Source organism: Streptomyces sp. NPDC031497 (assembly GCF_055580905.1).
This window is the reverse complement of sequence record NZ_JBVIKO010000013.1, coordinates 115,344-171,955: the sequence shown is the minus strand read 5'-3', so window position 1 is coordinate 171,955 and position 56,612 is coordinate 115,344. Positions and strand designations below refer to the sequence as shown.

The 56,612-nt window shown below is 71.6% G+C and carries 47 protein-coding genes and 1 pseudogene (2 of these 48 cut by a window edge); 15 read left to right on the top strand and 33 right to left on the bottom strand.

The genetic code is table 11. The features are described 5' to 3' along the window. The 6 genes from ACZ5K7_RS26280 to betA all read right to left on the bottom strand — a co-directional run. Positions 1–377, bottom strand: partial view of a GcvT family protein gene (locus tag ACZ5K7_RS26280; protein ID WP_468916774.1) — the 5' end (the start) only. The gene continues 2,062 nt to the left of window position 1, outside the view; only the first 377 of its 2,439 coding nucleotides appear in the window; its start codon is at positions 375–377; its stop codon lies beyond the left edge, outside the window. 224 nt (positions 378–601) lie between these two features. Further along, the gene (locus ACZ5K7_RS26275) at positions 602–1,567 is read right to left on the bottom strand and encodes an ABC transporter substrate-binding protein (protein ID WP_351707603.1); all 966 of its coding nucleotides are present in this window, start codon (positions 1,565–1,567) and stop codon (positions 602–604) included. Between the two features lie 14 nt (positions 1,568–1,581). Beyond that, a complete protein-coding gene (locus ACZ5K7_RS26270) occupies positions 1,582–3,555 on the bottom strand; it encodes an ABC transporter permease (RefSeq protein WP_468916771.1) in 1,974 nt (657 codons plus the stop codon). Next, positions 3,555–4,721 (bottom strand): quaternary amine ABC transporter ATP-binding protein, encoded by a 1,167-nt coding sequence (locus ACZ5K7_RS26265; RefSeq protein WP_468916768.1) that lies wholly within the window; start codon positions 4,719–4,721, stop codon positions 3,555–3,557. Before ACZ5K7_RS26265 ends, ACZ5K7_RS26270 begins: the two co-directional genes overlap by 1 nt. Before the next feature lie 19 nt (positions 4,722–4,740). After that, on the bottom strand, positions 4,741–6,210 hold the full coding sequence (locus tag ACZ5K7_RS26260) for an aldehyde dehydrogenase family protein (RefSeq protein WP_468916766.1): 1,470 nt from the start codon (positions 6,208–6,210) through the stop codon (positions 4,741–4,743). 121 nt (positions 6,211–6,331) lie between these two features. Further along, positions 6,332–8,011 carry a choline dehydrogenase gene (gene betA / locus ACZ5K7_RS26255; RefSeq protein ID WP_468916763.1) on the bottom strand — a complete coding sequence of 560 codons (1,680 nt, stop codon included), beginning with the start codon at positions 8,009–8,011 and terminating at the stop codon, positions 6,332–6,334. Positions 8,012–8,161: 150 nt separating this feature from the next. Here betA and ACZ5K7_RS26250 point away from each other — a divergent pair, with 150 nt between their 5' ends. Further along, on the top strand, positions 8,162–8,959 hold the full coding sequence (locus tag ACZ5K7_RS26250; RefSeq protein WP_351707588.1) for an IclR family transcriptional regulator: 798 nt from the start codon (positions 8,162–8,164) through the stop codon (positions 8,957–8,959). Between the two features lie 87 nt (positions 8,960–9,046). Here ACZ5K7_RS26250 and ACZ5K7_RS26245 read toward each other — a convergent pair whose 3' ends face one another. The 5 genes and pseudogenes from ACZ5K7_RS26245 to ACZ5K7_RS26225 form a co-directional block, all read right to left on the bottom strand. Next, positions 9,047–10,180 (bottom strand): aromatic ring-hydroxylating oxygenase subunit alpha, encoded by a 1,134-nt coding sequence (locus tag ACZ5K7_RS26245; protein ID WP_468916761.1) that lies wholly within the window; start codon positions 10,178–10,180, stop codon positions 9,047–9,049. A gap of 52 nt (positions 10,181–10,232) precedes the next feature. Then, entirely contained in the window at positions 10,233–11,396 is a 1,164-nt protein-coding gene (locus tag ACZ5K7_RS26240) for an NAD(P)/FAD-dependent oxidoreductase (protein ID WP_468916758.1), read from the bottom strand. Continuing rightward, on the bottom strand, positions 11,393–11,755 hold the full coding sequence (locus ACZ5K7_RS26235; RefSeq protein ID WP_450973531.1) for a bifunctional 3-phenylpropionate/cinnamic acid dioxygenase ferredoxin subunit: 363 nt from the start codon (positions 11,753–11,755) through the stop codon (positions 11,393–11,395). The genes ACZ5K7_RS26240 and ACZ5K7_RS26235 overlap by 4 nt, the downstream gene beginning before the upstream one ends. A gap of 230 nt (positions 11,756–11,985) precedes the next feature. Beyond that, a pseudogene (locus tag ACZ5K7_RS26230) lies at positions 11,986–12,395 on the bottom strand (zinc-binding dehydrogenase); the annotation flags it as partial. A gap of 235 nt (positions 12,396–12,630) precedes the next feature. Beyond that, entirely contained in the window at positions 12,631–12,798 is a 168-nt protein-coding gene (locus tag ACZ5K7_RS26225; RefSeq protein ID WP_351707570.1) for a hypothetical protein, read from the bottom strand. Positions 12,799–13,027: 229 nt separating this feature from the next. Between ACZ5K7_RS26225 and ACZ5K7_RS26220 the strand changes: the two genes are divergently transcribed. Beyond that, the gene (locus tag ACZ5K7_RS26220) at positions 13,028–14,557 is read left to right on the top strand and encodes an SDR family oxidoreductase (protein WP_468916755.1); all 1,530 of its coding nucleotides are present in this window, start codon (positions 13,028–13,030) and stop codon (positions 14,555–14,557) included. 74 nt (positions 14,558–14,631) lie between these two features. Further along, the gene (locus ACZ5K7_RS26215) at positions 14,632–16,005 is read left to right on the top strand and encodes a cryptochrome/photolyase family protein (RefSeq protein ID WP_450973532.1); all 1,374 of its coding nucleotides are present in this window, start codon (positions 14,632–14,634) and stop codon (positions 16,003–16,005) included. A gap of 281 nt (positions 16,006–16,286) precedes the next feature. On the opposite strand, the gene ACZ5K7_RS26210 is transcribed toward ACZ5K7_RS26215, so the two are convergent. After that, entirely contained in the window at positions 16,287–17,324 is a 1,038-nt protein-coding gene (locus ACZ5K7_RS26210) for a MerR family transcriptional regulator (protein ID WP_468916752.1), read from the bottom strand. 174 nt (positions 17,325–17,498) lie between these two features. On the opposite strand from ACZ5K7_RS26210, the gene ACZ5K7_RS26205 reads away from it, so the two are divergent. Continuing rightward, the gene (locus tag ACZ5K7_RS26205) at positions 17,499–18,089 is read left to right on the top strand and encodes a sigma-70 family RNA polymerase sigma factor (RefSeq protein WP_468916749.1); all 591 of its coding nucleotides are present in this window, start codon (positions 17,499–17,501) and stop codon (positions 18,087–18,089) included. Between the two features lie 232 nt (positions 18,090–18,321). Then, positions 18,322–18,762 (top strand): SPW repeat protein, encoded by a 441-nt coding sequence (locus tag ACZ5K7_RS26200; protein WP_351707555.1) that lies wholly within the window; start codon positions 18,322–18,324, stop codon positions 18,760–18,762. 73 nt (positions 18,763–18,835) lie between these two features. Here ACZ5K7_RS26200 and ACZ5K7_RS26195 read toward each other — a convergent pair whose 3' ends face one another. From ACZ5K7_RS26195 to ACZ5K7_RS26185, 3 genes are all read right to left on the bottom strand, one after another. Next, the gene (locus ACZ5K7_RS26195; RefSeq protein ID WP_468916745.1) at positions 18,836–19,603 is read right to left on the bottom strand and encodes an ArsR/SmtB family transcription factor; all 768 of its coding nucleotides are present in this window, start codon (positions 19,601–19,603) and stop codon (positions 18,836–18,838) included. A gap of 82 nt (positions 19,604–19,685) precedes the next feature. Continuing rightward, positions 19,686–20,198 carry a GNAT family N-acetyltransferase gene (locus tag ACZ5K7_RS26190; protein ID WP_468916743.1) on the bottom strand — a complete coding sequence of 171 codons (513 nt, stop codon included), beginning with the start codon at positions 20,196–20,198 and terminating at the stop codon, positions 19,686–19,688. A gap of 61 nt (positions 20,199–20,259) precedes the next feature. Then, positions 20,260–21,738, bottom strand: coding sequence for an APC family permease (locus ACZ5K7_RS26185; RefSeq protein ID WP_468916741.1), 1,479 nt, complete (start codon positions 21,736–21,738; stop codon positions 20,260–20,262). Positions 21,739–21,878: 140 nt separating this feature from the next. Between ACZ5K7_RS26185 and ACZ5K7_RS26180 the strand changes: the two genes are divergently transcribed. Beyond that, positions 21,879–23,066 carry an ROK family transcriptional regulator gene (locus tag ACZ5K7_RS26180; RefSeq protein WP_351707543.1) on the top strand — a complete coding sequence of 396 codons (1,188 nt, stop codon included), beginning with the start codon at positions 21,879–21,881 and terminating at the stop codon, positions 23,064–23,066. 112 nt (positions 23,067–23,178) lie between these two features. Further along, positions 23,179–25,926, top strand: a complete 2,748-nt coding sequence (locus ACZ5K7_RS26175) for a glycoside hydrolase family 2 protein (protein ID WP_468916738.1) — start codon at positions 23,179–23,181, stop codon at positions 25,924–25,926. On the opposite strand, the gene ACZ5K7_RS26170 is transcribed toward ACZ5K7_RS26175, so the two are convergent. Next, a complete protein-coding gene (locus ACZ5K7_RS26170) occupies positions 25,913–27,343 on the bottom strand; it encodes a hydrolase (RefSeq protein WP_468916737.1) in 1,431 nt (476 codons plus the stop codon). The genes ACZ5K7_RS26175 and ACZ5K7_RS26170 overlap by 14 nt on opposite strands. Positions 27,344–27,560: 217 nt before the next feature. Between ACZ5K7_RS26170 and ACZ5K7_RS26165 the strand changes: the two genes are divergently transcribed. Continuing rightward, positions 27,561–27,824: a GlsB/YeaQ/YmgE family stress response membrane protein gene (locus tag ACZ5K7_RS26165; RefSeq protein WP_351707534.1), complete on the top strand. Its 264-nt coding sequence runs from the start codon at positions 27,561–27,563 to the stop codon at positions 27,822–27,824. 28 nt (positions 27,825–27,852) lie between these two features. Here the strand turns inward: ACZ5K7_RS26165 and ACZ5K7_RS26160 are convergent, their stop codons facing one another. Further along, complete coding sequence (locus tag ACZ5K7_RS26160) at positions 27,853–28,629, bottom strand: GNAT family N-acetyltransferase (RefSeq protein WP_468916735.1); 777 nt, start codon at positions 28,627–28,629, stop codon at positions 27,853–27,855. A gap of 138 nt (positions 28,630–28,767) precedes the next feature. Here ACZ5K7_RS26160 and ACZ5K7_RS26155 point away from each other — a divergent pair, with 138 nt between their 5' ends. Beyond that, positions 28,768–29,127, top strand: coding sequence for a hypothetical protein (locus ACZ5K7_RS26155; RefSeq protein WP_468916733.1), 360 nt, complete (start codon positions 28,768–28,770; stop codon positions 29,125–29,127). On the opposite strand, the gene ACZ5K7_RS26150 is transcribed toward ACZ5K7_RS26155, so the two are convergent. Both ACZ5K7_RS26150 and ACZ5K7_RS26145 read right to left on the bottom strand, forming a co-directional pair. Continuing rightward, the gene (locus ACZ5K7_RS26150) at positions 29,079–29,933 is read right to left on the bottom strand and encodes a GNAT family N-acetyltransferase (protein ID WP_468916730.1); all 855 of its coding nucleotides are present in this window, start codon (positions 29,931–29,933) and stop codon (positions 29,079–29,081) included. The genes ACZ5K7_RS26155 and ACZ5K7_RS26150 overlap by 49 nt on opposite strands. A 282-nt stretch (positions 29,934–30,215) precedes the next feature. After that, on the bottom strand, positions 30,216–30,890 hold the full coding sequence (locus ACZ5K7_RS26145) for a chaplin (RefSeq protein ID WP_468916727.1): 675 nt from the start codon (positions 30,888–30,890) through the stop codon (positions 30,216–30,218). A 399-nt stretch (positions 30,891–31,289) separates the two neighbouring features. On the opposite strand from ACZ5K7_RS26145, the gene ACZ5K7_RS26140 reads away from it, so the two are divergent. Continuing rightward, positions 31,290–32,903, top strand: a complete 1,614-nt coding sequence (locus ACZ5K7_RS26140) for an alpha/beta hydrolase (protein WP_468916724.1) — start codon at positions 31,290–31,292, stop codon at positions 32,901–32,903. A 3-nt stretch (positions 32,904–32,906) separates the two neighbouring features. On the opposite strand, the gene asnB is transcribed toward ACZ5K7_RS26140, so the two are convergent. The 3 genes from asnB to ACZ5K7_RS26125 all read right to left on the bottom strand — a co-directional run bounded on the left by asnB (position 32,907) and on the right by ACZ5K7_RS26125 (position 36,333). Beyond that, positions 32,907–34,745 (bottom strand): asparagine synthase (glutamine-hydrolyzing), encoded by a 1,839-nt coding sequence (asnB, locus tag ACZ5K7_RS26135; RefSeq protein WP_468916721.1) that lies wholly within the window; start codon positions 34,743–34,745, stop codon positions 32,907–32,909. 326 nt (positions 34,746–35,071) lie between these two features. Beyond that, positions 35,072–35,875 (bottom strand): alpha/beta fold hydrolase, encoded by an 804-nt coding sequence (locus tag ACZ5K7_RS26130; RefSeq protein ID WP_468916719.1) that lies wholly within the window; start codon positions 35,873–35,875, stop codon positions 35,072–35,074. 89 nt (positions 35,876–35,964) lie between these two features. Then, complete coding sequence (locus ACZ5K7_RS26125; protein ID WP_351707516.1) at positions 35,965–36,333, bottom strand: hypothetical protein; 369 nt, start codon at positions 36,331–36,333, stop codon at positions 35,965–35,967. Between the two features lie 98 nt (positions 36,334–36,431). Here ACZ5K7_RS26125 and ACZ5K7_RS26120 point away from each other — a divergent pair, with 98 nt between their 5' ends. Together ACZ5K7_RS26120 and ACZ5K7_RS26115 are read left to right on the top strand one after the other, a co-directional pair. Continuing rightward, positions 36,432–37,526, top strand: a complete 1,095-nt coding sequence (locus ACZ5K7_RS26120; protein ID WP_351707513.1) for a baeRF3 domain-containing protein — start codon at positions 36,432–36,434, stop codon at positions 37,524–37,526. A 67-nt stretch (positions 37,527–37,593) separates the two neighbouring features. Further along, positions 37,594–38,607 carry a Gfo/Idh/MocA family protein gene (locus tag ACZ5K7_RS26115; RefSeq protein WP_468916715.1) on the top strand — a complete coding sequence of 338 codons (1,014 nt, stop codon included), beginning with the start codon at positions 37,594–37,596 and terminating at the stop codon, positions 38,605–38,607. Between the two features lie 13 nt (positions 38,608–38,620). Here ACZ5K7_RS26115 and ACZ5K7_RS26110 read toward each other — a convergent pair whose 3' ends face one another. Next, positions 38,621–40,648 carry a phosphocholine-specific phospholipase C gene (locus ACZ5K7_RS26110; protein WP_468916713.1) on the bottom strand — a complete coding sequence of 676 codons (2,028 nt, stop codon included), beginning with the start codon at positions 40,646–40,648 and terminating at the stop codon, positions 38,621–38,623. 139 nt (positions 40,649–40,787) lie between these two features. Continuing rightward, positions 40,788–41,201 (bottom strand): SsgA family sporulation/cell division regulator, encoded by a 414-nt coding sequence (locus ACZ5K7_RS26105; protein ID WP_351707504.1) that lies wholly within the window; start codon positions 41,199–41,201, stop codon positions 40,788–40,790. A gap of 347 nt (positions 41,202–41,548) precedes the next feature. Here ACZ5K7_RS26105 and ACZ5K7_RS26100 point away from each other — a divergent pair, with 347 nt between their 5' ends. After that, positions 41,549–42,979, top strand: a complete 1,431-nt coding sequence (locus tag ACZ5K7_RS26100) for a PP2C family protein-serine/threonine phosphatase (protein WP_468916710.1) — start codon at positions 41,549–41,551, stop codon at positions 42,977–42,979. 53 nt (positions 42,980–43,032) lie between these two features. On the opposite strand, the gene ACZ5K7_RS26095 is transcribed toward ACZ5K7_RS26100, so the two are convergent. Further along, on the bottom strand, positions 43,033–44,532 hold the full coding sequence (locus tag ACZ5K7_RS26095; protein WP_468916707.1) for a DNA-binding protein NsdB: 1,500 nt from the start codon (positions 44,530–44,532) through the stop codon (positions 43,033–43,035). A gap of 266 nt (positions 44,533–44,798) precedes the next feature. Between ACZ5K7_RS26095 and ACZ5K7_RS26090 the strand changes: the two genes are divergently transcribed. Both ACZ5K7_RS26090 and ACZ5K7_RS26085 read left to right on the top strand, forming a co-directional pair. Continuing rightward, a complete protein-coding gene (locus tag ACZ5K7_RS26090) occupies positions 44,799–45,938 on the top strand; it encodes an aminoglycoside phosphotransferase family protein (RefSeq protein WP_351707495.1) in 1,140 nt (379 codons plus the stop codon). 256 nt (positions 45,939–46,194) lie between these two features. After that, complete coding sequence (locus tag ACZ5K7_RS26085; protein ID WP_468916704.1) at positions 46,195–48,180, top strand: N-acetylmuramoyl-L-alanine amidase; 1,986 nt, start codon at positions 46,195–46,197, stop codon at positions 48,178–48,180. 6 nt (positions 48,181–48,186) lie between these two features. Here ACZ5K7_RS26085 and ACZ5K7_RS26080 read toward each other — a convergent pair whose 3' ends face one another. The 8 genes from ACZ5K7_RS26080 to ACZ5K7_RS26045 form a co-directional block, all read right to left on the bottom strand. Further along, on the bottom strand, positions 48,187–48,684 hold the full coding sequence (locus ACZ5K7_RS26080) for a glycosyltransferase family protein (protein WP_046731250.1): 498 nt from the start codon (positions 48,682–48,684) through the stop codon (positions 48,187–48,189). 57 nt (positions 48,685–48,741) lie between these two features. Continuing rightward, entirely contained in the window at positions 48,742–49,464 is a 723-nt protein-coding gene (locus tag ACZ5K7_RS26075) for a hypothetical protein (protein ID WP_468916701.1), read from the bottom strand. Positions 49,465–49,677: 213 nt separating this feature from the next. Further along, the gene (locus ACZ5K7_RS26070; RefSeq protein WP_468916699.1) at positions 49,678–52,341 is read right to left on the bottom strand and encodes an ATP-binding protein; all 2,664 of its coding nucleotides are present in this window, start codon (positions 52,339–52,341) and stop codon (positions 49,678–49,680) included. A 138-nt stretch (positions 52,342–52,479) separates the two neighbouring features. Beyond that, the gene (locus tag ACZ5K7_RS26065; RefSeq protein WP_468916697.1) at positions 52,480–53,385 is read right to left on the bottom strand and encodes a universal stress protein; all 906 of its coding nucleotides are present in this window, start codon (positions 53,383–53,385) and stop codon (positions 52,480–52,482) included. A gap of 152 nt (positions 53,386–53,537) precedes the next feature. After that, a complete protein-coding gene (locus ACZ5K7_RS26060; protein WP_351707479.1) occupies positions 53,538–53,780 on the bottom strand; it encodes a DUF397 domain-containing protein in 243 nt (80 codons plus the stop codon). 83 nt (positions 53,781–53,863) lie between these two features. Beyond that, positions 53,864–55,030 (bottom strand): thiolase domain-containing protein, encoded by a 1,167-nt coding sequence (locus ACZ5K7_RS26055; protein WP_351707476.1) that lies wholly within the window; start codon positions 55,028–55,030, stop codon positions 53,864–53,866. Beyond that, positions 55,027–56,127, bottom strand: a complete 1,101-nt coding sequence (locus ACZ5K7_RS26050; RefSeq protein WP_351707473.1) for a thiolase domain-containing protein — start codon at positions 56,125–56,127, stop codon at positions 55,027–55,029. Before ACZ5K7_RS26050 ends, ACZ5K7_RS26055 begins: the two co-directional genes overlap by 4 nt. Then, positions 56,124–56,612: the 3' portion of a Zn-ribbon domain-containing OB-fold protein gene (locus ACZ5K7_RS26045; protein ID WP_468916695.1), read on the bottom strand. The gene runs 453 nt beyond the window's last position; the window shows 489 of its 942 coding nt (coding positions 454–942); the start codon falls outside the window, past its right edge — the gene reads right to left on this strand; the stop codon is at positions 56,124–56,126. Before ACZ5K7_RS26045 ends, ACZ5K7_RS26050 begins: the two co-directional genes overlap by 4 nt.

The following is a 56,612-nucleotide window of genomic DNA, read 5'->3' as shown; positions in this document are numbered from 1 at the left end:
CGCCGCACGCACTCGTCGGCGCTCAGCAGGTGTGCCTCGACGCCCCAGGCGGTGATCCAGCCGTGGCGGCGGTGGAGTTCGGCGAGGCGCTCGGGGGTGGTGGCCACCTCAAGGCCGCCGACCTGGAGGAAGCAGGGCCTGCCGTCGACGTCGAGGGAGCAGAACTTCTCGACGGTGTAGCGGGCCAGTTCCGTCATGGTCTTCGACGGGTTGGTCTGGAAGACCAGGCCGGGGGCGTGCGAGGAGGAGCCTCCGGTGGCCGGGAGGGGGCCCTGGTCGACCACGGTCACCTCGGTCCAGCCGCGTGCGGAGATCTCGTCCGCGAGCGCGGCTCCCACCACGCCCGCTCCGATGATGACCACTCGGGGTCCCGCCATCGCCCAACCTCCGAACTTGAGACCGGTGCAGTTGCTTGGTGCGCAACGTGATTCAGGCTGCGCAACTCAATGTGCCCGTCGTCGAGGAGGGGTGTCAAGAGGCCCGGTGACGTCGGGAAACGGCCGAAAGGCAGCGGGGCAAAGGCAACGCCCGGCGGGCGGTGCGCACAACTGCGCACCGCCCGCCGGGCGTACTGGACCGGCCTTTTGACGCCCCTCCCCCGCTACTTCAGCCAGGCGTCGACCTTGTCACGGTTGGCGTCGACCCACTTCTTGGCCGCCGCGTCGTCCGACATCTTGTCCACGGCGATGTACTTGGCCACGGTGTTCTGGTCGTCGTTGGTCCAGTTGAACTTCTTCACCAGGTCGTAGGCGGGGCTGCCCGACTTGGCGAAGCTCGCGCTGACGATCTTGTCCAGGTCGTAGACGGGGTAGTCGCAGGCGACCTTCGCCGCGTCGGCGTCACAGCCCGTCGTGTACTTGGGCAGGTCCACCTTCACCAGCGGTATCTCGGAGAGGAACCACTGCGGTTCGTAGAAGTAGCCGATGAGCCACTGCTTGTTCTTCTCGGCCGTTCTGAAGGCCTGGATGAGCGCGGTCTCGCTGCCCGCGTACACCACCTTGAAGTCCAGCTTCAGGTTCGTCACCAGGGCGGCGTCATTGGTGACGTACGACGGGTCGCCGTCGAGCAGCTGGCCCTTGCCGCCCGACTCGGACGTCTTGAACTGGGCGGCGTACTTATTGAGGTTCTGCCAGTTCGTGATGTCCGGGTGCGCCTTGGCGAGCCACGGCGGGACGTACCAGCCGATGACGCCCTTGTTGCCGGTCGAGCCGGCCTCGACGGCCGTCTTCTGCCCGGTGATGTACTTCTTCTTCAGATCGTCGTGGCCCCAGTTCTCCAGGACGGCGTCGACCTCGCCGGTGCCGAAGCCCTGCCAGGCGATCTCCTCCTTGAGGTCCTTCTTCTTCACCGTGCAGCCGAGGTCGTGTTCCGCGACGTACGCGACGACCGCCGCGTCCGCCTCGTAGCCCACCCACGGGTTGACGGCCAGGTTGAAGGTGCCGCACTTGCCGTCCGCGGACTTCGAGCCGGCGGAACTGCTCTCGCCGACCTTCGCCCCGCCGCAGGCCGTGAGGGTGAGGCCGAGGACGGCCAGGCCGGCCGCGCCTATACGCCAGTGTTGTGCCATGGTGTCGGTGCTCCTTATGCCCGGGTGCGTCGCGCCGCAGCCTGAGTGATCCGGTCGAACATGACTCCGAGCAGGACGATGGCGAGCCCCGCCGCCAGCCCCTTGCCGTACAGCTCGCCCTGCGAGAAACCGGCCACGACGTCGTAGCCGAGGGCGCCCGCGCCTACCAGGCCGCCCACCACAACCATCGACAGCACGTAGATCAGGCCCTGGTTGGTCGCGAGGGTCAGGGCGCCGCGTGCCATCGGCAGCTGGACCTTGGTGATGATCTGCCAGGTGTTGCACCCGGCCGAGGTGGCCGCCTCCACGGTGGACTCGGGCACGTTCCGCACCCCGTCCGCGATGATCTTGATCGCGACGGGTGCCGCGTAGACGACGGCCGCGACGATCGCCGTGAAGCGGGTGGCGCCGAAGAGCGCCAGGAACGGCACGAGATAGACGAACGGCGGCATGACCTGGGCGGCGTCCAGGGCAGGCCTGATCAGCCGGTCCGCCGACGCGCTGCGGCCCATCCACACGCCGACGACGGCACCGAGCAGCATCACCAGGACGGTGGCCACGGCGGTCGAGGCGAGCGTGGTCATGCTGTCCGACCACAGGCCCGTGCCGACCAGCAGCCCGACGCAGGCGGCCGCCGTCGCCCCGGCCCGCCAGCCGCCGAGGACGGCGCCGAGCGCGACCAGGGTGGCGCCGACGAGCCACCACGGGGAGTCGGTGAGCAGCGTCTGGAACGGGTTGAGCAGGCCGTTGGTGAGGGCGTCCCGCAGCGCGTTGGTCAGGCCGGAGAGATGGTCCTGGAGCCAGGTGGTCGCGGTGTCGGCGGCACTCGCGATGTGGGTGCCGACGGTGCCGTCGCCGGGGAACTCGGCCGCCCAGACGTAGGTGTGGGAGAGATAGACCAGGACGGCGGCCGCGATCCCGCCGGCCGCAAGGAGCGGGCGGCGCCACTTGAGGAACGGGCCGCCGGCGCGGCGGACTTCGGTGCGGGCGGCCGCCGCGGTGGTGACCCGGTCGAGCACGATGGCCATGACGACGATGGCGAGTCCGGCGTTGAAGGCGGTGCCGACGTCGAGGGACTGCAGGGCCTGGACCACGGTCTTGCCGAGGCCGGGCGCGTCGATCAGGGCGGCGATGGTGACCATGGCCAGGGCGGCCATGATGGTCTGGTTGACGCCCATCACCACCGTGCGCCGGGACATCGGCAGCAGCACCTTCAGCAGTTGCTGCGTCCGTGTCGCGCCGAGCGAGTCGGCCGCCTCGACGGTGGTCTCGGGGACCGAGCGGATCGCGTGCGCGGTGATACGGATGGCGGGCGGCGCCGCGTAGATCACCGTGGTGATCACCGCGGAGGCCCCGCCGATGAGGAAGATCAGGGTCAGCGGGGCGAGGTAGACGAAGGTCGGCATCGTCTGCATGAAGTCCAGGAAGGGCGTCATGATCCGGTTGAACCGGTCGGAGAGTCCGGCCCAGACGCCCAGCGGGATGCCGATGAGCAGGGCCACCAGGACCGCCGACAGGGTCAGCGCCAGGGTGTCCATGCTCTCCTGCCACAGGCCCTGGAGCCCGAAGAAGGTGAAGCCGGCCGCGGCCAGCAGCGCGACCCGCCAGTTGCCCACGGCCCAGGACACGTACCCGGCGAGTCCGACGACGCCGAGCCAGCCGATCTGCGGTACCGGGCGGGAGCCGGTGGGCTGGGAGATCAGTGACTGGACGAAGGTCACCAGGTTGTCGATGACCAGCCGGATCTCGTTGAAGAAGTAGAGGAAGACCGGGTTGGAGTTGCGGTTGGCGCCGATGCTGTCGTTGACGTCGTTCAGCCAGCGGTGCAGTCCGGTGAGGTCGGCGGCGGCCAGGGTGAGCGTCTGCCGGCCGCGCAGCACGGTGAAGAGCACCAGCCAGACGACCAGGATGGCCGCCACCACCATGGGGCGGCTGACCTTGTGGCGCAGGGCGGCGACGGGGACAGTCGCGTCGGCGACGGCGGCCATCAGGCGCCGCCTTCCTGTCCGGCGACGGCGGCTCCGGCACGGGCCCCTGCGACACCGGCCGCTCCGGCACCACTTGCTCCGGCGCCGACCGCTCCCGCGACGACCGCGAGGATCTCCTCGTCGCCGACGATGCCGAGCAGCTTGCCGTGCTCGACGACCTTGACCGGCCGATCGGCCGCGAGCACCGCCCGGGTGGCCTCGCGGACCACCACCTCCGGACCCAACTCGGGTCCGTCCACGGCGTCTTCGGGGGTAGCGGGCCGCATGATCCAGCGCAGGGTGAGGACGTCGCCGCGCGGCACGTCCTTGACGAAGTCCCGTACGTAGTCGTCCGCCGGGGCGCCGACGAGTTCGTCGCCGGTGCCGCACTGGACCATCCTGCCGTCCCGCATGATCAGGATGCGGTCGCCGAGCTTCAGTGCCTCGGAGAGGTCGTGGGTGATGAACACCATGGTCTTGCCGACCTCGTGGTGCAGGCGGATGACCTCGCTCTGCATGTCACGGCGGATCAGCGGGTCGAGCGCGGAGAACGGTTCGTCGAAGAAGAGGACGTCGGGGTCGCCGGCGAGGGCGCGCGCGAGGCCGACGCGCTGCTGCATGCCGCCGGAGAGCTGGTCGGGGTAGGAGTTCTCGTATCCGGCGAGGCCCACCAGTTCGACGACCTCCATGGCCTTCTTCGTCCGTTCGGCCCGGCTCATGCCCCGGATCTCCAGGCCGAACGCCACGTTCTCGACGACCTTGCGGTGCGGCAGCAGACCGAAGTGCTGGAAGACCATGGAGAACTTGCTGCGCCGCAGCTCCCGCAGCCGTCGGGCGTCGGCGCCCCGGATGTCCTCGCCCTCGAAGACGACCTCGCCGGCGGTGGGTTCGATCAGCCGGGTCAGACATCGCACCAGGGTGGACTTGCCGGACCCGGACAGGCCCATGACGACGAAGACCTCGCCGGGCGACACCTCGAAGTTCAGGTCCCGTACGGCGGCGGTGCAGCCGGTGCGGTCCATCAGCTCGCGGCGGGTCAGCCCGCACAACTCCTCGGAGCCCGGCACCTGGTCGGCCTTCGGCCCGAACACCTTCCACAGCCGGCGCACGGAGATGACCGGGGTACGGTCCCCGGGGTCCTGGGACGTGTCGCGCCGCTGCGACACCTCGGTCTGGGCTGGGGTCATGGTCGGCCTCTTTTCGCCGTCAGCCGCGGAACCAGTGCTGCGGCCGGGGTTGGATGTTCTGCCAGACGTGCTTGGGCTCTCGGTACTCGTCCAGGCCGGTCGGTCCCAGCTCGCGGCCCACGCCCGAGTGCCCGAAGCCACCCCATTCCGCTTGCGGCACATAGGGGTGGTAGTCGTTGATCCACACGGTGCCGTGGCGCAGTCGGCGGGCGACCCGCTGCGCCTTGCCCGCGTCCTGCGTCCAGACGGCTCCGGCGAGGCCGTACTCCGTGTCGTTGGCGATGCGGACGGCGTCGTCCTCGTCCTGGAAGCGCTCCACGGTGAGTACAGGTCCGAAGGACTCCTCGTGCACCACCCGCATGTCCTGCCGGCACTCGTCGAGGACGGTCGGCGGGTAGTAGAAGCCGTTCGCCAACTCGGGGGCGTCGGGGCGTACGCCGCCGCAGCGCAGTACGGCGCCCTCGGCGAGACCCGCTGCGACATACGCCTCGACCTTCTCGCGGTGCTGTGCGGAGATCAGCGCCCCGGTCTCGGCCTCGGGGTCGAAGGGGCCGCCCAGGCGGATGACTTGGGCCCGGCGCACGACCTCGTCGACGAAGGCGTCGTGGATCGTGTCCTCGACGATCAGCCGGGCGCCGGCCGAGCAGACCTGCCCGGAGTGCAGGAAGACGGCGGTGAGCGCGAAGTCGACGGCGGTGGCGAAGTCGGCGTCGGCGAAGACCACGTTGGGGTTCTTGCCGCCGAGTTCGAGGGCGACCTTCTTCACCGTGGCGGCCGCGGTGGCCATCAGGCGCCGGCCGGTGTGCAGCCCGCCGGTGAAGGACACCAGGTCGACGGCCGGGTGCTCGGCGAGCGGTGCGCCCGCCTCGGGGCCGGCGCCGAGGACGAGGTTGGCGGCGCCGGCCGGGAGGCCCGCCTCCTCCAGGGCCTTCATCAGCAGGATCGAGGTGGAGGGGGTGAGTTCACTGGGTTTGAGGACGACGGTGTTGCCCGCGAGGAGGGCCGGGGCGACCTTCCAGGAGGCTTGCAGGAGCGGGTAGTTCCAGGGGGTGATCAGGCCGCAGACGCCGACGGGTTCGTAGGTGACCCGGCTGAGCGCGTCGTCGCGGCCGGTGTCGACCACCCGTCCGGCGCTGGTGCCGGCGATGCCGCCGTAGTAGCGGAAGCAGGAGACGACGTCGGCGATGTCGTACTCGCTCTCCACCAGGCGCTTGCCGGTGTCGAGGGACTCGGCGCGGGCGAACTCCTTGGCGTCGCGCTCGATGATGCCGGCGGTGCGCAGCAGCAGCGCGCCGCGCTCCCGCTCGGGGGTGTGCGGCCAGGGGCCGTCGTCGAAGGCGCGCCGGGCCGCGGCGATCGCGGCCTCGGTGTCGGGGCGGGTCGCCTCCGACACCGTGGCGACGAGGGCGCCGTCCGCCGGACAGCGGATCTCGCGCCGGCCGCCGGCCACCGCCGCGCGCCATTCACCATCCACGTACAGATCTGCCACGGTCGCGCCCTTCGAGCCCGAATTCGTTGCGCATTGTGCATTGGTTTGCTTTTGGTGGAACACCCTGACGAACGGACCGACCGCCGTCAAGAGGTCTGGGGAGAGTGCGGGGGAGAGTGCGCTACCCGGCCTGTTCGCGGGCGTCGCGGTGCCGGTAGTAGACGGCATCGGACGGCGGCAGCGGTTCCTTGCCGAGGATGAGGTCGGCCGCCTTCTCGGCGATCATCATGACCGGGGCGTAGATGTTGCCGTTGGTGACGTACGGCATCACCGAGGCGTCCACCACGCGCAGTCCGTCCACCCCGTGCACCCGCAGGGTCAGCGGGTCGACGACGGACATCGCGTCCGTGCCCATCTTGCAGGTGCAGGACGGGTGCAGGGCGGTCTCGCCGTCCTTGGCGACCCAGGCGAGGATCTCCTCGTCCGTCGCCACGGACGGGCCGGGCGAGATCTCCCCGTCGTTGTAGGGGGCGAGCGCGGGCTGGTTGAGCAGTTCGCGGGCCACCCGGACCGCCTCGACCCACTCGCGGCGGTCCTGCTCGGTGGAGAGGTAGTTGAAGCGCAGTGCCGGGTGTTCGCGCGGGTCCTTGCTCCTGATCTTCACCGAGCCGAGGGCGTCGGAGTACATGGGCCCGACATGGACCTGGTAGCCATGGCCGCCGGCGGGCACGGAGCCGTCGTAGCGGACCGCGACGGGCAGGAAGTGGAACATCAGGTTGGGGTAGTCCACCTCCTCGTTGCTGCGGCAGAAGCCGCCGGCCTCGAAGTGGTTGGTCGCGGCCGGCCCCTTGCGGAACAGCCACTGCAGGCCGATGAAGGGGGCCCGCCACTTCGCCAGGTACGGCTGGACGGAGACGGGCTGCTTGCAGCCGTACTGGATGTACACCTCCAGGTGGTCCTGGAGGTTCTCGCCGACGCCCGGCAGATCGTGGACGACGTCGACGCCGAGGGCGCGCAGTTCCCCGGCGTTGCCGACGCCGGAAAGCTGGAGCAGTTGCGGGGAGTTGATGGCGCCGCCGCACAGGATGACCTCGGCGGCCCGCACCTGCCGGAGGGCGCCCCTGCCCCGCTGATACTCGACACCGACGGCCTTCTTCCCCTCGAAGAGGACGCGTGTGACGAGGGCGCGGGTCTGCACGGTGAGGTTGGGGCGTTTCCTGGCGGGTTTGAGGTACGCCTTGGACGCGGACAGGCGCCGGCCGCGGTGCACGTTGCGGTCGAACTTGGCGAAGCCCTCCTGCCGGTAGCCGTTGACGTCGTCGGTGGGCGCGTAGCCGGCCTCTTCGGTGGCCTTGAGGAAGGCGGAGAAGAGCGGGCCTTCGGCCGGGCCGCGTTCCAGCACGAGCGGTCCGTCATGGCCACGGAACTCGTCGTCGGGGTCGGCGGCCAGACAGTTCTCCATCCGGCGGAAGTACGGCAGGCAGTGGGCGTAGTCCCAGGTCTTCATGCCGGGATCGGCGGCCCAGCGCTCGTAGTCCATGGGGTTGCCGCGCTGGAAGATCATCCCGTTGATGCTGCTGGAGCCGCCCAGCACCTTGCCGCGGGCGTGGTAGACACGCCGGCCGCCCATGTGGGGTTCCGGCTCGGACTCGTACTTCCAGTCGTAGAAACGGCTTCCGATGGGGTACGTCAACGCCGCGGGCATATGGATGAACACGTCCCACGGGTAGTCCGGGCGGCCCGCCTCCAGCACCAGCACCCGGTTGCCGGGATCGGCCGAGAGCCGGTTCGCCAGTGCGCTGCCGGCCGATCCGCCGCCGACGATGACGAAGTCGTACTGCACGTCTTGCAAGGGAGCCATACCGCCTCGTCCCGCTCGCGCCGTCGATGTGCGCGGCATGCTAGTACGGGTATCGCAATGCGCACCAGGTTGCGAACAACGCAACTTGTAAGATCTTTGTTCACACCACGTTTCTTGGGCGCTGTTGTTTACTCCGCGTATAGTTTCGCTATGAGCAACTACAGTCCGGACACAGAAACGAACGGCTCATCCTCCGGTGGCGTGCAGTCCGTCGACCGCGCCATCAGCGTCCTGGAGATCCTCGCCCAGCGCGGCGAGGCGGGCGTGAGCGAGGTGGCCGCCGAGATCGAGGTACACAAGTCGACCGCGTTCCGCCTGCTCGGCGCCCTGGAGGCGCGCGGACTGGTGGAACAGGCGGGCGAACGGGGCAAGTACGCGCTCGGGTTCGGCATCGTCCGGCTGGCGGGCGCCGTCACCGGGCGTATCGACGTCACCCAGCAGGGCCGTCAGGTCTGCGAGCGGCTGGCCGAGGAGATCGGCGAGACGGTCAACATCGCGGTGCTGCAGGAGCACTACGCGATCAACCTCTACCAGGTACGCGGTACGGCCGCCGTCACCGCGCACAACTGGGTCGGCCAGCTGACCCCGTTGCACGCCACCTCCAGCGGCAAGGTCATGCTGGCCCATCGGCCGGCGAAGGAACGGGCCGCGCTGATCTCGGACGGGGGCCTGAAGAAGCTCACCCCGCACACCATCTCCACGAAGGCGAAGCTGGAGAAGGACCTCGCCGAGGCCCGGGAGCGCGGTTACGCCTGGACGCTGGAGGAGCTGGAGATCGGGCTGCACGCCATGGCCGCGCCGATCCGGGACCGGGAGGGCAAGGTCATCGCGTCGATCAGCGCCTCCGGGCCGTCCTACCGGTTCACCGAGGAGCGTATGCACGAGTTGGCTCCGGTGCTGGTCAAGGGCGCCGCCGAGATCAGCCACCGGATGGGGTTCCTGGGCTGAGCGCCCCGAGGACGACCGCCGTACGGCCCGCGTCCGTGTTCCGCGCGGGCCACGGGCGCTCCGTGTCTGTCAGTCCTGTCAGTCCCGTCACTCCGGCCGCCGGGTACCGAGCCGCTCGTGGACCCAGTCGTGGAAGGCGCCGATGTGGTGCTCGCTGGGCACCAGCACACCGCCCTTGGCGTACAGCCGTGAGCTCATCCCGGGCTGGGTGCGCTCGCAGGCGTCGAAGTCCTGGCGGTTGACCCGGTCGAAGAGCTCCACGGACCGGCTGACGTCCTTGCCGCTCTCCACGACGTGCGGAAGGTAGAGCCAGTCGCACTCGACGACCGTCCGGTCCACGGCCACCGGGTACATGCGGTGGAAGATCACGTGGTCGGGCACGAGGTTGATGAAAACCTGCGGTTTCACGGTGATCGCGTAGTACCGCCGGTCCTGGTCCGCGGCGACTCCGGGGATGCGGTCGAGCCCCTCGGAACCGTCGACGGTGAAGCCCCGGACGTCCGCGCCGAACTCGGCGCCGTGGCCCACGTAGTACTGCGCCGCGTAGCCGTCGGCGAACTCGGGCAGCACCTCGGTGAGTTCGGGGTGGATGGTGGCGCAGTGGTAGCACTCCATGAAGTTCTCGACGATGAGCTTCCAGTTCGCCCGCACGTCGTAGACGATCCGCCGGCCCACCGACAGGTGCTCGATGTCGTAGTGCTCGATCGACGCGGTGTCGCCCAGCCGTTCGACGACGGCCCCCAGCACGTCCTCCTCGAAGGAGGGCGGGTCCTCCGCCAGGCACACCCAGACATAGCCCAGCCATTCCCGCACGGCCACCCCCACCAGGCCGTACTCGGTACGGCCGACGTCGGGCATCTTGGTGAGGTTGGGGGCCGCGACCAGCTTGCCGTCCAGGTCGTAGGTCCAGGCGTGGTACGGGCACTGGAAGGCGCGCCTGACCTCGCCCGTCTCCTCGGTGCACAGTCTGGCCCCGCGGTGCCGGCAGACGTTGAAGTAGGCGCGGACCGACCCGTCCCGGGCACGGGTGACGAGGATGCTCTCGCGGCCCACGTCGACCGTGCGGAACGCGCCGGGCTTCGGCAGGTCCGCCGCGCGGGCGACGCAGAACCACATCGTCTCGAAGACGCGTTCCTGTTCCTGGGCGAAGATGCCGGGATCCGTGTAGGCGGAGCCGGGGAGGGTGGCGATCAGGCTGTCCGGCAGGCTGGTCGAGGTCACGGTGCACTCCTCGGAGAACGTCGTGGATCGATGGGACGGCGCGGGCGCCGGGTCAGGGCGCGGTGGTGCCGAACTGCTTGCGCAGGCGGGTGAAGAGCCGCGGCTGGTTCATCCCGAGCACGGCGACCGGCCGGCCCGCCCGCCGGTAGACGGCGAGGAAGCTGCGGTCGTCGGTCGAGCCCTCCTCGACCGTCACCTCGTCGGCCCCGGCGGCGTGTCCGACGAACTGGATCTTCACGCCGTACTGGTCGGACCAGAAGTACGGGGGCCTGGGGAGGCCCGGTTCCGTCGCCCCGTGCGCGAGGAGCGCGGCGACGGCGGCGGCCGGCCGTTCCAGCGCGCCGGTCCAGTGCTCGACCCTGCGATGGCCGCCGGCGTGCGGGTCGTACCAGTTGGCGCAGTCGCCGACGGCGACCACCCCGGCCACGCTGGTACGCCCGTCGGCACCGCACTTCACGCCGTTGTCGAGCGTGACGCCGGAGCCCTCCAGCCACTCGACGCAGGGGCGCGCCCCCACGCCGACGACGACGGTGTCGGCGGGCACACTGCGGCCGTCCTCCAGGAGGACCGCCGCCACCTGGCGCTCGCCGCTCAGCCCCTTGACCCCGACCCCGCACAACAGCCGTACCCCGTGGTCGGCGTGGAGGGCGGAGACGACGGCGCCCATGGCCGGGCCGAGCGGTCCGGCCAGCGCGGTCGGTGCCGCCTCGACCACGGTCACGTCCAGCCCGAGGGCATACGCCGTGGAGGCGACCTCGGCGCCGACGAACCCGCCGCCGATCACCACAAGGCGGCCGCCCCGGGAAAGATCGCGTCGCAGGGCGCGGGCGTCGTCGAGGGTGCGCAGCACATGGACCCCGGCGAGACCCTCGGTACCGGGCAGGGTGCGGGCGGCGGCTCCGGTCGCGACCACCACGCCGTCGGCCCGGACCTCCCGGCCGTCGGCGAGCCGGATCGCCCGCCCGGTGCGGTCCAGCCCGGTGGCGCGCGCCCCGAGCAGCCACTCCGCACGGAGTTCCTCGTCGTCCCGCTCCAGCGCCAGGTCCGCCTCACCGACAGTGCCGGCCAGGAACTCCTTGGACAACGGCGGCCTGTCGTACGGGCGATGGGGCTCGTCGCCGATGACGACCAGCCGGCCGTCGTACCCCCGTTGCCGCAGCGAGCGCGCGGCCGACAGCCCGGCCAGCGAGGCGCCCACCACGGCGACCGTCCTCACGCCGCGCCCCCGGCGAGCCGGGCGGCGACGCACGGCGGCAGGTTGGGCGCGTCGGCGGACAGCCGGACGTAGACGGTGCCCTCCTCGACGACGACCTCGTGGGTGCGGACCGGGCGCTTGGCCGGGGGTGCGTCCACGGAGCCGGTCCGCAGGTCGAACTTGGAGGCGTGCAGGGGGCATTCGACCTCGCGGCCCTCCAGCCAGCCGTCGGCGAGCGAGGCGTCCTGGTGGGTGCACGTGTCGTCGATGGCGAAGAGCTCGCCGTCCTCGGTGTGGAACACCGAGACGGGCGGGTCGATATCGAGCCGGTGGGCCTCGCCTCGCGGCAGATCCGCGAGACGGCACGCGGGAATCTTCATGACACCTCGGTGCGTATAGCGAAACGGATTGCGATGAGCGCAACGTCAGTCTGAGGGCGCCTCCGAAGCGTTGTCAAGGCGTTCACTCGCCGGTCTGCGCAGGCCGCGGCGGCGGCTCCGGACCATGCCGAAGTGCCCTCGAAGGCAAGGGTGAACAGGAGAAACGAGTGTCCCTTCGAGCGCGAGGACGCGGGGCGGTCAGAAACCGCGGTCGATCCGCTCCAGGCTCGTCACTGGGCCAACACCGAGCGCGGGACGCCGCCGTGAGCATCCTTTCGAGGGCCATCTCGACCTCGCCCAGGGTGACGGTCCCGGTGACGAAGGCGTCCAGCGGCGGCAGCTCCGGCCTCGACTCCGGCGTGGGGACGCCGACCGGCACCACGATCCCGGCGAGGTCACGGGCGTAGCAGGCCGGACAGCAGGTGGGTCTCCGGCCGCCGCGCTGCCTCGATCACCGCATCGGCGCCGAATCCGCCGGCAGCTTCCGCACCGCGTAGGCGGCGTCGGTCTCCGGGGAGTTGACGGGGTGGGTGGCGCCGAGCCGGTGCACCGTGGCCGGCTTGCGCTCGTCCGCATCCACGGCGATGACCCTCGCCGCCCTGGTCAGGTCGGGGCCGAGGACCGCGGCGGCGCCGATGCCCGCCGTCACCGCCGCGGTCGGCGCAACACGGCACGCGGGGCCCGAAACGGCGGTCGGAGACACCGCCGCCGTCCTCATGCGCTCCCGCGGCCCCGCCGGTGCGAGTCCGAAGACGTCCTGCCGGCCGAGGTACACGTGGCCCGCACGGCGGTGTGCGCCGACGACACCGCCCGGTACCACCGGCGGGCCGGAACAGCCGTTTCCCGTACCGGCCGCTCCCGGCCGGGTGAGGGGGTCAGTCGTCGTCCGGGCCGGGGACCACGACCAGGAAGGCGTCCGTCCGCAGGTCCATCACGACCGTCGCGGGCTCGCCCTCGGCGCGGCGCTCGGCCGCGTACTCCTCCGCCGGCCACGATCCCCGCGGAGCTCCGGCAGGGAAACGTTCCAACACCTTCGCGCTCATGGCGGCAGACACCTCCAGCGTCCTTCCCTCGGCCGGATCCGGCCCCTGTCCTGCGGTTCGTCTGCCCGCGATCGGCGCGGACATGCCCAGAGTGCCGGCCCGGGTCCGCCGTCCACCGCTCCCGGTCGACGGTTGTCGCCGACGGGCAGACCATGGAATCCGCCGCATCCGAAACGACGGCACACGTGGAAGTGTCTCCAGGGGGGCCGACGCGGAGGACGCAGAGCTGATGAACGCTGACGACCACGCCCCCGGCCCGCGTTGCCTGGTGACCGGGGCGACCGGATACATCGGCGGCAGGCTGGTGCCGGAGCTGCTCGCCGAGGGCCATCGGGTGCGCTGTCTGGCGCGCTCCCCGGGCAAGCTGCGCGACCACCCCTGGGCCGGGCGGGCGGAGGTGGTGCGGGGCGATGTCACGGACGCCGCCGACGTCGCCGAGGCCATGCGGGGCGTCGACGTGGCCTACTACCTGGTGCACGCGCTGGGCACCGGCGCCGACTTCGAGGCGACGGACCGGAAGGCGGCGCGGATCTTCGGCGAGGCGGCCCGGACCGCGGGAGTGCGGCGCGTCGTCTACCTCGGCGGCCTGACGCCGTCGGGCGTGCCGGAGTCCGAGCTGTCGCCGCATCTGCGCTCGCGGGCCGAGGTGGGCCGGATCCTGCTGGACTCCGGCGTGCCCACGACCGTGCTGCGGGCCGCGGTCGTCATCGGTTCGGGCTCCGTCTCCTTCGAGATGCTGCGCTATCTCACCGAACGTCTGCCGGTCATGATCACCCCCAGCTGGGTGCGCACCCGCATCCAGCCCGTGGCGGTCCGCGACGTGCTGCGGTATCTCGTCGGCAGCGCACTGATGCCGGCCGGCGTCAGCCGCGCCTTCGACATCGGCGGACCGGACGTGCTGACCTACCGCGACATGATGCTGCGGTACGCGGCGGTCGCCGGACTGCCCCGCCGGATCATCCTCCCCGTGCCGGTGCTGACCCCCGGCCTGTCCAGTCACTGGGTCGGGCTGGTCACCCCGGTCCCCGCGTCCATCGCCCGGCCGCTGACCGAGTCGCTGCGCCACGAGGTCGTCTGCCACGAGCACGACATCGCGCGGTACGTGCCGGACCCGCCCGGGCATCCGTTCGGCTTCGACGAGGCGGTACGGCTGGCCCTGCAGCGCATCCAGGACGCGCAGGTGACCACCCGCTGGTCGTCGGCGGCGGTGCCCGGCGCGCCCAGCGATCCGCTGCCCACCGACCCCGACTGGGCGGGCGGCAGCCTGTACACGGACCGGCGGGAGCTGACCGTGAACGCCTCTCGCGAGGCCCTGTGGCGGGTGATCGAGGGGATCGGCGGGGACAACGGCTGGTACTCCTTCCCGCTGGCCTGGGCGGTGCGGGGCGGCCTGGACCGGCTGGTGGGCGGGGTGGGGCTGCGCCGGGGGCGGCGGGACGCGGCGCGGCTGCGGGCCGGCGACTCGCTGGACTTCTGGCGGGTGGAGGAGATCGAGCCCGGCCGTCTGCTGCGGCTGCGGGCCGAGATGCGGCTGCCGGGTCTCGCCTGGCTGGAGATGTACGCCGACACCGACCCTGCGGGCCGTACCCGCTACCGCCAGCGGGCCATGTTCCATCCGCACGGGCTGCTCGGCCACGCCTACTGGTGGAGCGTCTCCCCCTTCCATGCGGTCGTGTTCGGCGGCATGGCCCGCAACATCGCGCTCGCCGCGGCCCGTGTCCCGGCCACCCTCGCGAGGGAGTCCGCACCTGGCGGGTGACGGCCGCATCCGCGGGGCTCGCCGGGCCGGAAGTACCTCACCGGCCGCCCGCCCTTCGACCCCGGAGAAGCACCATGAACGTCTCGGTCGTCCTCTTCACCGCCGACCTGCGGCTGCACGACCATCCGCCGCTGCGGGCCGGGAACGAGGCCCGCGAGGTGGTTCCGCTGTTCGTACGCGACACGGGCGTCACGGACGCCGGGTTCGCCGTGCCCAACCGGCTGGCGTTCCTCGCCGACTGCCTGCGGGACCTCGACGGCGGTCTGCGCAGGCGGGGCGGGCGGCTGGTGGTGCGTTCCGGCGACGTCGTCGAGGAGGTGTGCAAGGTGGCCGCCGAGACGGACGCCGACGAAGTTCATCTGGCCGGCGACGTCAGCGCCTACGCCCAGCTGCGGGAACGGCGGCTGCGCCGGGCGCTGGAGGCGGAGGGGCGGCGGCTGCACGTGCACGACACCGTGACCACCGCCGTGCCGCCCGGTGACCTCACCCCGGCCTCCTCGGACCACTTCGCCGTCTTCACCCCGTACTTCCGCCAGTGGTCCGGGGTGCGGCTGCGCGACGTGCTGGCCGCGCCGCGCACCGTGCGGGTCCCGGACGGGGTCGGCTCCGAGGGTCTGCCCTCCCGCGCGGACCTCACCGGGGTGTCCGAAGGCCTGGCGGCCGGCGGGGAGACGGAGGGCCGCGGGCGCGTCTCCGCCTGGCTGCGCGGCGGGATCGGCGCGTACGAGGACCGCCACGACGATCTGGCGGGCGACGCCACCTCCCGTCTCTCGCCCCATCTGCACTTCGGGACGGTCTCCCCCGTCGAACTGGTCCACCGGGCACGCGGGGCGGACGGGCCCGGCGCCGAGGCCTTCGTCCGGCAGATCGCCTGGCGCGACTTCCACCGCCAGGTGCTCGCCGCCCGGCCCGCGGCCGCCACCGCCGACTACCGGACCAAACGCGACCGCTGGCGCTCCGCGTACGCCGCGCGCGAGGACATCCGGGCCTGGAAGGAGGGACGCACCGGCTACCCGGTGATCGACGCGGCGATGCGCCAGCTGCGCCACGAGGGCTGGATGCACAACCGGGGCCGGCTGCTGGCCGCGAGTTTCCTCGCCAAGACCCTGTACGTCGACTGGCGCGTGGGCGCCCGTCACTTCCTGGACCTCCTGGTCGACGGTGACGTCGCCAACAACCAGCTCAACTGGCAGTGGATGGCGGGCACCGGCACCGACACCCGCCCCAACCGCGTCCTCAATCCCGTGACCCAGGCCAGGCGCTACGACCCCGACGGAGCGTACGTCCGCCGCTGGGTCCCCGAACTCGCCGCGCTCGACGGCCCGGCGGTGCACGAACCCTGGAAGCTGCGGGGGCAGGACCGGGCCGGTCTCGACGACTACCCGGACCGGGTCGTCGAGCTCTCCGAAGGCCTCGCCCGCTTCAGGCGGGCCCGCGCCCGCGACTGAGGGAACCCCGCGGACCCGCCCGGCGGGCGACCCCCGCACGACCCGGGGCGCTCCACGGCCCGGACCGCCTCCACGGCCTCGGCGAAGTCCCGCGCGAGGAGCGGCTACGGGGCGGCGGCCCGTCCTGACCCCGGTGGCCGACCGGCCGCGGTGCGGGTCGCCAGCACCTCGCGGGCGGCGCGGGGTCCCGGAGGCGAGGGCGGTGCCGTCGGCCGCGACGGCACCGTCGCCGGTGCGGACGGTCAGGCGGCCGCTGCCCGGTCCTCCCTCGGGAGCGATCGTCAGGACACTTCGCCGGAAGCTCCTTCCCGGTACGCGGCGGAGAGGATGTCGAGGGCGTGCTGCAGGCTCGGTGGGCGGGGCATCCCTCGCGCCGCGGACGGAGCGGACCAGCCTGGTCCGCCCAGCACGACCAGGGGACGGCGGCGTGCACCCGCCACCCCCCACTGGGTGTCGGCGACATGCCGGGCCAGCGGCAGGCTGGCCGTGGAGCGCGCCTGCGCCCACAGCACCACGGCCGACGGGCCCAGCCGCCGCACCGCCGCCGCGAGCGCCTCCGCCGGGACGGCGGCACCGAACATGCGGGTGGGCAGGCGCAGTTCACCCAGTCCGGCGTTGAGCGCCTCGATCGGCAGGGTGTGCTGCTCGCCGGGTACGCAGGCCAGGACGACGGGTCCGGCGCCCTGGCCGGGCGGCGGGGTGCGCCGGCGCAGGGTGGTGGAGACGTGCCAGGACAGCAGGTGCTCGACCTCGACGTAACGGTCGCCGGACGAGAGCCACTTGCGCCCCACGGCGTGCAGGGTCGGCACCATCACCTCCTGCCAGGCGACGGTGAGACCGTACTGCTCCACGGCGGCGGTCAGCAGTTCCTCGACGGCCGGGGCGTCCAGCCGTACGGCCGCGCGGGCCAGCCCCCGGCACTCCTGGCGCACGTCGGCGAGCGGCAGTGCGCCGGCCGCGTGCGAGGAGCCATGGTCCGGCGGCCGCGCCGTCGTCCCGGCCGTCCCCGGCGATGCCTCGGCCGTCTCCCTGGCGGCACGGGCCGCCTCGGCCGGCGGCACGCCCGACGAGGTCAGGCGGCACATCTCCTCGAGCACGGCCACATCCTGCGGGGTCCAGCGGCGGTGCCGTCCGTCGGCGCGGACCGCGGGCCCGATGCCGTAGCGGCGGTCCCAGGAGCGGAGCGTGGTGGGCGCCACCCCCAGCCGACGGGCCAGCGCACCGGTCGTCAGGGGCACGCCTGCCGTCGTTGCGGACCGCCTCGGCCGGTCCCGCACCTCGCCGTGCGGGGAGTCCCCGCGCGCGGATGGCTGACTCATGGCAGCGACTATACGACGCAGAAACGATGCGAGTTGATGACCAGGTTCCGGCCCCCGGACGATGGCTGGGCCAGGGCCCGCGTCGGCGGCCGTCCCGAGTCCGCACTTCCGGCAGCCGCCCGGCCGGGCCAGGAGTCCCCGGAGGGTCGCCGTGCGACCGGAGGAGCCGCCGTCATGAGCCCGCAGGACAGTGCCGTCACATCGGCGCCGACGGCGGAGTCCCGCACCGACGAGGAGCTCGCGCGCGGGCTCGCGGCGGGTGACGAGGACTGTCTGGAGGCGGCCTATCACCGCTGGTCGGCCTTGGTGCACACGCTGGCCTGGCGGTCCCTGGGCGACGCCAGGGAGGCGGAGGACGTGACCCAGCAGGTGTTCCTCGGGGTGTGGCGCGGGCGCCGGGGTTTCTGCCCGGAGCGCGGCTCGATCGGCGGCTGGATCACGGGGATCACCAGGCGGAAGATCGCCGACGCGCTGGCCGCCCGGACCCGCCGGCTCGCCGTGATCGCGTCGGCCGGCTCGTCGCTCGCCCTGGCCGATCCGACGGCCCGTCAGCCCGACGCGGCCCTCGACCGGGTCATCGTCCTGCACGAGCTGGCCAAGCTGCCCGCCCCTCAGCAGCGGGTGCTGCGTCTGGCCTTCTACGAGGACCTCACCCACACCCAGATCGCGGAGCGTACCGGCTGGCCGCTGGGCACGGTGAAGAGTCACGCCCGCCGCGGCCTGTGCCGGCTGCGCGGCTGTCTCCAGCCGGAGGTGGGCGGCTGAGCCGCTCACCGGTTCGCCGTCCGCACGCTCTTTCGACGCAGAAACGCTCCGAGCTCCATGACAGGCCCCGGCCCGCACCGCATCCGCGAGGCGGGAGAGGGCGCAAGAAGGGACGAGCCGGTGAGGGCGCCCCGCCTACACATAAAGGAGAAATAAGGGCAGAATGTCCAGTAGCGGCGTATAACGCACGCACCAGACGCGGTCAGGCCTGCACAGTCAAAGGAGACGACTCATGGCCAACGTCTCGCACGGCAGAAGCGACATATCGAGCCACCCCGATGTAGGCGAGATGCGGGAGCGCTACGACCGCATGCTCGGCGGTCGCGATGTGGCCCTCGTGGACGGACCGGTGTTCCTGCTCGGTCTGTACTGCGCGGCCTCCCCGTGGATCCTTCACTACACGGCGAGCCAGCCGGCTCTGATGACCCACAACCTGATCATGGGTATAGCCATAGGCCTGCTGGCACTGGGGTTCACCCGGGCTCCGGAGCGCATGTACGGCCTCAGCTGGGCCATGTGCGCCCTGGGCATCTGGATGATCATCGCGCCCTGGGTGGTCGGCCGCAGCCCGGACACGGGCGTCATCATCAACAACGTGATCATCGGCGCGCTGGCACTCTGCCTCGGGCTGGTGTGTGCCGCTTCGGCGGCCCGGCGGACGCCCATGTCGTAGCCACACCGAGCTCCTCCTCGGAAGGGAGGACGCGGGGCCGGTCCGGTGACGGCGGACCGGCCCCGCCGCGTGTTCACCGGCCGGGCACCAGCCAGGGCTCCTGCGGGAGCGGACCGCCGGTCTCGATGAGGGACTTCAGGTTGGACAGCACGGCCGGCCAGCCGGCCGAGATGGCGCGCAGTTCGTCCTCGCCGTCCAGGTCCTCGTGGGTGACGGTGAGCCGGACGATGTCGGCGTGCGGCTGGATGTCGAAGGTGACCCGGGAGTGCCGGTCCGGCTCACCCTCGTGCTCCGGCGCGGCCCAGCTGGTAACCAGCCGGGTCGGGCGCTCGCTCTCGACGACGGTGCCGACCACGTCGGCGATGCCGGAGCCGTCGGTGCGTACATGCTCCCAGCGGGAGCCGGGCCGCCAGTCGGAGACGTTGGAGTGCCCCCAGTAGACGGCGGTCAGGTCGGCGTCCGTGAGGGCGTCCCAGACCTTCTCGGGGGTGCTGGCGATGTAGGTGACGTAGCCATAGCTGGGCTTGTCGCTCATGGCTTCCTCGGCTCGTCGCTTCAGGTCGCCGAGCGCGCGCAGCCGCGGGCGCTCGAACTTGTCGATCCACCGCTCCTGGATCTCGTGGAGCGGCACGGGGTTGAGGTAATGCAGCTTCTCCCGCCCCCGCCGCACCGTGCTGATCAGATGCGCGGCCTCCAGGACGGCCAGGTGCTGGGTCACCGACTGCCGGGTCATCGCGATGCGCTCGCACAGCTCACCCAGCGTCTGCCCGTTGTGCTCGTGCAGCCGGTCCAGCAACCGCCTGCGCGTGTCGTCGGCCAGCGCCTTGAAGACCTGGTCCATCCCACTGTCATCCTCTGATCGCACACTCAACGTTATGCAGGCAGTTACTTGCATGTCAATTCCGGCAGCACGTGGCGCGCGCTCAGGCCCCCACGCCGAACGAGATCCACACGTCCGGCGGCAGCTCCGGCAGGCCCGGCACCGGGCGGGTCTCCTCCGTCCAGGCGTCGCCCGCGAGCTCGGCCGCGACCCGCCGCCAGAAGGCGACGGCGCCCGGGTTCTCGTACTGGAACGCGATCTCCCAGCTGCCCGGATGCCGGGTGAGGACCTCACGGACGGTCCGCAGCCCGAGGCCCGTCCGGCGGGCGCCGCGGACCACGAAGAAGCTGTTGAGCACCCGCACGGGCGCGCCCAGGCCCCGGACGAACGCGAAGCCGACCGGATGCTCGCCCTGTACGAACAGGTAGGGCGCCCAGTCGGGCGAGGAGAAGGCGTCCTCGACGCGTTCGCTGCGGAACGTTCCGTCGGTGCCGGGCAGGAGCCGGTGGAACTCGGACAGGTCGTGGCGGAACATCAGCCACAACCGTTCGACGGCAGGGCGGTCCTCGATGGAGGCCGGGCGGACGACGACGTCGGTTTCTGCGGTGTCGGACATGAAAAAAGCCTCACCCGACGGGAGTTGGTCCCGTCGGGTGAGGCTGATGTGTATTCGGAGACTACACCGCGACCGGGCTCTCGGGTGTCACATACTCCTCACTGATCTCCTTGCGCCCGAACGGCCACACCTTCTCCAGGCGGGCCCAGACCAGGAACGCCACGCAGCCGAGGGCGAGCCAGGCCAGGGACCACTCGATGGGGTGACGGCCTGGGGAGTTCCGGTCGGCGTAGCCGTAGATCACGCACCAGCCGGCGAAGGCGACGATGCTCGGCACGGGGTAGAGCCACATGCGGTAGGGCCGTTTCAGCGTCGGCCGGCGGCGGCGCAGCACCGTGAGCGCGAGGATCTGGGCGAGCGCCTGCACGATCACCATCACGGTGGTGAGCAGCTGGATCAGCGTGGCCAGGTCGGTGTGGCGGCCGATCAGGAAGCCGATCGCGGTGATCACGCCCATGGTGGCCAGGCCCAGCATCGGGAAGCGGTGCCTGGGGTGGAGCTTCTCGTAGGGGCGGAAGAAGACGCGGTCGCGGGCCGCGTCGTAGGGCACCCGGGAGCCGCCGAGCAGGCCGGTGAAGACCGAGGCGAAGGCCGTGATCAGGATCAGTACGGTCACGGTGTCGGCGGCGCCCTTGCCCCAGGTCTTCTCCAGCACCGCGGAGGCGACCGAGGTCGAGGCGATGTCGTCCGGGTTCGTCATACGGTGCCAGTCGATGACGCCGAGGGTGCCGATCTGCAGCAGCAGGTAGATCGCCATGATGCCGACGATCGAGTAGAGGATGGAGCGTGGCAGGACACGGCCCGGGTCCTTGATCTCGGCGCCCATGTAGGCGGTGGTGTTGTAGCCGAGGTAGTCGTAGATGCCGATGGTCAGGCCCGCCGCGAAGCCCAGCCAGAAGTGGTCGCCGGTCAGGTCGAAGGCGTGCGCCGGGTACGTGAACGCCAGGTGCGGGCTGAAGTCGGTGGCCGCGGCGACGATCACCAGCAGCACCGAGGCGATCATCACCGTCCACATCACGGCGGTGATCCGGGCGATGTGCTCGATGCCCCGCCAGAGCAGGAGCACCACCAGGGCGATGATGCCGAGCCCGATCAGGTCGCCGGAGGTCTGGCCGAGTCCGGGGGCGAGATAACCCAGGTACTGCACGAAGCCGACCACACCCGTGGACATGATCAGCGGGATGAAGAGCATCGCCGTCCAGACGAACAGGAACGGCATCAGGCGTCCGGTGCGGTACTGGAAGGCCTGGCGCAGATAGACGTAACTGCCGCCGGAGCCGGGCATCGCGGCGCCCAGCTCGGCCCAGACGAGGCCGTCGCAGAGCGCGAGCACGGCGCCCGCGACGAAGCCGATCACCGCCTGCGGGCCACCGAACGCGGACACCATCAGCGGGATGGTCACGAACGGGCCGATGCCGCACATCTGGCTCATGTTGATGGCGGTGGCCTGGAACAGGCCGACGCGCCGGACGAAACCGCCTTCGGACGGCGGGCTACCAGGGCCGAGGGGACTACCGGGGCTACCGGGACTACCGGACATGGGGGCTCCTGAACGAGGCACTGGGGGAAGTGGCGGGACGCGGACGACGGACGGCGGCCGTTTCGGCGGGATGGCCGATAAAGTTAAGGAGCCTTACTAGACGCGTCAAGTATGCGTCAGGAATCGGTGAGAATGGTGTGATGGCCGCCAGCGACGTCGTAGAGCAGCAGGAACAGCCCTGGAGCCGGCAGCGACTGCGCAGCACCAACGAGCGGCTGCTGCTGGACCGGCTGCGCCGGCTCGGTTCCGCCTCCCGTGCCCAACTCGCCCGCGAGACCGGCCTGTCGAAGCCGACGGTGTCCAGCGCGCTCGCGGCACTGGAGTCGGCGGGCCTGGTCCACGAGGTCGGCACCCACGCCCCGGAGCGCGGCCGCACCGCCGTGCTGTACGCGCCCGACCCGGCGGCCGGGTACGCGCTCGGCGTCGACGTGGGCCGCGGCTGGCTGCGGGTGGCGGTCGCCGACCTGGACGGCACCCTGGTGGCCCGCTCCGACGTGCGCAACCGGGCCCGCGGCTCGGGCGCGATGGCCGACCTGCTGGTCACCACCGCACGGCAGGTCGTCGCCAACTCCGGGGTCGATCCGGCCGAGGTGGTGCACGGGGTGGTGGGCACGCCCGGTGTGTACGACGAGCGGCAGCGGCGGGTGCGGTACGCGATGCATCTGCCGGGCTGGGGGCGCGCCGGGCTGTTCGACCGGATGCACGAGGAGCTGGGCGTCCCGCTGGAGGTGCACAACGACGCCAATCTCGCGGCGCTCGGCGAGTACACGTACGGCGTCGGGGCGGGCAGCCGGCTGTTCGCGTACATCATGATCGGCACCGGTCTGGGGATGGGGGTCGTCAGCGAGGGGCGGCTGTTCACGGGGGCGCACGGGCTCGCCGGGGAGATCGGTTTCCTGCCCTGGCCCGGACGGCAGCGCAAGCCCGAGCGGCTGGAGGACGCGGTGTCCGGGGTGGCCGTGGTCGAGGCGGCCCGCCGGTTCGGGATGACCGGCCAGCTCACCGCGAAGTCCGTGTTCGACGCGGCCCGGCAGGGCGACCCCGCCGCCGTCGAGGCGGTACGCCTTGAGGGCGAGCGGATCGCCCACACGGTGGCGGCGGCCGCCGCCGTACTCGACCCCGACCTGGTGGTGCTGGGCGGCGGGGTCGGCCACAGCGTCGACCTGCTGCTGCGCCCGGTACGGGAGCATCTGCGCACGCTCACCCCGCTGCGCCCGAAGCTCGCGCCCAGCCGGCTCGGCGAGGACGCGGTGCTGCTCGGCGCGGTGGCCACGGCCCTCGACACCGCCCGTGACCTGGTCTTCGAGCGCAGGTCGGGCACGGCCTGAATCCGGCGCGGCGACCTCACCCGGGCGCCACGGTGATTGACACCGCCCTCTCGGATCCCTAGCTTGAGGCGGGTTAGTAAAGTTTCCTAACTTTACGAGCCTGGAGACCACCGTGTTCCCTCGCCGCGCCCCCGGACACCGCCTCGCCACGGCCACCGTGGCCCTGGGCCTGCTCGGTTCACTCAACACCAGCGCCTGGGCCGGGGCCCACGACCCGGCCCACGGGCCCGCCCGGATCACCCGTGTGCCGTCCACCGCCGGGTCGCAGACCCCGCTGTCCGGCTACGCCATCCGGTCGACGGCCGACGTGAGCGACTCGGCGTCGGCGGTCTCCTCCCCCGGCTATCCCGCCAAGGGCTGGTATCCGGCGGGCCCCCGCTCCACGGTGCTGGCCGCGCTCCTCGCCGACGGCGTGTACGACGACCCGTTCGTCTCCACCAACCTGCAGAAGATCCCCAAATCGCCCTTCCAGGTGCCCTGGTGGTACCGCAGCGACTTCACCGTGACGGACACCTCCCAGCGCACCTATCTGGACTTCAGCGGGGTGATCTCGGCGGCCGAGGTGTACGTCAACGGCCACCGGGTCGCGACGACCGCCGACGTCACCGGCGCCTACACGCACCACGAGCTGGACGTCACCTCGCTGGTCGGGGCCGGGACCAACACGGTCGCCTTCCGCATCCAGCCCAATAACCCGAACAAGAACCTCACCATGGGCTGGCTCGACTGGCTCCAGCCCCCGCCCGACCAGAACATGGGCATCGTCCGTGACGTCCTGGTCCGGCGCGGCGGCCCGGTCGCGCTGCGCTACGCGCACGTGGTGACGAACCTCGCGGTGCCGTCCCTCGCGACGGCCGACCTGACGGTGAAGGCACAGGCCCGCAACGACTCGGACACCCCGGTCACCACCGAGGTCTCGGGCACGGTCGCCGGGGTGGCCGTCACCAGATCGGTCGCCCTCGCCGCCCACCAGACCAAGACCGTCACCTTCACCCCCGCCGACGTCCCCGGCCTGCACCTGACCTCCCCGAAGGTGTGGTGGCCGGCCGGCATGGGCGGCCAGCCGCTGTACGACCTCGACCTCACCGCCTCGGTCAGCGGGACGGCGTCGGACACCGCACACGAGAGCTTCGGCATCCGCGACGTGCGGGCCCCGCTGAACTCCGACGGCGCCCGCCAGTACTCGATCAACGGCCGCAGGCTGCTGATCAAGGGCGGCGGCTGGTCACCGGACGAGTTCCTGCGCTGGGATTCGACCTACGTCGAGGACCGCCTCAGGTACGCCGTGGACCTGGGCCTCAACGCCATCCGGCTAGAAGGTCACATCGAGCCCGACGAGTTCTTCGACCTCGCCGACCGCCTCGGCGTCCTCACCCTGCCCGGCTGGGAGTGCTGCGACAAGTGGGAGGGGCAGACCAACAGCGGCGAGAGCGGCGAGAAGTGGACCGCCGCCGACTACCCCGTCGCCCAGGCCTCGATGGCCGCCGAGGCCGCCCGGCTGCGTGACCACCCGAGCGTGATCTCCTTCCTGATCGGCAGCGACGCCGCGCCCGACGCGAAGATCGAGAAGAGCTATCTGGACGCCCTGGACGCCGCCGACTGGGCCGCCCCGGTGGTTCCCGCCGCCTCGGACAAGTCGGCTCCCCAGCTTGGCAGTTCTGGCATGAAGATGACCGGCCCCTACGACTGGGTCCCGCCGGGCTACTGGTACGCCAAGCGCGAGGGCGGCGCCACCGGCTTCAACTCGGAGACCAGCGCCGGCCCGGACATCCCCACCCTCGACACCCTGCGCCGGATGATGACCCCGGCCGAACTCGACACCCTCTGGAAGAACCCGGACGCCAAGCAGTACCACCGCTCACCGTCCGCGACCTTCGGCACCCTGAAGATCTACGACGCCGCCCTCACCGGCCGCTACGGCGCCCCGAAGAGCCTCACCGACTACGTCCGCAAGGCGCAGCTCGCCCAGTACGAGAACGTCCGCGCCCAGTACGAGGCGTACGGGCGCAACCAGACCGACGCCGCCAAGCCGTCCACCGGGGTCGTCTACTGGATGTTCAACAGCGGCTGGACGTCCCTGCACTGGCAGCTGATGGACCGTTACCTCGACCAGGGCGGCGCCTACTTCGGCGCGAAGAAGGCCAACGAGCCGCTGCACGTCCAGTACTCCTACGACGACCGCACGGTGGCCGTGGTGAACAACCGGCACACCGCGGAGTCCCGGCTCACCGCGCGGGTGACGCTCTTCGACCCGGACGGCACCCAGCGGTACGACCGGACCGTCACCGGCCTCTCGGTCAAGGGCGACGGCGCGCACACCACCGCGCTCACCCTGCCGGCGTCGGTGAGCGGGCTGGCGTCCACGTACCTGGCGCGGCTGGTCCTGACCGACGCGGCCGGCCAGGAGGTGAGCCGCAACGTCTACTGGCTCTCCACCAAGGCGGACACCCTCGACTGGGCGAAGACCGACTGGTGGCACACGCCGACGACGAGCTACGCGGATCTGAAAGGGCTGACGTCGATGGCCCAGGTGCCGGTCACGGCCACGGCGTCGACCACGGCCGCGGACGGCATGTCCACCACCACGGTGACGGTCCGCAACGCTGGTACGGACAAGACCCCGGCCCTGCTCACGGACGTCCATCTCGTCGACACGAACGGCAGGCCGGTGCTGCCGGTGCGGTGGTCGGACAACGAGGTCAGCCTGTGGCCGGGCGAGTCGGCGACCCTGACGGCCACCTACCGCACCGCCGATCTGCACGGCTCGGAGCCCCGGGTGCGGGTCTCCGGCTGGAACGCGGCGGAGCGGACGGTTCCGGCAGCCGCGCCGGAACCGTCCGCCGGGCTCAGCTCACGTTGAGCGCGGTGTCGTCGATGACGAAGGACGTCTGGAGGGTCGACCCCTCGACGCCGCTGAACTTGATGGTGGCCGTGGTGCCCGCGAGGGAGGAGACGTCGAAGCTCTTCAGGACGTATCCGGAGGCCGCGTTGAGGTTCGAGTACGTGGCCAGGGTGGTGGATCCGGCTGTCACCGTCAGCTTGTCGTAGGCGGTGCTGGTGGTGGTCTCCGCGGTGTCCACGTGCAGATAGAAGCTGAGGGTCGCGGAGCAGCCGGACGGAATGGTCACCGACTGGGACAGCGTGTCGGTGTGGGCCGATCCGTAGCCGTCGAGCCAGGCCTTGTACGAGCCGGTGCGGGCGGCCTCGCTGCTGGAGTTGGTGATGACCCCGCTGCTGCCGGTCCAGGTGGTGTTGCCGGACTCGAAGCCGGGGTTGCCGAGCAGCTGGGCGGCGGTGCAGGTGCCGCCACCACCACCGCCGCCGCCTCCGCCGCTGCTGCCGCCCCCGGCGAGCCAGGCGGTGGCGTTCAGGGCGAGGGCCGCGTTGGTCGCGCCGCTGTCGTTCCAGCCGTCGTACAGCGTGTTGCCCGACTGGCCGGTGCCGTCGTCGACGGGCGAGGTGTCGCCCCAGAAGGCGACGCGTCCGCTGCCGAAGGTGCTGGTCGCGAAGAAGGCGCCGGTGTTGCCGGAGTAGCCGCTGCGGTAGAGGAGGCCCTTGACGGCGGAGTTGTCCGACGGCTTCAACGTCGCCGTCGTACCGTCGGCGATCAGGCTCTTGGTGACGGTGCCGAAGGAGCCGTGCAGGACCGGGTCGGTGCTGTCACTGATCGCGGCCGGGTAGCCGGAGCTGATGTCGAGCGTGTCGATCGAGAAGCCGAACGGGTCGGTCGAGTCGACGCTGTTGTTCGTCATCAGGTCGTTGAAGATCTCGACGGCGTCGTAGCCGTCGTTGTTGCGGTCGGCCCCGGTGTGGTCGGAGACCATGAACAGGCCGCCGCCGTTCTTCACGAAGTTCATGATGGCCGTCTTCTCGGCGGTCGTGAACAGCGTGTTGGGCTCGGGCAGCACCAGCGCGTCGAAGTTCGACAGGTCGGTCGTCGACGAACCGCCGTACGTCAGGGCGCTGGTGGCGGTCTTGAGGCTGTAGCTGCCGGTCTTCTGCAGGGCGACGCCCCATGACGAGAGCGCGCCGGTCCAGTCCGTCTCCGAGGAGGGGGAGGAGTCCTGGGAGAGCGGGTCGGGCTTGCTGGTGGAGATGATCCAGTCCGCGTTGCCGGCCTCTTCGGCGTGGCCGTCGTCGAACAGGACACGGTAGGTGGTGGCCGCGTGGGCGGGGGCGGCCGCGGTGCCGACCTGGAGGGCGGCTCCCGCGGTGAGCAGGGCGAACCCGGCCAGGGCGGTGGTGATTCTGTGGCGGGATCTGCTGGATCCAAACATCCGGCGAACCTCCATGAGGGGGTGGGGTTGAGGCGGTGGGGGCGCCAACTCTTCGCGCGTAGAACCTGGTTGAGATTTCTACACGCGTCGACTCATTGAAAGGTACATGGCATGTCGGATCGATGAACAGAAAACCGCTGTAACAACCGGAGGGGACTGCCGGCGAATTGAGCGGGCAGATTGGACTTCAGCGGAGTTCAGACGTAGAGGGGCGGACATGGAGATCTCGGGCATCATCAGTGCCATCATCATCGGTATCATCATCGGTGTGCTGGGGCGCCTGGTCGTCCCCGGCCGCCAGCACATCGGCATTCTGCTGACCATCGTCGTCGGCATCGTGGCGGCGCTGCTGGGCTCGGCGATCGCGGCCGGCTTCGGCGTGGCGGACACGAAGGGGCCGGACTGGATCGAGTGGTTCATCCAGATCGCGCTGGCGGCACTGGGAGTGGCGGCACTCGACCGGAGCAGGGCGCGCCGCTAGGGCCACTCCTGCGGCCGAAGCGCGCTGCTCACATCGCGTAGAGGTACGGCGTGGTCGTGCTCAGCGCGTGGAAACCCAGTCGCTGGAGGATCGGCTGGCTCATAGGAGACGCGTCCACCTGCAGATACCGATAGCCGTGAGCCGCGGCGGCACGGGCCCGATGGGCTACGAGGGCGCGATAGACACCGCGCCCCCGCCACCCCTCCACCGTGCCGCCGCCCCACAACCCGGCGAATCGCGTCCCCGGCACCAGCTCCATCCGGGCGGCGCTCACCGGCTCGTCCCCGGCCAGGGCGACGACCGCGACCACGGTGTCGGGCTGCTGGGCGAGCCGCGTCAGCAACCGGTGCCGCAGCGACGAACCGTCCGTGCCGAAGGCCTTCTCATGGACGTCCACCACGAGATCGACGCCCGCCGCGTCCAGGGCGGGCACCACCCGCACGCCGTCCGGAAGTTCGGCGTCGACCGTCAGCCCGGCACCCTCGGCGATCATCAGCGTCTCCTCCGGTTCGGGCCGGAATCCCGCCTCGACAAGCCTCGCCCCGAGGTCCGACGGGAGGTCATGGCTGTAGAGCTTCCACTCGAAGTCGCGGCCCAGCCCCCGGAAGCGGTCGATCTGCTCGGCGATCGCACGATCCGCGGTCGTCTCGTCCAGGGCCGACCAGACGACGCCGTTCCATCCCTCGCTGTCCGCCACATGGCGCACCACGGCGCCGACGCGCTCGATACGCGCGCCGGGACCCTCGGGCCGGGCGCCCTCGCGCATGTCACGGTCGTACAGAGCGAGCACCGCTTGATGATCCATCCGGGCACTCCACCATCCGCGCTCCGGCGCTGCAACGCAATTACCCGCTCCCGTGCGGCCGCACGGCCGCCAGGTACGCGGCGAGCCGGTCCCGGTTGCGGGCCAGGCAGCCGATGCCGGTACGCCGGCACGCCCGCGGTGCTGGTCGGCTCCGTCGCCCTGTGGGGCGCGGCCTTCGGCGGGGCACCGACCCTGATCCAGACGGCGCTGGTCAACGCCTCGGGGCCCGCCGACGCCGAGGTGGCGACCTCGCTGCAGACCACCGTCTACAACACGGGCGTCGCCGCCGGTTCGCTGACCGACGGCCTCGCCCTGGACCGGCCGGGCGCGGCCACGCTGCCCTGGACCGCGCTGCCGCTGGTGTCGGCGGCGCTCGTGGTCGTCGCGCTGGGCCGGCGGCACGCGTTTCCAAGCGGCCGGTACGGCCCGGGACGCGACCGCCCGGCCGGTCAGCCGAGTTCGAGCGTCGTCACCCCGAAGACCCGCCGCAGGGCGTAGTCGCGGACCGGGCCCGTGTACATGCGGGCGGTCTCGAACGAGGGGGTGAATCCGGCCTCTTCGGCCAGCGCGACACCCGCGGTGCTGATCTCGGGCACGTCGACGGCGACCTGGCGGCCGGCCGCCTCGGCCATCAGGGCGGTGAACAGGGCGCGGGCGTCCTCGGCGGTGTCGGCGAACAGGGGGCCGATGCGCAGGCAGTCGTGACCGGGTCGGATCACGCCGTAACCGGTGAGGCGGTCGCCGTCGTGGCGGACGAACGCCCGGTGGCCGGCGCCGGTCAGCCAGGCGGCCACGAACCGCGGCCGGTCGGCCGGGCCGCAGGCGCTGTCGTACGCCGTGACCGCCGACAGGTCGGCGGCGTGTGCCGGGCGGACGCCCGCGGGGACCTCGGCGACCGGGGCGGAACCCACGAACCGGGCGGTGCGGTAAGCCAGTTCGAAGCCCGACTGGCGGTAATTGTCCTGCTGGGCCACCACCCCGTCGAGGCCGACCGTACGGGTGCCGGCGTGCGCCAGCGCGGTCTTCCAGGTGGCGAGACCGTGGCCGCGGCCACGCAGGTCGGGGCGGACCAGGTACCAGCCCAGGAAGGCGTAGTCGGCGCCGTGGTTGACGACGGAGACGGCCGACACCGGTGCGCCGTCGACCCGGCCGATGAAGAACCCTTCGGGATCCTGGGCGAAGAAGGCGGGGATGTCCGACAGTCCGGGGTTCCAGCCCTCGTCAGCGGCCCAGCCGCGGACCACCGGCCAGTCGTCGGGCGTGGCCCGGGTGACGACGAGGTCCTGGGGGGCCGGAGAGGTCATCGATGCGCTCCATTCAGCGGCTGGTCAGGGTGGCCCGGACCGCCCGCACGATGCGGTCGGACAGCGCGGCGGGCGGTGCCGCGTCCGCAGCATCCTTCCCGATCACCGGGCGCCGCACCACGCCGGGATCAAGCCGTCGGCATGCACAACAGGATGCTTCGGCGGGCGTGTTGACCGAAACGGCTCCCCGGTGCACGGCACGGCACAGGCCCCACCGGTCGGGGTCCGGTGGGGCCTGCAGGCACGTTTCTGGGGGCGCCGCCTCGGCGGCGCCCCGGGCGGTCAGCGCATACGGCCAGGGCGGAAGCGCCGGTGCAGGACGGTCCCGGCGAGCAGCAGCGCCGCGCTGCCCGCTGCGGCGGCACCCGTGAGGTCCGTCCCGGTGTGGGCGAGCGTGGTCGTCGCTGGCGGGGCGGCGTCGACCGTCTTGGGGCCGGGGTGGGTCTTGACCGGGGTCGGGGCGGGCGGCTCCGGGGGCGAGGGCGGAGTCTCCGGCGTGCTCGGGTGATCGCCGGAGGTGTTCACCGAGGTGTTGCCGATGGCCGGATTGAGTGCCCCGACCACGTTCACGCTGTTGCCGCTCACGTTCACCGGGAGGTGGACCGGCAACTGGATGCCGTTGCCGGAGATCACTCCGGGCGAGTCCACCTCGGTGCCCTGCGCGTTCGCGCCGCCGGTGGTGGCCGAGCCGCCGGACTTGCCGTCACCGGCGCCGCCGCCCTCGTTCACGCAGGTGTTGCCGGCCGCCGGGTTCAGGAGCCCCACCACGTTGACGGTGTTCCCGCACACACTCACCGGGATGTGCACCGGCAGCTGAATGCCGTTGCCGGAGATGACCCCGGGCGAACCGGCCGCGACGCCGTCCGCGCCCGAGTCGGCCCAGGACGGGGCCGCCACGGCCATCGCACCGGAGGCGGCGGCGACGGCGATCACACCGTTTCGGGTAACCCGTTTCATAGGTTCCCTGCCTTCCAGACATTGTTGCGGGCGCTCGCCCGCACCGGTTAAACCGTGGCCGAGCCATGTGAGTTATGGCTTATCCGCATTTCACCCCATCGAGTGACATCGATATCGAACTCGGGGCAAAACCATGTATGGGACCGGAAGCCGGTGATCGCGGCAGGGTACGGCACCCCGGCCCGGCCCGCCCGCCGGGAGGCGAGCCCACCGGGACCCGCCTATGGTGATCGAAAGCCCTGATTTGGGTCCGCCCTGATTTAGGTCCGCCCTGATTTCGGTCCGCCCTGATTTCGGTCCGCCCTGATTTGGGTCCGCCCTGTTTTCGGTCCTGTTTTCGGTCCGCCCCGTTTTCCGCCCTGATTTCGGTCCGCCACGGAGCGTCCCTGGAGGCCCTCGATGCCGGCCATGCCCCGTCACCGGCCCGCCGTGCGTCGCTGTGCCGGCGCCGGAGCCGTCGCGCTGGCCCTGCTCGGCGCGGGGCTGCCCGCGACCGCGGCGTCGACGAGCGGCAAGGAGCCGGACCTGAGCCGCTTCTACCGGCAGAAGGCCCACTGGACGGCGTGCAAGGACGTGGAGCTGCCCAAGGACATGCAGTGCGCCAGGGTGACCGTGCCGCTCGACTACGCGAAACCGGCCCAGGGCACCATCGACCTGGCGCTGTCCCGTTACCGGGCGACCGGGAAGTCGCGGGGCTCGGTGCTGCTGAACTTCGGCGGCCCCGGCGGCTCGGGCGTCAGCGGCCTCGGGCAGGCCGGCAAGGACTTCATGAGCCTGACCAACGGCTATGACGTGGTCGGCTTCGATCCGCGCGGGGTCGGCCGCTCCTCCCCCGTCAGCTGCGGCGACGGCCTCGACGAGCCCTCGGACGACACGAGCACCGACAAGGTCCCCGACGTCGCCCACCCGCAGGCCCTGATGAAGATCCTCAAGCAGCTGACGGTCCGGTGCACCGAGCACTCCGGGCCCGTGCTGTCCCACATAGGCACCGTGAACGCCTCCCGGGACCTGGACGTCATCCGCCAGGCACTCGGCGACAACAAGCTGAACTACCTGGGCTTCTCCTACGGCACCAAGCTCGGCGCGGTGTACGCGGCGCAGTTCCCGCACAAGGTGGGCCGCATGGCCCTGGACGGTGTGGACACGCTGACCGAGTCGCTGGCCGAGCAGGGGGTGGCGGGCGCCCAGGGGCAGCAGACGGCGCTGGACGACTTCCTGGACTGGTGCGTCACGGACCTGGGGTGTCCGTTCGGGCAGGACCGGCGCAAGGCGGGCGAGGCGGTCGCGGAGCTGGTGCGCTCGCTGGACGAGAACCCGGTGCCGTCCGACTTCGGCGACCCCTTCTCCGGTCAGGACCTGGTGGGCGCCATCGGGCAGGGGCTGTACGGCAGGGAGCTGTGGCCGCTGCTGGAGCGGGCGCTGGCCTCCCTGATCGAGGACGGTGACACCCGGGGAGTGCAGAACATCGCGTCCGGCGGCTACGCCCTCCCCGTCGGGCAGCGCCGCGGCAGCGGGCTGGTGGACGGCGCCGACATCCCCGTGGACAACCTGTCGGCCGCCCTGATGGCGATCAACTGCGCCGACGACCCCGACCGGCCGAGCGCCCAGCGGCTCACCCAGGACGTCGACCGGCTCGGCAAGGAGTACCAGCAGGCGTCCCCGATCTTCGGCCGGTTCCGGCTGACCCAGGTGCTGCTCTGCTACGGCCGGCCGCGCGGCACCGACTTCATCCGCGACAAGGTGAAGGACGTGCCGTCCGCCCCGATGCTGCTGGTGGGCACGCGCGGCGACCCGGCGACGCCGTACCGCTGGGCGGTCGAGACGGCCAAACGGCTCGGGCCGTCAGCCGTGGTGCTGGACAACCGGGGCGACGGCCACACCGGGTACACGTCGTCCAGGTGCGTACACGGCAAGGTCGACGACTTCCTGCTGTACGGCACGCTGCCGGCCAACGGCAGCTCCTGCCCGGCCGACGCCGCGGACCTCGGCGCCGGCACCGCCTCGTCAGGCTGAGGCTCAGGACAGGGTGAGTTCGGGGTTGTACAGGTCGAGCCAGTGCGCCAGGTCGAGGGCGCGTTCCAGGCCGCGCCGGGCGGCGTGGCTGCTCAGCCCGGTCCGGTGGGCCGCGCGGTCCAGCTTCTCCCGGTCGACGAGGTCGAAGACCCGGTGGTCGGGCCGGGTCAGCAGGTCCTTGACCTGCTCCTGGAGGGCCCGGCCGTACTCCGGGTCCTGGGTGGACGGGTAGGGGCTCTTGACCCGGTCGTACACGGACTGCGGGAGAACGTCCCGGGTGGCCTCCCGGAGCAGGGTCTTCTCGCGGCCGTCGAAGGACTTCAGGGCCCAGGGCGCGTTGTAGACGTACTCGACCAGCCGGTGGTCGCAGAACGGCACCCGGACCTCCAGGCCGACGGCCATGCTCATCCGGTCCTTGCGGTCGAGCAGCATGCGGACGAAGCGGGTGAGGTGCAGATAGCTCATCCGGCGCATCCGGAACTCGAAGTCGCTCTCGCCGTCGAGGCGTTGGACGCCTGTGACGGCGGAGTGGTAGCCGTCGGCGATGTACGACTCCAGGTCGAGGGACTTGGTGAGGTCGGCGCGCAGGACGTCGGTGTCGTCGCCGAAGTGCCGGCCGGCCAGGTACAGCCAGGGGAAGGTGTCGGCGGTGCGTGCGTCCTCGTCGAAGAACTGCAGGTACCCGCCGAACACCTCGTCGGCGGACTCCCCCGACAGCGCGACGGTGGACTGGTCGCGGACGGCCCGGAAGAGCAGCAGCAGCGAGGCGTCCATGTCCCCGAACGCGGCCGGCAGGTCGCGGGCCCGGATCACCCGCTCGCGGACGGCGGGGTCGGCGAGGCTGTTCACGTCCAGGACGATGTCCTGGTGGTCGGTGCGGGCGAGCCGGGCCACGTCGTGCACGAAGGGCGTGTCGGGGGTGGAGCGCAGTTCGTCGGCGACGAAGTTGTCGGTCTGGCCGACGAAGTCGACGGCGAAGCTGCGGACCTTCTCGCCCTGCACGGCGAGCTGCCGGGCGGCCAGGGCGGTCATGGCCGAGGAGTCGAGGCCGCCGGAGAGCAGGGTACAGCGGGGCACGTCGGCGACCAGCTGGCGGCGCACGATGTCGTCGAGGAGTTCGCGGACGGTGGCCACGGTGGTGTCGCGGTCGTCGCCGTGCGGGCGGGTCTCCAGCCGCCAGTAGGTCCGGGTGCGCAGTCCGTGGCGGTCGACGGTGAGGACGGTGCCGGGTTCGACCTCGCGCATGCCCTCCCAGACGGCGTGCCCGGGGGTCTTGACCATGGTGAACAGCTCGCGCAGTCCGTCCAGGCCGACCCGGGGTCGGACCAGCGGGTTGGCCAGGATCGCCTTCGGCTCGGAGCCGAACAGGACGCCGTCCGGGGTCGGGTACAGGTAGAACGGCTTGATGCCCATACGGTCGCGGATCATCACGAGCTTGTCGTGGCGGCCGTCCCAGACGGCGAAGGCGTACATGCCGTTCAGCCGCTCGGCGACGGTGTCGCCCCACTCCACATAGCCGCGGAGTACCACCTCGGTGTCGGAGTCGGTGGTGAACTCGTGGCCTCGGTCGGCGAGTTCACGGCGCAGCTCGGTGAAGTTGTAGGCCTCGCCGGAGTAGACCATCGCGACGGTGCCGTCCGGGGTGCGGACGGTCATGGGCTGGCGGCCGCCGGGCAGGTCGATGATCGCGAGCCGGCGGTGTCCCAGGGCGGCGGGGCCCTCGCTCCAGGTACCCCGGTCGTCGGGACCGCGGCAGGCCATGGTCTCCGTCATTGCATCCAATGCGCGCGTCTCGGTGGTGAGGTCACGGTCGAAGGAGACCCAGCCGGTGATGCCACACATGTGTTACCTCCTGCTGCCGGTCCCCCGGGACAACACCCGCCACCTGCGGTTCCACGACGGAGGGCGATTGCCCGAGCGAACCACTTGTATTCAGCACCTATATAGCGAGCGTGCGCCCGGGACCCGGGCCGGTCAACCTGGCCGTAACACGGACGGCCGCCCCGCCTCACTCTTTCGGCCGCGCTTTGCCCGCGCGAGGCCCGCGAACCCGCCCCGCACCGGGCTCCGCCCGCCCGGAACAGGCCAAGGGCAAAAACTTCCCCAACCGGAACCGGCGCCTCGGTTCTCACCGGGCGCCGGCCACCTGCCGCTGTCGCGTCCTCGCGCTACGCGTCCTCGCGCTCCCGGCGGGCCGGCGCCGCTGTCAGGAACCGGTCCAGCGTCGCCGTCAGCTCGGCCGGCCGCTCCACGGGAAGCTCATGGCCGGCGTCGATGATCCGGACCTCGGCGTCCGGATAGGCCTTGGCCATCCGCAGCATCTGCCCCACCGGCAGCTGGACGTCGTGGTAGCCGTGCACCATCAGGGTGGGCGCGGCGATCTCCCCGGCCCGGTCGAGGACATCGAAGGCCCGCATGGCGCCGTACAGCGTCATGACGACCTCGCGCGGCGTGTCCGCGGAGGCGCGGACGTACCCGCGTATCTCCTCGCGGGGGTACCCCGGGGCGAAGGCGCGCTGGATGTTGGCGGCGACGAACAGCTTGAACGGCACCAGGGTGGAGGCCGCCATCAGCAGGCCGCGGCCGCGGCTGTACGTCATCTTGCCGATGGAGTTGACCAGCACCATCCGCTCGACCCGCTCGGGATGGGTGAGCGCGAGGGTCTGGGAGATCATGCCGCCCATGGAGTGGCCGACGGGGACGAAACGGTCCACCTCGAGATGGTCGAGCAGGGCGACGACGTCCTGGGAGAGTTCGGCGATCGTCTTCACACCCACCCCGGTGCTCTCGCCGTGACCGCGCAGGTCGAGGCGGACCACCCGGCGGCCCTCGGCGAAGTGCGCCATCTGGTGGTCCCAGCGGTGCCGGTCGGCGGTCCAGCCGTGGATGAACACCAGGGGCGCGGCGACGCCGTCCCGGGGGCCCTCGTCGTCGTACGTCAGCGCCGCTCCGTCGACTTCGAGCTGCGGCATGGGGGCCTCCTGGGGCGCGATTCAGTTACTGCCGGGTACGGTAACCGGCCGCCCCGGCCACCGTCATCGGGCGGCCGGCCTCAACACGGTCACAGCGTGCGCCTGATGGCCGCCACGGCCGCCTCGGCGTCGTCCGCGGAGACCGCGAGCCGGGTGAAGGGCGCGGACGGTCTCAGGTCGACCAGGACGACCGGGCCGTGTGCATGGACGGCGACGAAGTCCCGCCCGCCCGGGTGCTGCCAGGCGCCGACACAGAACCGGTCGGGCTGGAAGTGGCCGGGGTGCGGTTCGCCGCGCAGCACCCGCCACCAGTCGGGCTCCACCGAGGCCCCGCGCACCTGCGCGAGCGGCACCCTGACGCGACGGCGGTGGGCGAGCAGCCGCTCCCGCCCGCCCAGGCGGACGACGACCTCGTCACCGTCGACGGTCAGCCGGGCCATCGCGCTCACCTCCGCCACGCACCGGGCGAACCTCGCCCAGCGAATCCCGCCGACCGAGTCCCACTGGGTGAATTACCCCAAATGCCGCAACTGCGAATCGGCCCTATGGTGCTGATATGGAGCACGCACTCAGTCCTTCGACCCTCGCCGAGCTGCGCCGCCCGCGCCCCTACCCCGCCGTGTCCGTGCTGACGCCGACGCACCGCCGCGAGCCCGACAACGCCCAGGATCCCGTCCGGCTGCGCAACGTCGTGGCCGAGGCGAAGAAGCAGCTGGAAACCGATCCCGCGGTCACCCGGGAGCGCCGTGGCGACCTCTTCGACCAGCTCGACCGGGCCCTCTCCGAGATCGATCTGGCGCATGCCGAGGACGGTCTGGTGATCTTCGCCGCGCCGGGTGAGCACCAGGTGTGGTCGCTGGCCCGCAGCGTGCCCGAGCGCGTGGTGCTCTCGGACACCTTCCTCACCCGCAACCTGGTCTCGGCGCAGGCCGCCGAGCGGCCGTTCTGGGTGCTGTCGATCTCGGCCGACCGGATCACGCTGTGGAACGGCGGGGTCGACCGGGTCACCGAGAGTGAGATCGGCGGCTTCCCGATGACCCGCAGCCAGGAGAACTTCGACGCCGAGCGGCTGCAGCGCATCGGCGACATGCCCAGCACCTTCCGCGACGAGGACACCAAGCGGTTCCTGCGGGACGCGGACACCGTGATGGCCGCGCTGCTGCGTGAGGAGCCGCGGCGCCTGTACGTCACGGGTGAGCAGGCCGCGCTGTCCCTGTGGGAGGAGTTCGGCAACGTCGCCAGGGACAGCATCCTCGTACAGCACGGCGGCCTCGCGCACGCCGGTCCGGAGGCCGTGTGGCAGGTGATCCGGCCGCTGCTGGAGGCGGACTCCCGCCGCAACACCGCGTCGGTGACCCGGGAACTGGATTCCGCGCGCGGTCACAAGACGTTCGCGGCCGGTGTCGACGAGGTCTGGCAGAGCGCCCGCGAGGGCCGTGTCCGGCTCCTGGCCGTCGAGGAGAACTACCGCACGACCGTCCGCGACGACGGCGACCACCTGGTCCCGGCCGCGAGCGGCGACCTCGACGCCCGCGACGACATCGTGGACGAGATCGTCGAGCAGTGCCTGGAGACCGGCGCCGACGTCCGCTTCGTCCCGGACGGCACGCTGGACGCCGAGAACGGCATCGCCGGGGTGCTGCGGTACTGACGAACCCGCTCACCCGGCCGACGTCTAGGCTCAGCAGCGTGATCGTCGGCTGAGAGGGAGTGTGGGCGTGGCTGAGCTGCTGGGCGTCGCGGTACTGGGTGCCGGACACATGGGTGCCGACCACATACGACGGCTCGACCAAGTGGTGAGCGGTGCGAGGGTGGCGGCTGTGGCCGACCCCGACCTGGACCGCGCCAAGGAGGCGGTGGCCGGCCTCGACGGGATCACCGTCCACGCGGATCCGCTGGCCGCCCTGGACGCCCCCGGTGTCGAGGCCGTGCTGATCGCCTCGCCCGGCCCGGCGCACGAGGAGCCGCTGCTGGCGGCCTTCGCCCGCGGGCTGCCGGTGCTGTGCGAGAAGCCCATGGTGCCGGACTCCACAGGTGCGCTCCGGGTCGTGGAGGCCGAGGCCGGGCTCGGCCGCAGGCTGGCCCAGATCGGGTTCATGCGCCGCTACGACACCGAGTACCAGCGACTGAAGGCCCTGCTGGACGGCGGCGGCCTGGGCCGGCCGCTGATGCTGCACTGCACCCACCGCAACGTGTCCTCGCCGCCCGGCTTCACCAGCGCCATGGTGATCAACAGCTCGGTCTCGCACGAGATCGACGCGGCCCGCTGGCTGCTCGGCCAGGAGCTGACCGCGGTGACCGTGCTGCGGCCGCGGCCGTCCTCCGGCGCCCCGCGGGGGCTGCTCGACCCGCAGCTGGTGCTCTTCGAGACCGACGGCGGCGCCCTCGTCGACGTCGAGGCCTTCGTCAACTGCGGCTTCGGCTACCAGGTGCGCTGCGAGGCGGTCTGCGAACGGGGCAGCGCCCGGATCGGCGAGGACCACACCATGCTGGTCACCTCGGCGGGCGCCGCCCGCGAGGAGGTGCCCCAGGACTATCTGGTGCGGTTCGCCGACGCCTACGACCGCGAGCTGCAGTCCTGGGTGGACGCCACCCGGCGGGGCCGGGTCACCGGACCCAGCGTCTGGGACGGCTACGCGTCCTCCGTGGTCGCCGAGGCCGGGGTCCGGGCGCTGGAGTCCGGCGGCCGTACGACCGTCGAACTCGCCCCGCGCCCGGACCTGTACACCTGATACGCCTGGTTCGTCAGCCGCTGACGCTCGCGGAGCCCGTCTCCAGGTGACCGGTGAACCGGCGCGACCAGGTCGCGTCGGAGTCCACCGTGACCGTGAAGTCGTACCAACCGCCTTGGTAGGCGACCGCGTTGAAGTAGTCCTCGGCCGAGGCACCGGCGGCGACCTGATAGGTCCAGGGGCCGTCGGTACGGTAGTTGTTCGATGTGATGGTGAACTTCACCGGCGCCGAGCCCGAGTTGGTCATCTTGAACCAGACGGCGAGTTTGCCGGTGCCGGGCTCCACGGTGTAACGGGTGCTCACCTCGGCCGACTTGCCGGCTTTGGTGGCGTCGCCCTGGAAGCGGCGCAGGAAGCGGTTGGGTCCGGTCATGGTCAGGTCGTACTTGCCGGCGCCGTACCCCGTGCCGATGTTGAAGTAGTCGGAGGCGGTGCCGCCGGCGGCCACCGTGTACTGCCAGGGTGTGGTGTCCCGGTAGGCGTTCGGGTGGAGGGAGAAGTGCGCCGCCCGGGTCGCCGGGGCGCCCTGGTTGGCCATGGTGAACCAGGCGCGGATGCTGCCGCCGGTCCCGAACTCCAGGTGGTCCAGGTACCCGTTGGGCTGGTAGGGCAGCGCACGGGCCGGGCGGGTGCCGGACTCCTGGGCGGGCAGAGCGTTGGTGGTGGGCACCGGATTGGGCAGCGGACCGCAGGTGGAGTAGCCGATGACGCTGGTCGCGGGCAGGGAGACCGCGCCGTGGACCGGGTTGGCGAAGTCGAAGACGCCGGTCAGGTCGCCGCTCACCGAGCGCCGCCACGCACTGATGTTGGGGCAGTTCGCGGGCTTGCCCAGGGCCGTGGTCCAGGTCTCCAGGAAGCGCAGCACCGAGGTGTGCTCGAAGACCTCGGAGGAGACCCAGCCGCCGCGCGTCCAGGGCGAGATGACGATCATCGGGACGCGGAAGCCGAAGCCGTACGGCACACCGTTCAGGAACTCGCCTGCCGTACCGGCGGGCGGCGCCGGGGGCGGTACGTGGTCGAAGTACCCGTCGTTCTCGTCGTAGTTGAGGAACAGGACGGTGGAGTCGAGGACGTCCTCGTCGGCGGCGAGGGCCTGGTAGACCAGGTTCACGAAGTGGGCGCCGTCACCGGGCGGGGCGTAGGGGTGCTCGGAGAAGGCCTGGTTGGCGACCACCCAGGAGACCTGCGGGAGGGTGCCGCCGACGGCGTCGGCCTTGATGGCGGCCGCGATGTCGTCGGGGGTGGAGCCCGTCACCCTGGGGACCGAGGCCATGCCCCGGTCGTACAGCGGGTTGCCCGCCTTGGCGCCGGCGAAGTTCTTGAAGTAGGCGCAGCCGTTGTCCCCGTAGTTGTCCTGGGCGTTCTGGTAGACCTTCCAGGTCACTCCGGCGTTCTGCAGGGCCTCGGCGTAGTTCTGCCAGGTCAGGCCGGACTCGTCGCCGCCGTCGTAGCTGGCGGGGTCGACCTTGCCGCTCCACAGGTAGGTGCGGTTGGGGCCGGTGGCACTGAGGGTGGAGCAGAAGTAGGCGTCGCAGATCGTGTAGTTGTCGGCGAGCGCGTAGTGGAAAGGGATGTCGGAGCGGTCCAGGTAGCCGAGGGACCGCACGTTGCCGACTCCCGCGACCCAGTTGTCCAGGCGGCCCTTGTTCCAGGCGGAGTGCTGGGACGACCAGGAGTGCGGCAGGTCACCGTTGCACTGGGCGATGGTCTCGCCGTTCTGGCCGCCGGCGTCGGGGGTGGCGCTGAGCTTCCAGGGATACTGACGGCCCGAGCCGTTGGGCTGGTTGAAGACCGGGTAGCCGCCGCTCAGGGTGATACCGCTGCGGTCCGCGAAGCCGCGGACGCCCCTGAGGCGCCCGAAGTAGTGGTCGAAGCTGCGGTTCTCCTGCATCAGGATGACCACGTGCTTCACGTCCGAGATCGTGCCGGTCGCCGTCGTCTGGGCCGCGGCCGCCGTCCGTGGGCCGGCGGTGCTCACTGCCATGCCCGCCGCCACGGAAGCGCCCAGTCCCACGAAGCCTCTTCGGCTGATCGGTGTCATTCGCCCCGTCCTCGTCACGGGTGTGCCCCTGTGGCATACCGTGCGCAAGGGTGCACGGGGCGTTCATCAGGGTCCGGACCGGAGCGGTGAGGCGGAATGAACAGAAGTCAAAGTACAGGTCGGTAGCGCCGGATCCCTCTCACACGCCCCCGAACAACGTGCTCAGGCCCCGCTCCACGACCGCCTCGACGTCCTCCTCCCCCGGCGCCACCACCTCGTGGGTGCGCTGCAGGAAACGGACGAGCGCCTGGGTGTCGAACTGGAGCAGGGCGAGCCCGTGCGGCGAGTGGAACTCCACGGCCGTACGGCCCCGGCCGCAGGGCCAGATGTGCACGTCCCCGCGCCCGGCGGGGACATCGAGACCCTGGTCCAGCAGCGAGCGCGCGAAGGTCCAGGTGACCTCCTCCCCGCCGAGGGTGACCTCGGCGGGGAAGTCGACGAACACGGCCAGCGGATCACCGGAGGTGTACCGGAGCGTGGCGGGCACCGGGACCTCCTGGTCCTCGGCGGTGATCAGCCGGGCGCGGGCAGGTTGCTCGAAAGTGATGTCCATGCCTGTAGGACTCCACAGGTGCCCCTCGCATGACGCGAAATCCGGACAGAGTTGCCGTGGTTGGCCGAGACCGCGACACTGCGAACACAGACGCGTCGAACAGTCGCCCGAGCGCTACACGAGCACCCTTGAAAATAGTTCAACTCGCGTAGTCCGCCTACGACTTGCCCACTCGACCGCGTACGTCTTTCATGGCGGTCCACCAGCCCGTGAAGACTCTGGCATATGCCAGAAGCACCACCGTATCGTGTGTTGCCAAATCCCTTACGGGGCGTCGCAGGCTGTGCAACAGTCGTAACCGGTCCCCCGCCCGTCCTGGCCGTACCGTCCCCGCATCGGAGTGCGTCATGCCGTCCCATGTCTCCGCGGACCGCCCCGCCGCCCAGCCGCCCGGGCGCGGCTCGGTCGAGGCGTTGATATCGCAGACGCGGCGGCTCAAGGGCGATGTGGACGCCGTACGACGGGACACCCGGAGCGACGGTTCGGACCCCCGGGACCGCTGGCAGCGCGCGCTGTACGACCTGGCACTGCATCAGCTCAACGATCTGGACGAACACCTGGCGCAGCTGCGGGACGGCCCCGCGGCGCCGCCGCCCGGCCCGGACGCCGGGCCGGTGCAGCCCTCGGCACCGGCCGGCATCCCGCACGGTTCGCTGCTCAGCCGGGTCGGCAGCGCGGAGTGGAACCTCCTGACGGACGAGGCCAGTTGGTCCGGCGAGCTCTACCAGATCCTCGGTCGCGACCCGGCCGCGCCCGCGCTCACCCTCGACGAACTGCCCGCCCTGGTCCTGGACGAGGACCGGCCCGGACTGACCGCGATGGTCACCGACTGCCTGGTCGACGCCAAGCCGATCGACGGCGAGTTCCGCGTGCTGCGGCCCGACGGGAACGTGCGGACCGTGCACATGATGGGCGAGCCCGTGCTCGGCGGCGACGGCAGCACCGCCTCCATGTGGGCCGTGCTGCGGGACGTCAGCGAACTGCGGCGCAGCCAGCGTACGGTGCGCGAGACCCGCGACTCGTTGCGGCACCAGCGCCGACGGGACCAGACCGAGCAGCGGCTCGCGGCCGAACGGCAGGAAGCCGTGCTGCCGCCGGGGCGCGGCGCGCTGCGGCTGCCACGCCGCGGCCCGGGCACCCTCGACGCCGCCGCCCGCTACCTGCCGTCCGGGGCCGGCGCCCTGCTCGGCGGCGACTGGTACGACGCGCTGGAGCTGCCCGACGGCGACACCCTGCTCAGCGTCGGCGACCTCACCGGGCACGGCGTCGCCGTCACCTCGGGCATGGCCATGCTGCTCGGCGCCGTACGCGGGATGGCGATGGCAGGCGCCCAGCCGGGGCACCTCATGTCCCTGCTCAACCAGTTGCTCGACGCCACCGTGCAACCCGCGCTGGGCAGCGCCGTCTGCTGCCGCTACCGCCCCACGACCCGCACCCTGACCTGGGCGCAGGCAGGACACCCCGCCCCGCTGCTGTTCCGCGACGGGACGGGGTGTGTGCTGAGCGCGCCGGACGGCGTCCTGCTCGGCGCCACCTCGGGAGCCGGTTACGGGCAGGCCGAAGTGGCCCTGGAACCGGGCGACCTGCTCCTGCTGCACACCGACGGGCTGTTGCCCGGACACAGCGCGGCGGACTCCCTGGACCGGCTCCTCGGGCTGTCCCCGCGGTTCGGGGCGGCACACACCGCCCAGGACTGTGTCAGGGCCGTGATCGAGGAGTTCGGCGAGACCGAGCGCGAGGACGAGGCCTGCGTACTCATCGCCAAGGTGAGTGAATAAGGGCGGCTGCCGCCACCCGGACCAACCGGTGCGCACGGATGCGCACAGGGCCCCTATGCCTGTGCGCTGTTGTTCGTCCCCCTGCTCCTGGCCTTGGGCAGGGCGAGCTTGATCTCCTCCCGCAGGTCCTGGATCCTCGGATAACTGGAGTACTCGGCGGTGAGCCGGTACATCTGGCGCAACCGGTCCCAGGTGCGGTGGGAGGAGTTCGATCCCATCGACACCAGGGCCAACCGCGCGTAGTGGCCGGCCTGTTCGGGGTCGTCCGCGATGAAGCAGGCGGAGGCCATGGAGAGGAAGTCGAAGATCTTCGACCGCTCCTGCTTGCTGTCGGCCCTGAGCGTCAGGGCCTTCTCCGCATAGTGCCGGGCGTGCACGGCCGCGCTCGGGTCATGGTCGGCCAGCGTGCGATAGGCCAGGGCCTGCATGCCGTACAGATCCGCCTCGTTGAACATCTGCATCCAGCTCGGCGGCGGCACATCACTGCGGTCCGAGACGAAGAGGCTCTCCGCCTGACCGAGGGTACGGCGCATCGCCTGGCCCTTGCCCATCGACGCCTGTGCCCACGCCTCGATGGTGTGGAACATCGCCTGGGTGCGCGGCAGCACCTCGTGCCCCGAGCCGGACTGGGCGAGTTTCATCAGGTCGAGTGCCTCGTCGGGCCGGCCGATGTGCACCATCTGGCGAGCCGCCCTGGAGAGCGCCTCACCGGCACGCGGCCGGTCACCACCCTCACGGGCCGCGTGCGCGGCGATGACGAAGTACTTCTGGGCCGTGGGCTCCAGGCCGATGTCGTGCGACATCCAGCCCGCGAGGACGGCGAGGTTGGCGGCGACGCCCCACAGGCGCCGCTGCAGATGGTCGGGGTGACGGTAGGCGAGCATGCCGCCCACTTCGTTGAGCTGTCCCACCACGGCCTTGCGCTGCAGCCCGCCACCGCGGGCCGCGTCCCAGGCGCGGAACACCTCGACGGAGCGCTCCAGTTCCTCGATCTCCTCGGACCCGATGGGGGCGGCCTCGTAGCGGTCGAACCCAGCGGGGTCGGCGTGCAGAGGGTCGTCGAAGACGGGGGCGTCGGCCTTCAGGGTGGGGTCGGTGTGCAGCCAGTCGTACATGGCGCTGCTGAGTACGGATCCCGCGGTGAGCGCGGCACCCGCGCCCACCAAGCCGCGTCGGTTGAGCATGAGGTCCATTCCCGTGAATTCGGTGAGGACCGCGGCGGTTCGTTCGGGCGCCCACGGCATGCCGTCGGGATGTTCCACGTTCCCGTCGTCCGGCCGTTTTCCCGTACGCCCGTGCCGTACCAGACCGAGGTCCTCGATGGTCACGACACGGCCGAGACGCTCGGTGAACAGGGCCGCCAGCACCCGCGGCACCGGATCGCGCGGGATCTCTCCCGTGTCGATCCACCGCCGCACCCGGGAGGTGTCGGTCGCCAGCTGGGGGTGGCCCATGGCCGCCGCCTGCCGGTTGACCAGCCTCGCGAGTTCGCCCTTGGACCAGCCGGCCAGGCCGAACAGGTCCGAGAGGCGGGTGTTGGATTGTCCGCTCACGTCAAGCCCCCAGGTTCTCGGCTGAGTTGACAGTAGCCCCGTGACGATTGCCGGGCGACTATTCGCCACGGTTCGCCAGGGTGCGCCAGATGGTGTGCCACTGGGCAACGGGTGTCAGGTAGGAACGCGCCACCCCGACCCGGTCGCCACTCGACGGACACACTCCCCAGGGTGTGTCCGGGCGGCCGGGCCGGGAGGGCGCCGAGGACCTCTCGCAGGACTTCTCAGGCAGGCACCGCAGGTACACGAAGGGATCTGTATCGCCCATGTACGCAGCATCGTCCTCCGTGTCCGCCCCGCCCCGGACGCTGCGCCCCCGCCCGGCGGGCAGCGGACCCTATCTCGATCCCGCACGTACCGGGGCCGCCGTACCGGTCGTGGGCCGGCAACGGCGCGCCGCGGGTCCGGGCACCCAACCGCTCAGCGGGAGACTCGACTTGTCCGGCCCCCAGGGCGCACAGCTGCGCACCGCGATCGCGTCGGTGCACCGGATCTGCCCGGAGTTCGCTCCGGTCCAGGTGCTGCGGCGCTCCGGGCGGTCCGTGATCCTCGTCGGGACGACGGGGCGCAGCACGGCCGTAGCCAAGTGTCTCCTGGACCACTCCCCCGCCTGGGCCGAGCGGATCCGCCACGAAATAGCGGCATACCGCTCGTTCGTCCGGCACCGGCCGCCGATCCGGGCGCCGAGGCTGATCGCGGCGGACCCGGACAACTGCACGCTGGTGATCGAGCGGATGCCCGGCCGGGTGGCGGCGGTACAACGCCACCCGGCGGAGGCTCCGCCCCGGGCGGACATCCGGGCCGCCCTGGGCGCGATCTGCCGGCTGAACGCCTGGCGGCCGCCGGCGGGCACCTTCGACGCGCCGGTGGACTACGCGGCCCGCATCTCCCGGTACCACGAGCTGGGTCTGCTCACCGACCGGGACATGGGTGACCTGCAGAAGCTGCTGCACGGCATCGCGGTCGCGGCGGGCCGGCAAGGGATGGGTCAGTTCTGCCACGGAGATGCCCTGCTCTCGAACATCCTGCTGTCGCCGGCCGGTCCAGTGCTGGTGGACTGGGAGCACGCGGGCTGGTATCTGCCGGGGTACGACCTGGCGACGCTCTGGTCGGTTCTCGCGGACGCCCCGGTGGCGCGTCGTCAGATCAGCCAGATCGCCCAGTCGGCGGGGCCCGCGTCCCGGGACGCCTTCCTGGTGAACCTGATGCTGGTCCTCACCCGGGAGATCCGGACCTACGAGACCGCCGTGCAGCGTTCGATGCACGACGCGACCCCGGCGGCACAGGGTACGGCCCATCCGGGTGCCGCGCCGACCGGCGAGGAACAGCGGCTGCTGCTCCGGCGGCTGCACGACGACTGCCAGCTGGCCCGCCGGGCTGTGCGCGCGGCGGTCGGCACTCGCTGACGGGGACGAGAAATCCGCGGTGCGCTCAGGGCAATCGCGCACCGCGGATTTCTCGGGTGGCCGTACCGCTCACTGGTGTACGCCACTGACGCCGCGCAGGCCGGGAGGCCTCCGCCACGAAACTCCCACGATCATCGTATGACATGGGAATTCTCCCTCTTCTGGGCATGATTGACGAATCGTCGGCAAGCCGGTACCACTGAGCCACGCTCAGCCCCGCACGCCCCGTCGCGCTCGATCGCCCCAGGAGGCCGCATTGCGAGGATCCGTCACCGAGCCAGCGCCCACTCGCGGCGGCAGACATCTGCGGAGGGCGGCCGCCGCCGTCGGCTCCGCGGCACTGCTGTTGCCGTTGCTGGGTGCCGCTCCGCCCCCCGGCGAGACCGCGGCGTCCGCCGGGCTGCTCCAGCGTGCGTTCGCATCCGCCGCGACCGAGTACCACGTGCCGCAGAGCGTTCTGCTGGCCGTCTCCTACCTCCAGTCCCGCTGGGACACCCATGACGGCGCGCCGAGTGTGACGGGCGGCTACGGCCCGATGCACCTCACCGACGCACACACCGCGCTGGCCACCACCACCGAGCACTTCGCCGCCGGCACCGAGGACGCCCGCGGCGACAGTGCCCGGCCGGCCCTGCATCCCAGCGTCAAGGTGCCGGCGGACTCCGCGCTCCCGGCCCGTCTCAGGACCCTTCTCAGGGCCGCCCGGCTGACCGGCATCCCGGCGGGGGAACTGCGCACCGATCCGGCGTCGAACGTGGCCGGCGGCGCCGCCCTGCTCGCGGCCGCCCAGCGGTCCCTGCACCAGCCGCTCAGCGCCGACCCGGCCGACTGGTACGGCGCGGTCGCACGCTTCTCCGGCGCCGACGACTCGGCGACCGCGGCGGCGTACGCGAACGACGTGTTCGACGTCCTCCACACGGGCCAGGAGCGCACCACGGACGAGGGAGAGCGCGTCGCCCTCGCCGCCCAGCCGGATCTGAAGGCCGACAGGGCGCAGTTGAAGCTGACCGGACTGCGCACGGTGGCGGCGGACGACACGGAATGCCCGACAACGGTGTCGTGCGAATGGATCCCGGCGCCCTACGAGGAGTTCGGGGACAACGACTACGGCAACCACGACGTCGGCGACCGGCCGGCCTCGCAGAGCATCAAATACATCGTCATCCATGACACGGAGGGCGCCTGGGACGGGACCATCAACCTGGTCCAGGACCCGACCTATGTGTCCTGGAACTACACCATCCGCTCCACCGACGGTCTGATCGCCCAGCACGTCAAGGCGAAGGACGTGGCCTGGCACGCGGGCAACTGGTACATCAACGCCAAGTCGATCGGTATCGAGCACGAGGGTTTCCTCGCCGCGCCGGACGCCTGGTACACGGAGGCGATGTACTGGTCGTCGGCCCGGCTGGTGAGGTACCTGACCACCAAGTACGGCATCCCGCTGGACCGGCAGCACATCCTCGGCCACGAGAACGTGCCGGGGCCGACCACCTCCACCATCCCCGGGATGCACACCGACCCCGGCCCGTACTGGGACTGGCGGCACTACTTCGAGCTGCTGGAGCACCCCTTCAAGCGCACGGCGGGGAAGAAGGGCGGTCTGGTGACGATCCTGCCGGACTACGCCACCAACCAGCCGACGTACACCGGCTGCGTCACCAGCGGCCAGCCGTGCGCCGCGCACGGTTCCGGCGAGGTGCGGCTGTACTCCGACCATGACGAGAGCTCGGCCCTGATCAAGGACATCGGCCTCGGCAGGACGCCCACGACCGACGTGAACGATCTCTCCTCGCGGGTCTCCACCGGCCAGCAGTACGCGGTGGCGGACACCTGGGGCGACTGGACCGCGATCTGGTACCTGGGGCAGAAGGCCTGGTTCAGGAACCCGGCGAAGGCGCCGACGGCGGTGACCGCGACGGGGCTGGTGGTGACGCCGAAGGCGGGGCTGACCAGCATCCCGGTGTACGGCCGTGCCTATCCGGAGGCGGCCGCGTACCCCTCCGGGGTACCCGCGCAGGCGGTGTCGCCCCTGCCGTACACCATCCCCGCGGGTCAGGAGTACGTGGTCGGTGACGCGGTGCCGGGCGAGTACTACTACGCGGTCACCTTCGACACCGCCACGCACCGGGTCGTGGTCGGCAAGGACCTGTACTACGAGATCCAGTACGGCCACCGGGTCGAGTTCGTCCGCGCGGCCGACGTGACGGTGGCGCCCGCCAGCAGGTGGGGGCGGAGGTAACCGTCGTCAGCCCTGCTGGAACAGCTCCGCCGGGAGCGGTTTCAGCAGGGCGTACAGGTCGTCCGTGATCGGGCGGTCCCAGGCGGCGATGGTCACGAGGACGCCGTCGCTGCGGTCGAACTGGACGCAGGAGATCCGGCTCTCGGAGAGCTTGAGACGGCGCACGATCAGCAGGTTGTCGCCCTGCAGGACCGGCATGTCCTCGGTGCCGACGACGGTGACGTCCTCGTCGTTCTCCAGCGCGAGCAGCAGCTGGCCGACCTCGAAGGGGACCTCGTCCTCCGCGACCTCGCGGGCCGGGGAGCCCTCGGGGAGGTTGCCGATGATCATCGCGGGGCCGCGGCCGCCGAAGAGGTCGTAGCGCAGGAAGACGCCCTGGCAGGTGCCGTCGGGGGCGGGCAGCAGCCCGGCGCCGAGGTTGCCGGGCCAGTCGCCCGGGTCCATGGCCAGTACGTCGAAGTCGGGGCCGGCGGGAGTGGCGCTGCGGCGACGGAGGAACGACATGCGGTCCATGGTACGGGGCCGCGGCGCTTTCCCCACCGCCGCGCCTCCTCGGGAACGTCAGGAGAAGTGCACGTCGCTCAGGTCGATGCTCACCATGACGTGATCGTGGTCGGGACGTCCGTCGGGCCCGCGCAGATACGCTCGACGCCTGGTCGGGAACCTGATGCCGTCCCCCTCCTCGAAGTCAGTGACGTACTGGGCGGCCGCGAAGCCGCCGGCGATGTCCACGTGGTAGTCGTGCCGTCGGAGGAGAAGGTCGTCCCCGAAGTAGAAGTCCTGGACCGTGCTGTGGCTTGCGACGGTGTCCGGGAAGGTGACCCGCAGACGGCGCCAGGCCTCGGTCGGCGATTCGGTCCATGGTTCCTTTTCCTCCACGGCCATGCCGTCCATGATCATGAAGAACGGTGTGGTCAGGTACGTCCACAGCGCGTAGCCGTTGAAGTAGGCACGGTCCAGCGGATCCCAGGGGGTGTCCAGGACGTGCCCCGAGAACGACTTGCGCGGGTCGAGACGCTCGGCGACGACCGTGCCGTCACTCCGCATGATCGCCACCCGGCCGGGCGTGAAGTCGGTGTGCTGTTCGGGGGAGCCGAAGGGGCTCACCGACGCGCGTTCCTCGTGCAGGCCGATGGTCATTCGGCGCGGCTGGAGGTCCAAAGGCAGGCCCTTGGACGCGAAGAGTTCGCCGTCGCTGACGATGGTGGCCGTCGCGGTCGTCAGCCGCTCCCACCGCTGCACGCCGCCGTGGGCCTCGAGAATGTCGGAGAGCAGGCCGCTCATTCCTTCTCCTCGACCCGTGGGCGGACACCATCGCGCTCCAGGCATGCGGGGCGGCACCCTCGAACACGACAACGTTCCAACGAAACGCACCGTCCCGCATCCCGTGCCGTCAGCGGTCGGCGGACGACCTCACCACGTGAGACTCGGACAGACCAAGCCCGCGATGTATCGGAGGCGGCCCCGCACCTCTGGGTACGTCGTCGCCGACGGCTGCTACAAAGTCGCCGTCTCCGCCGCCGCCAGTTGGGCTCGCGCCTCGTCCGCCAGGCCGTCCGCCCCGCACTGCTCGGCCGTCTCCAGGCCCCGGCGGAGGTGGGTGGGGTCGTGGAGCTCTGTGCCCAGGGCCACCAGCGCGCACGCCAGTTCGTAGGCTGCCGGAGAGCGTTCCAGGTGGGTCACCGCCTCTTTCAGGTAGGTCAGGCGGGCCGGACCCGTCGTGACCTCCGCCGCGGTGCGCAGGGCCTGGCCGATCGCCGACGGGGCGCCGAACTGGCGGGCGCGGCCCACCGCTTCCAGGGCCGTGGCCAGGGCGCGGTCGGGTGTGTCGTGGCTCTCGGCGCGGGCGAGGTGGAGCTGCCAGGGGCACCACGCGGGGTTGCGGATGCCGCGTGGTTCGAGACGGCGGCCCGCGGCCGCGAGCTCGGCCGCCGCGTCCTGGGTGAGGCCGCGGGCGAGGAGCAGTTCGCCGTAGACCGTCTGGGCGTCGGGGAAGACCACGGCCGCCGGGAAGGGCTCGTGGAAGGAGTGGTCCTCGGCGACCTGGGTGGCCTCGTCGGTACGGCCGCGGGCGAGCAGGGTCTGGACGAGGGTGCCGACCGCGTACCAGTAAACGGGGGTGCCGGGGCCGACGCGTTCGGCGAGGCGCAGCCCGGAGCGGACCAGGTCCTCGGCCTCGGCGAGGCGGCCGCGCCGGTAGCGGACGTAACCGTGGAGGGTGTACGCGAAGGAGAGGTGCGCGCCACGCCAGCCCTGGCGTTCGAAGTCGGCGGTGCCGGTGGCGAAGAGTTCCTCGGTGCGGTCGGGCCGGTCGGCGTACATGAAGGCGAGGGCGACCAGGACGGGCACCTCGAAGCCGCGGTCCGACTCGGCCCAGCCCAGTCCGCCGGCGAGGGCGCGCTCGGCGTGCTGGAGCGCGACCTGCGCGGGTTCGCCACGCTGGACCGCGTCCCAGGTGCGCAGGCCGATGATGTACCGCTCGGTGAGATCGCGGCCCTGGAGCCGGTCGGCGAGCCGGGCCAGCCGGCGGGAGCGGGATGGGTGGTCGGGTTCGTCGGCGCGGAAGGCGTCCCACATGAACTGTTCGGAGAGCATCCGCAGCCGGACCCGGGCGTCACCGGTCAGCCGGATCTCCCGGGCCAGGGTCTCGGAGGCCTCGGCGAGCCGGTCGCTGTGGGCGAGGACCTGGGAGAGGCGGTAGACGATGTTCTGGCGCAGCCCGGGCTCGGCGATGGGCTCCGCGAGGGCCGCGCGCAGGTGGTTGACGGTGGTGGCGGGTTCGGTGAGCAGGGAGGCGCTGCCGAGTTCGTAGAGGACGGCGGCGCGGTCCTTGGCGGACGGCGGCTCGCGCAGGGCCCGGGCGAGGTAGCGGCAGGCGGCGTCGGGGGCGCCGGCCCGCAGGGTCTCGCCGGCGGCGGCGCGCAGCCGCTGGACGACCCAGGGGTCGCCCTCGGGGTGGGTCTCCAGGAGGTGGCGGGCGGCGGTGGCGGCGGCCTGGCCGTCGTCGGTGACGCACCAGGCGGCCTGGCCGTGCAGGGCGACCCGTACGCCGGGTGGGATGGCCCGGTAGACGGCGGTGGCGATCAGCGGGTGGACGAACTCCAGGGTCTCGGTGCCGGTGAGGACGCGGACACCGCGCAGGGCGTCGGCGGCGTCCGCGGCCTCCTCGTGGCCGAGGCCGGCGACGGCGGCGGCGAGCGCGGGATGGATCTCGGTGCCGAGGACGGCGCAGGCCCAGGCGAACCGGACGGTGGAGGGGCCGAGGCGTTCCAGCCGGGCGATCAGGCCGCTGCCCTTGACGGCGGCGGCGAGGTCGCGCAGCAGGGGTGCGCCGGCCTCGGTGGGGTCGAGGCCCCGGTCGGAGACCTTGGCGGTCAGTTCGACGGTCTCGAAGGGGTTGCCGGCGGTGACGGCCCAGCACTCGTGGCAGAAGGCGTCGTCGGCGTGCGCGCCGAGGCTCTCGCGGACCAGGCCGGCGACGGCGTCGGCGCTGAGCGGTTCCAGGTCGTGCGGGCGGCCGCCGGCCCGGCTGGGCAGTCCGCGCAACGACTCGGCATGGTCGGGGAGTTCGTCGGGCCGGTAGGCGACGACGACGAGCAGCGGGAGTTGCTCGGCGCGGGGTGCGAACGCGGCCAGCCAGCCCAGGGATTCGGGGTCGGCCCAGTGCGCGTCGTCGAGGACGAGGACCATCGGCGCCTGGCGCACCACGAGGTGGGTGAGCACCCAGTCGAGGCCGTCGCGCAGGCCCTGCTGGTCGGGCGGAGCGCCCTCGGTGGGGGCGCACAGGCCCAGGGCGGGGCCGACGATGTCGTACCAACTGCCCAGTGAGGCGCGGAGTTCGGCCTCCGGTGCACCGGCGAGGCGGGGTTGCAGGAGCTGGCGGGCGACGTGGAAGGCGACGCGCTGTTCCTGGTCGCCGCCGCGGGCGGAGAGCACGGTGCAGCCCTGGGCGGCGGCGCGGCGGCGGACCTCGGCGAGGAGCGTGGTCTTGCCGATCCCGGCGCGGCCGGCGAAGGCGAGCAGCGCGCCGAGCGGCCGGTCGGCCGGTGCGGCGCCGTCCGCGCTCAGACCGGTGAGTTCGGCCAACGCCTCGTCGACGGCGCCGAGTTCACTCTCACGTTCGTAGAGTGTCCGTCGGTTCCGAAGGACCCGCTGTCCCATGACCACCCCCTGCCACGGTGATGCGCGAGCGCGGGGAGCGGGCGCGCACCGTGGCTTGCAGGCAGCTCAGCGTACGCCCGATGAGCGTGATCCGCTCCCTACTGACGGTTACTGACCCAAGGGGCTTGACAGGACACTTCAGGACTCATCGGACGGTGGCGGCGGGATCACCGCGATCGGGCTCGCCGCGTGCAGCAGGACGGCCTGGGTGACCGAGCCGATCATGCGGGCCGGGGCGAGCAGGCGCCGTCGATGCCGCCCCACGACGACCAGTTCGGCGTCCTTGGAGGCGGCGACCAGGGCGCCGGCCGCGTCTCCGGGCAGCGCGAGGGCCTCCGCGGGCACGTTCGGGTGCTCCTTGAGGTGCGGGGCGAGAAAGCCCTCGGCCAGGGTGCGGGTCTCCTGCTCGATCTCGTCCTGGTCGAGGGTCGGCGGGGCGAGCGCTCCGGCCGTGGCCCAGAACTGGACCGGCCACGGGTAGGCGGCGATCACCTGGAGCCGGGCGCCGCGCCGGGCGGCCTCCGCGAAGGCGAACGCGAGGGCGGCGTCGTCGGGGCTGTCCGCGTCGACGCCGACGACGACCCGGGTCCCGGGCTGCGCGGGGAACTCGTCGGGGACCTCGCGCCCCGGCCTGGGTACGACGACCACCGGGCACGGGGCGTCGCGGGCGGCGGCCATGCCGTTGGAGCCCAGGATCAGGCCGGCGAAGCCACCGCGGCCCCGGGAGCCGAGCACCAGCAACTGCGCGTCGGAGCCCAGTTCGGGCAGCAGTGCGGACGGGGCGCCCTCCATGGCGACGTACTCCACGGCCGGTCCCCCGGCGTCGGCGGCCAGCCGGTCGCCGACCTCGTCGAGGACGGGGTCGCCGGCCGTGTCGGGCTCTCCGGCGACCATGACGTCCGGCTGTCCCCAGGCGGCGTACTGGCGCACGTGCACCACCCGCAGCGGCGCGTCCCGTCGCCGGGCCGCGTCGAGGGCCCAGTCCAGGGCGCGCAGGCTGTCGTCGGAACCGTCCACCGCGGCGATGACCGGCGCAGTGCTCATCGTTGCCCACCTCCGGAATACGACCTTCCCTGTCCGGGGCCAGCCTGTCTCAGGCGGCGGCCCCGGAAGGGCGCTGCTGGTCACGTGTCCGGAAATCCTTGCCGAACACCCCCCGGTTCGCCTCTCTGCCGCGGAACCGGGCGGGGTGACGCTCAGGTCAGGTCGAACTCGCCCTCCCGGGCCCCCGACACGAAGGCGCCCCATTCGGCGGGGGTGAAGATGAGGGAAGGGCTCTCCGGGCGGCCGCTGTTGCGCATCGCGATGAATCCCTCGACAAAGGCGATCTGGACATCCCCCCGGCCACGGCTGCTGGACTGCCACTCGGCCTCGCTGAGGTCCAGCTCCGGCTTGTCCCAGCCCAGTACCGACTGCTGCTGGATGGTGCTCTCGGCCACGTCCGTGCTCCTCCCGAATTCGTCGTCCGCGGCCAGCCTAGCTTTCGGTTCCGGCACTCAACAGGCCACGTGACGGGGACCTTTCAGGAGTCGGGGGCCGCGGCACCGACCAGCCACATCGAGAAGAACTGGGAGCCGCCGCCGTAGGCGTGCCCGAGCACCTTGCGGGCGCCGTCCACCTGGTGTTCTCCGGCCTGGCCGCGGACCTGGAGGGCGGCCTCGGCGAAGCGGATCATGCCGGAGGCGCCGATCGGATTGGTGGAGAGTACTCCGCCCGACATGTTGACGGGGAGGTCCCCGTCGAGTTCGGTGACGCCCGATTCGGTGAGTTTCCAGCCTTCGCCCTCCGCGGCGAAGCCGAGGTTCTCCAGCCACATGGGCTCGTACCAGGAGAACGGCACGTACATTTCGACGGCGTCGATGTCCCGGCGCGGGTCGGCGATCCCGGCCTGCCGGTAGACATCCGCCGCGCAGTCCTTGCCGGCCTGCGGCGAGACGGCGTCCTTGCCGGCGAACAGGGTGGGTTCGCTGCGCATGGCGCCGCCCAGCATCCAGGCGGGCGGCTTCGGGGAGCGCGCGGCTCCGGCCCGGTCGGTGAGGACCATGGCGCAGGCGCCGTCGGAGGAGGGGCAGGTCTCCGAGTAGCGGATGGGGTCCCACAGCATGGGGGACGCCTGGACCTTCTCCAGGGTGATGTCGTGCTCGTGCAGGTGGGCGTAGGGGTTCCTGAGGGCGTTGCGGCGGTCCTTGTAGGCGACCAGCGAGCCGACGGTGTCGGGAGCGCCGCTGCGCCGCATGTAGGCCCGTACATGGGGGGCGAAGAAACCGCCCGCGCCCGCCAGCAGCGGCTGCTGGAAGGGGATCGGCAGGGACAGTCCCCACATGGCGTTGGACTCGGACTGCTTTTCGAAGGCGAGGGTGAGCACGGTGGAGTGGACGCGGGCGGCGACGAGGTTGGCGGCGACGAGCGCCGTGGAGCCGCCGACGGACCCCGCCGTGTGGACCCGCAACATGGGTTTGCCGACCGCCCCGAGCGCGTCCGCCAGGTACAGCTCGGGCATCATCACGCCCTCGAAGAAGTCGGGCGCCTTGCCGATGACGACGGCGTCGATGTCGGCCCAGTCCAACTCGGCGTCGTCGAGGGCGCGTCGCGCGGCCTCCCGGACCAGCCCGGCGATCGACACGTCCCGCCGGGCCGCCACATGCTTGGTCTGGCCGACCCCTACGACGGCCACGGGCTCCTTGCTCATCGCGGATCCCCTTCCTGAGCGGGGCTCTCCAGTGGGTCCCCTTCGAGTACGGCGACCAGGTTCTGCTGCAGACAGGGCCCGGAGGTGGCGTGGGCGAGGGCGCGGTCACAGTCGCCGCGGTGGATGCGGGCGGCGGCCTCGCCGATGCGGATCAGCCCGGCGGCCATGATCGGGTTGGCGGCGAGGGCCCCGCCGGACGGGTTCACCCGTACGTCGTCGCCGATCCGCAGCGCCTTGCGGAGGACGACCTCCTGCGAGCTGAACGGCGCGTGCAGCTCGGCGGTGTCGACGGGCCGTTCGAAGGCGCCGGCCCGCTCGGCGGCGAGCCGGGCGGACGGTGCGTCGGTCAGGTCGCGGACCCCGAGGCCGTGCGCCTCGATGCGGTGGTCGATGCCCCGGATCCAGGCGGGCCGGGAGCACAGCTCGCGGGCCCGCGCCCCGGCCGCGAGGATCACCGCGGCGGCCCCGTCGCCGATGGGCGGGCAGTCGCCGGTGCGCAGCGGCCGTACCAGGTAGTCGCCCTGCGGCACCGAACCGCGCAGCTGGGCATGGGAGTTGGCCTCCGCATCCGCGCGGCTGCGGGCGCCGACGGCGGCCAGCGCCGGCTCGTCGGTCTCGCCCGCGTCGATGAGGGCCTGCGCCTGGAGCGCGGCGAGGGCGACGGAGTCCGGCCAGAGGGGAGCCACGTAGTAGGGGTCGAGCTGGCGGGTGAGCACGTCCCGGACGGAGCCGGGTGAGGACTTGCCGTACGAGTAGACGAGGGCGGTGTCGGCGTCCCCGGTGAGCAGCTTGGTCCACGCCTCGTACAGCGCCCAGGCGCCGTCCATCTCGACGTGCGACTCGGAGATCGGCGGCCAGGCACCGACGCCGTCGAGGGCGAGGGTGAAGGAGAAGGCACGGCCGGCCAGGTAGTCGCTGGAGCCGGAGCAGGTGAAGCCGATGTCGGCGGTGCGCAGCCCGGTCTGTTCGAGGACGTCGTGCAGCACGGGCATGAGCATCTCGACCTCGGAGAGCTCCTCGCTGGTGCGCCGGTGGTCGGTCTGCGCGAAGGCGACGACCGCGATGTCCCGGGCGCCGGATGCTTCCTCCCTGGTCACAGCAGCTCCTTGTACGTCTCGTAGTCCGCGTCGGGTTCGCCGGTCGGCCGGTAGTGGTCGGGGAAGCGGGCCCCCTCGGTCCACACCGGCTCGACCCTGAGGCCCATCCGCACCTGGTCGTAGGGGATGCCTCCGATCCGGCCGTGCAGGGCGAGGCCGGCGCCGTCCAGGGCGATGTGCCCGTAGACGTACGGCACCTCGATGTCGAGGTTCTTCGCCTTGATGTTGACGATGCAGAACGTGGTGACCGTGCCCCGGGGACCCACTTCGACCTGTTCCTGTGTGGCCACCCCACAGGTGGGGCAGGCGCCCCTCGGCGGGACGTACACCTTCCGGCAGGAGGGGCAGCGCTCGCCGTAGGTCCGTCGGGTGGACAGGGCGTCGATGTAGGCGGACTGGGCACGGCCGGGCGAGTAGGTGTAGTCGAGGCGGGCGTGGGCGACGATGCCGTGCACGGCGTCCTCGAACTCGCCGCTGTGGCCGGT

What these genes read in the sequence shown, in the direction of transcription:
- ACZ5K7_RS26075 (WP_468916701.1), bottom strand. Translation starts at nt 49,464, where the DNA reads ATGAGCGGCCTGCTCTCCGACATTCTCGAGGCCCACGGCGGCGTGCAG.
- ACZ5K7_RS26150 (WP_468916730.1), bottom strand. Translation starts at nt 29,933, where the DNA reads ATGACCTCTCCGGCCCCCCAGGACCTCGTCGTCACCCGGGCCACGCCC.
- asnB (WP_468916721.1), bottom strand. Translation starts at nt 34,745, where the DNA reads ATGTGTGGCATCACCGGCTGGGTCTCCTTCGACCGTGACCTCACCACC.
- ACZ5K7_RS26215 (WP_450973532.1), top strand. Translation starts at nt 14,632, where the DNA reads ATGAACGTCTCGGTCGTCCTCTTCACCGCCGACCTGCGGCTGCACGAC.
- ACZ5K7_RS26220 (WP_468916755.1), top strand. Translation starts at nt 13,028, where the DNA reads ATGAACGCTGACGACCACGCCCCCGGCCCGCGTTGCCTGGTGACCGGG.
- ACZ5K7_RS26275 (WP_351707603.1), bottom strand. Translation starts at nt 1,567, where the DNA reads ATGGCACAACACTGGCGTATAGGCGCGGCCGGCCTGGCCGTCCTCGGC.
- ACZ5K7_RS26205 (WP_468916749.1), top strand. Translation starts at nt 17,499, where the DNA reads ATGAGCCCGCAGGACAGTGCCGTCACATCGGCGCCGACGGCGGAGTCC.
- ACZ5K7_RS26180 (WP_351707543.1), top strand. Translation starts at nt 21,879, where the DNA reads ATGGCCGCCAGCGACGTCGTAGAGCAGCAGGAACAGCCCTGGAGCCGG.
- ACZ5K7_RS26070 (WP_468916699.1), bottom strand. Translation starts at nt 52,341, where the DNA reads ATGGGACAGCGGGTCCTTCGGAACCGACGGACACTCTACGAACGTGAG.
- ACZ5K7_RS26065 (WP_468916697.1), bottom strand. Translation starts at nt 53,385, where the DNA reads ATGAGCACTGCGCCGGTCATCGCCGCGGTGGACGGTTCCGACGACAGC.
- ACZ5K7_RS26120 (WP_351707513.1), top strand. Translation starts at nt 36,432, where the DNA reads ATGGAGCACGCACTCAGTCCTTCGACCCTCGCCGAGCTGCGCCGCCCG.
- ACZ5K7_RS26225 (WP_351707570.1), bottom strand. Translation starts at nt 12,798, where the DNA reads ATGAGCGCGAAGGTGTTGGAACGTTTCCCTGCCGGAGCTCCGCGGGGA.
- ACZ5K7_RS26145 (WP_468916727.1), bottom strand. Translation starts at nt 30,890, where the DNA reads ATGAAACGGGTTACCCGAAACGGTGTGATCGCCGTCGCCGCCGCCTCC.
- ACZ5K7_RS26185 (WP_468916741.1), bottom strand. Translation starts at nt 21,738, where the DNA reads ATGTCCGGTAGTCCCGGTAGCCCCGGTAGTCCCCTCGGCCCTGGTAGC.
- ACZ5K7_RS26100 (WP_468916710.1), top strand. Translation starts at nt 41,549, where the DNA reads ATGCCGTCCCATGTCTCCGCGGACCGCCCCGCCGCCCAGCCGCCCGGG.
- ACZ5K7_RS26170 (WP_468916737.1), bottom strand. Translation starts at nt 27,343, where the DNA reads ATGTTTGGATCCAGCAGATCCCGCCACAGAATCACCACCGCCCTGGCC.
- ACZ5K7_RS26130 (WP_468916719.1), bottom strand. Translation starts at nt 35,875, where the DNA reads ATGCCGCAGCTCGAAGTCGACGGAGCGGCGCTGACGTACGACGACGAG.
- ACZ5K7_RS26110 (WP_468916713.1), bottom strand. Translation starts at nt 40,648, where the DNA reads ATGACACCGATCAGCCGAAGAGGCTTCGTGGGACTGGGCGCTTCCGTG.
- betA (WP_468916763.1), bottom strand. Translation starts at nt 8,011, where the DNA reads ATGGCTCCCTTGCAAGACGTGCAGTACGACTTCGTCATCGTCGGCGGC.
- ACZ5K7_RS26105 (WP_351707504.1), bottom strand. Translation starts at nt 41,201, where the DNA reads ATGGACATCACTTTCGAGCAACCTGCCCGCGCCCGGCTGATCACCGCC.
- ACZ5K7_RS26090 (WP_351707495.1), top strand. Translation starts at nt 44,799, where the DNA reads ATGTACGCAGCATCGTCCTCCGTGTCCGCCCCGCCCCGGACGCTGCGC.
- ACZ5K7_RS26080 (WP_046731250.1), bottom strand. Translation starts at nt 48,684, where the DNA reads ATGTCGTTCCTCCGTCGCCGCAGCGCCACTCCCGCCGGCCCCGACTTC.
- ACZ5K7_RS26165 (WP_351707534.1), top strand. Translation starts at nt 27,561, where the DNA reads ATGGAGATCTCGGGCATCATCAGTGCCATCATCATCGGTATCATCATC.
- ACZ5K7_RS26200 (WP_351707555.1), top strand. Translation starts at nt 18,322, where the DNA reads ATGGCCAACGTCTCGCACGGCAGAAGCGACATATCGAGCCACCCCGAT.
- ACZ5K7_RS26190 (WP_468916743.1), bottom strand. Translation starts at nt 20,198, where the DNA reads ATGTCCGACACCGCAGAAACCGACGTCGTCGTCCGCCCGGCCTCCATC.
- ACZ5K7_RS26250 (WP_351707588.1), top strand. Translation starts at nt 8,162, where the DNA reads ATGAGCAACTACAGTCCGGACACAGAAACGAACGGCTCATCCTCCGGT.
- ACZ5K7_RS26265 (WP_468916768.1), bottom strand. Translation starts at nt 4,721, where the DNA reads ATGACCCCAGCCCAGACCGAGGTGTCGCAGCGGCGCGACACGTCCCAG.
- ACZ5K7_RS26235 (WP_450973531.1), bottom strand. Translation starts at nt 11,755, where the DNA reads ATGAAGATTCCCGCGTGCCGTCTCGCGGATCTGCCGCGAGGCGAGGCC.
- ACZ5K7_RS26270 (WP_468916771.1), bottom strand. Translation starts at nt 3,555, where the DNA reads ATGGCCGCCGTCGCCGACGCGACTGTCCCCGTCGCCGCCCTGCGCCAC.
- ACZ5K7_RS26055 (WP_351707476.1), bottom strand. Translation starts at nt 55,030, where the DNA reads ATGAGCAAGGAGCCCGTGGCCGTCGTAGGGGTCGGCCAGACCAAGCAT.
- ACZ5K7_RS26160 (WP_468916735.1), bottom strand. Translation starts at nt 28,629, where the DNA reads ATGGATCATCAAGCGGTGCTCGCTCTGTACGACCGTGACATGCGCGAG.
- ACZ5K7_RS26140 (WP_468916724.1), top strand. Translation starts at nt 31,290, where the DNA reads ATGCCGGCCATGCCCCGTCACCGGCCCGCCGTGCGTCGCTGTGCCGGC.
- ACZ5K7_RS26210 (WP_468916752.1), bottom strand. Translation starts at nt 17,324, where the DNA reads ATGAGTCAGCCATCCGCGCGCGGGGACTCCCCGCACGGCGAGGTGCGG.
- ACZ5K7_RS26195 (WP_468916745.1), bottom strand. Translation starts at nt 19,603, where the DNA reads ATGGACCAGGTCTTCAAGGCGCTGGCCGACGACACGCGCAGGCGGTTG.